The organism is Myroides sp. C4067, from assembly GCF_038039665.1.
Lineage (GTDB): Bacteria > Bacteroidota > Bacteroidia > Flavobacteriales > Flavobacteriaceae > Flavobacterium > Flavobacterium odoratimimum.
On the sequence record NZ_JBBPHJ010000003.1, the window covers coordinates 115,344 to 173,014 of the forward strand.

The 57,671-nt window shown below is 35.4% G+C and carries 60 protein-coding genes (1 of these 60 only partly in view); 20 read left to right on the forward strand and 40 right to left on the reverse strand.

Annotated features, from left to right (window positions below; all coding sequences use genetic code 11):
• Positions 1–1,163, forward strand: the 3' portion of a protein-coding gene (locus AABL87_RS02855; protein ID WP_071307097.1) for a hypothetical protein. 496 nt of this gene lie to the left of the window's left edge; 1,163 of the gene's 1,659 nt are visible here — the last part of the coding sequence; its start codon lies beyond the left edge, outside the window; it ends in the stop codon at positions 1,161–1,163.
• 305 nt (positions 1,164–1,468) lie between these two features.
• Here AABL87_RS02855 and AABL87_RS02860 read toward each other — a convergent pair whose 3' ends face one another.
• The 3 genes from AABL87_RS02860 to AABL87_RS02870 all read right to left on the reverse strand — a co-directional run bounded on the left by AABL87_RS02860 (position 1,469) and on the right by AABL87_RS02870 (position 3,079).
• Positions 1,469–1,816 carry a tRNA-binding protein gene (locus tag AABL87_RS02860; protein WP_006257736.1) on the reverse strand — a complete coding sequence of 116 codons (348 nt, stop codon included), beginning with the start codon at positions 1,814–1,816 and terminating at the stop codon, positions 1,469–1,471.
• An 81-nt stretch (positions 1,817–1,897) separates the two neighbouring features.
• The gene (locus AABL87_RS02865) at positions 1,898–2,458 is read right to left on the reverse strand and encodes a 2'-5' RNA ligase family protein (protein ID WP_016650004.1); all 561 of its coding nucleotides are present in this window, start codon (positions 2,456–2,458) and stop codon (positions 1,898–1,900) included.
• A 402-nt stretch (positions 2,459–2,860) separates the two neighbouring features.
• Positions 2,861–3,079, reverse strand: coding sequence for a hypothetical protein (locus AABL87_RS02870; RefSeq protein ID WP_006257734.1), 219 nt, complete (start codon positions 3,077–3,079; stop codon positions 2,861–2,863).
• A gap of 316 nt (positions 3,080–3,395) precedes the next feature.
• On the opposite strand from AABL87_RS02870, the gene AABL87_RS02875 reads away from it, so the two are divergent.
• The 4 genes from AABL87_RS02875 to AABL87_RS02890 are packed head-to-tail and all read left to right on the forward strand — an operon-like array spanning position 3,396 to position 6,562.
• On the forward strand, positions 3,396–4,127 hold the full coding sequence (locus AABL87_RS02875) for a hypothetical protein (protein ID WP_341276921.1): 732 nt from the start codon (positions 3,396–3,398) through the stop codon (positions 4,125–4,127).
• 28 nt (positions 4,128–4,155) lie between these two features.
• Positions 4,156–4,905, forward strand: coding sequence for a hypothetical protein (locus tag AABL87_RS02880; RefSeq protein ID WP_071307100.1), 750 nt, complete (start codon positions 4,156–4,158; stop codon positions 4,903–4,905).
• A gap of 2 nt (positions 4,906–4,907) precedes the next feature.
• Positions 4,908–5,738, forward strand: a complete 831-nt coding sequence (locus AABL87_RS02885) for a DUF3592 domain-containing protein (RefSeq protein WP_071307101.1) — start codon at positions 4,908–4,910, stop codon at positions 5,736–5,738.
• 11 nt (positions 5,739–5,749) lie between these two features.
• A complete protein-coding gene (locus AABL87_RS02890) occupies positions 5,750–6,562 on the forward strand; it encodes a DUF3592 domain-containing protein (protein ID WP_006262574.1) in 813 nt (270 codons plus the stop codon).
• Positions 6,563–6,865: 303 nt separating this feature from the next.
• Here the strand turns inward: AABL87_RS02890 and AABL87_RS02895 are convergent, their stop codons facing one another.
• A complete protein-coding gene (locus AABL87_RS02895; RefSeq protein WP_071307102.1) occupies positions 6,866–7,315 on the reverse strand; it encodes a GNAT family N-acetyltransferase in 450 nt (149 codons plus the stop codon).
• Positions 7,316–7,436: 121 nt separating this feature from the next.
• Between AABL87_RS02895 and AABL87_RS02900 the strand changes: the two genes are divergently transcribed.
• Positions 7,437–7,640, forward strand: a complete 204-nt coding sequence (locus tag AABL87_RS02900; protein WP_006257728.1) for a hypothetical protein — start codon at positions 7,437–7,439, stop codon at positions 7,638–7,640.
• Between the two features lie 239 nt (positions 7,641–7,879).
• On the opposite strand, the gene AABL87_RS02905 is transcribed toward AABL87_RS02900, so the two are convergent.
• Positions 7,880–9,133 (reverse strand): aspartate kinase, encoded by a 1,254-nt coding sequence (locus AABL87_RS02905; RefSeq protein WP_006257727.1) that lies wholly within the window; start codon positions 9,131–9,133, stop codon positions 7,880–7,882.
• Positions 9,134–9,607 carry a GNAT family N-acetyltransferase gene (locus AABL87_RS02910; protein WP_006262576.1) on the reverse strand — a complete coding sequence of 158 codons (474 nt, stop codon included), beginning with the start codon at positions 9,605–9,607 and terminating at the stop codon, positions 9,134–9,136.
• A 96-nt stretch (positions 9,608–9,703) separates the two neighbouring features.
• Between AABL87_RS02910 and fbp the strand changes: the two genes are divergently transcribed.
• Positions 9,704–10,708: a class 1 fructose-bisphosphatase gene (gene fbp, locus AABL87_RS02915; protein ID WP_006257725.1), complete on the forward strand. Its 1,005-nt coding sequence runs from the start codon at positions 9,704–9,706 to the stop codon at positions 10,706–10,708.
• A 55-nt stretch (positions 10,709–10,763) separates the two neighbouring features.
• On the opposite strand, the gene AABL87_RS02920 is transcribed toward fbp, so the two are convergent.
• A complete protein-coding gene (locus tag AABL87_RS02920; RefSeq protein ID WP_006257724.1) occupies positions 10,764–11,192 on the reverse strand; it encodes a fructose 1,6-bisphosphatase in 429 nt (142 codons plus the stop codon).
• A gap of 266 nt (positions 11,193–11,458) precedes the next feature.
• On the opposite strand from AABL87_RS02920, the gene AABL87_RS02925 reads away from it, so the two are divergent.
• A complete protein-coding gene (locus AABL87_RS02925) occupies positions 11,459–11,887 on the forward strand; it encodes a deoxycytidylate deaminase (protein ID WP_006257722.1) in 429 nt (142 codons plus the stop codon).
• A gap of 12 nt (positions 11,888–11,899) precedes the next feature.
• Positions 11,900–13,477 (forward strand): S41 family peptidase, encoded by a 1,578-nt coding sequence (locus AABL87_RS02930; RefSeq protein ID WP_341276922.1) that lies wholly within the window; start codon positions 11,900–11,902, stop codon positions 13,475–13,477.
• Positions 13,478–13,832: 355 nt separating this feature from the next.
• Here AABL87_RS02930 and AABL87_RS02935 read toward each other — a convergent pair whose 3' ends face one another.
• The gene (locus AABL87_RS02935; protein ID WP_006266129.1) at positions 13,833–15,899 is read right to left on the reverse strand and encodes a M13 family metallopeptidase; all 2,067 of its coding nucleotides are present in this window, start codon (positions 15,897–15,899) and stop codon (positions 13,833–13,835) included.
• 161 nt (positions 15,900–16,060) lie between these two features.
• Between AABL87_RS02935 and AABL87_RS02940 the strand changes: the two genes are divergently transcribed.
• The 3 genes from AABL87_RS02940 (at position 16,061) to feoB (ending at position 19,357) form a co-directional block, all read left to right on the forward strand.
• Entirely contained in the window at positions 16,061–16,771 is a 711-nt protein-coding gene (locus tag AABL87_RS02940) for an SCO family protein (RefSeq protein WP_006257719.1), read from the forward strand.
• 220 nt (positions 16,772–16,991) lie between these two features.
• Positions 16,992–17,222: a FeoA family protein gene (locus tag AABL87_RS02945; protein WP_006260493.1), complete on the forward strand. Its 231-nt coding sequence runs from the start codon at positions 16,992–16,994 to the stop codon at positions 17,220–17,222.
• Positions 17,223–17,248: 26 nt separating this feature from the next.
• On the forward strand, positions 17,249–19,357 hold the full coding sequence (gene feoB, locus AABL87_RS02950; RefSeq protein ID WP_313138643.1) for a ferrous iron transport protein B: 2,109 nt from the start codon (positions 17,249–17,251) through the stop codon (positions 19,355–19,357).
• 247 nt (positions 19,358–19,604) lie between these two features.
• On the opposite strand, the gene trpA is transcribed toward feoB, so the two are convergent.
• The 30 genes from trpA to pdxA form a co-directional block, all read right to left on the reverse strand.
• The gene (gene trpA, locus AABL87_RS02955; RefSeq protein ID WP_341276923.1) at positions 19,605–20,375 is read right to left on the reverse strand and encodes a tryptophan synthase subunit alpha; all 771 of its coding nucleotides are present in this window, start codon (positions 20,373–20,375) and stop codon (positions 19,605–19,607) included.
• Positions 20,368–21,555: a tryptophan synthase subunit beta gene (trpB, locus tag AABL87_RS02960; RefSeq protein ID WP_341276924.1), complete on the reverse strand. Its 1,188-nt coding sequence runs from the start codon at positions 21,553–21,555 to the stop codon at positions 20,368–20,370. The genes trpA and trpB overlap by 8 nt, the downstream gene beginning before the upstream one ends.
• Positions 21,542–22,177 (reverse strand): phosphoribosylanthranilate isomerase, encoded by a 636-nt coding sequence (locus tag AABL87_RS02965; RefSeq protein WP_341276925.1) that lies wholly within the window; start codon positions 22,175–22,177, stop codon positions 21,542–21,544. Before AABL87_RS02965 ends, trpB begins: the two co-directional genes overlap by 14 nt.
• Before the next feature lie 6 nt (positions 22,178–22,183).
• A complete protein-coding gene (gene trpC / locus AABL87_RS02970) occupies positions 22,184–22,972 on the reverse strand; it encodes an indole-3-glycerol phosphate synthase TrpC (protein ID WP_341276926.1) in 789 nt (262 codons plus the stop codon).
• Positions 22,969–23,961: an anthranilate phosphoribosyltransferase gene (gene trpD, locus AABL87_RS02975; RefSeq protein WP_006257711.1), complete on the reverse strand. Its 993-nt coding sequence runs from the start codon at positions 23,959–23,961 to the stop codon at positions 22,969–22,971. The genes trpC and trpD overlap by 4 nt, the downstream gene beginning before the upstream one ends.
• A gap of 4 nt (positions 23,962–23,965) precedes the next feature.
• Positions 23,966–24,526 (reverse strand): anthranilate synthase component II, encoded by a 561-nt coding sequence (locus AABL87_RS02980; RefSeq protein WP_006257710.1) that lies wholly within the window; start codon positions 24,524–24,526, stop codon positions 23,966–23,968.
• A gap of 3 nt (positions 24,527–24,529) precedes the next feature.
• The gene (locus tag AABL87_RS02985; protein WP_006257709.1) at positions 24,530–25,915 is read right to left on the reverse strand and encodes an anthranilate synthase component I family protein; all 1,386 of its coding nucleotides are present in this window, start codon (positions 25,913–25,915) and stop codon (positions 24,530–24,532) included.
• A 268-nt stretch (positions 25,916–26,183) separates the two neighbouring features.
• Positions 26,184–27,149 carry a carbohydrate kinase family protein gene (locus AABL87_RS02990; protein ID WP_006257707.1) on the reverse strand — a complete coding sequence of 322 codons (966 nt, stop codon included), beginning with the start codon at positions 27,147–27,149 and terminating at the stop codon, positions 26,184–26,186.
• A 435-nt stretch (positions 27,150–27,584) separates the two neighbouring features.
• Positions 27,585–28,370 carry a lipopolysaccharide kinase InaA family protein gene (locus tag AABL87_RS02995; RefSeq protein WP_006257706.1) on the reverse strand — a complete coding sequence of 262 codons (786 nt, stop codon included), beginning with the start codon at positions 28,368–28,370 and terminating at the stop codon, positions 27,585–27,587.
• 493 nt (positions 28,371–28,863) lie between these two features.
• Positions 28,864–30,237, reverse strand: coding sequence for an NADH-quinone oxidoreductase subunit N (locus AABL87_RS03000; protein ID WP_006257704.1), 1,374 nt, complete (start codon positions 30,235–30,237; stop codon positions 28,864–28,866).
• 54 nt (positions 30,238–30,291) lie between these two features.
• Positions 30,292–31,725, reverse strand: coding sequence for a complex I subunit 4 family protein (locus AABL87_RS03005; RefSeq protein ID WP_006257703.1), 1,434 nt, complete (start codon positions 31,723–31,725; stop codon positions 30,292–30,294).
• A 9-nt stretch (positions 31,726–31,734) separates the two neighbouring features.
• On the reverse strand, positions 31,735–33,627 hold the full coding sequence (nuoL, locus tag AABL87_RS03010; RefSeq protein WP_006266143.1) for an NADH-quinone oxidoreductase subunit L: 1,893 nt from the start codon (positions 33,625–33,627) through the stop codon (positions 31,735–31,737).
• A gap of 6 nt (positions 33,628–33,633) precedes the next feature.
• Positions 33,634–33,954, reverse strand: a complete 321-nt coding sequence (gene nuoK, locus AABL87_RS03015; protein ID WP_006257701.1) for an NADH-quinone oxidoreductase subunit NuoK — start codon at positions 33,952–33,954, stop codon at positions 33,634–33,636.
• Positions 33,955–33,956: 2 nt separating this feature from the next.
• Entirely contained in the window at positions 33,957–34,472 is a 516-nt protein-coding gene (locus AABL87_RS03020) for an NADH-quinone oxidoreductase subunit J family protein (RefSeq protein WP_006257700.1), read from the reverse strand.
• Positions 34,473–34,474: 2 nt separating this feature from the next.
• Positions 34,475–35,020: a NuoI/complex I 23 kDa subunit family protein gene (locus tag AABL87_RS03025; RefSeq protein WP_006257699.1), complete on the reverse strand. Its 546-nt coding sequence runs from the start codon at positions 35,018–35,020 to the stop codon at positions 34,475–34,477.
• Positions 35,021–35,022: 2 nt separating this feature from the next.
• The gene (gene nuoH / locus AABL87_RS03030; RefSeq protein ID WP_006257697.1) at positions 35,023–36,057 is read right to left on the reverse strand and encodes an NADH-quinone oxidoreductase subunit NuoH; all 1,035 of its coding nucleotides are present in this window, start codon (positions 36,055–36,057) and stop codon (positions 35,023–35,025) included.
• Positions 36,058–36,069: 12 nt separating this feature from the next.
• Positions 36,070–37,095 (reverse strand): 2Fe-2S iron-sulfur cluster-binding protein, encoded by a 1,026-nt coding sequence (locus AABL87_RS03035; RefSeq protein WP_006257696.1) that lies wholly within the window; start codon positions 37,093–37,095, stop codon positions 36,070–36,072.
• Positions 37,096–37,136: 41 nt separating this feature from the next.
• On the reverse strand, positions 37,137–38,495 hold the full coding sequence (gene nuoF / locus AABL87_RS03040) for an NADH-quinone oxidoreductase subunit NuoF (RefSeq protein WP_071307107.1): 1,359 nt from the start codon (positions 38,493–38,495) through the stop codon (positions 37,137–37,139).
• Between the two features lie 4 nt (positions 38,496–38,499).
• On the reverse strand, positions 38,500–39,030 hold the full coding sequence (locus tag AABL87_RS03045; protein WP_006257694.1) for an NADH-quinone oxidoreductase subunit NuoE family protein: 531 nt from the start codon (positions 39,028–39,030) through the stop codon (positions 38,500–38,502).
• A 4-nt stretch (positions 39,031–39,034) separates the two neighbouring features.
• Positions 39,035–40,270: an NADH-quinone oxidoreductase subunit D gene (locus AABL87_RS03050; protein ID WP_006257693.1), complete on the reverse strand. Its 1,236-nt coding sequence runs from the start codon at positions 40,268–40,270 to the stop codon at positions 39,035–39,037.
• A gap of 19 nt (positions 40,271–40,289) precedes the next feature.
• A complete protein-coding gene (locus tag AABL87_RS03055; RefSeq protein WP_016650024.1) occupies positions 40,290–40,811 on the reverse strand; it encodes an NADH-quinone oxidoreductase subunit C in 522 nt (173 codons plus the stop codon).
• Between the two features lies 1 nt (position 40,812).
• Positions 40,813–41,364, reverse strand: a complete 552-nt coding sequence (locus tag AABL87_RS03060; protein WP_006257691.1) for an NADH-quinone oxidoreductase subunit B — start codon at positions 41,362–41,364, stop codon at positions 40,813–40,815.
• Between the two features lie 14 nt (positions 41,365–41,378).
• The gene (locus tag AABL87_RS03065; protein ID WP_006257690.1) at positions 41,379–41,744 is read right to left on the reverse strand and encodes an NADH-quinone oxidoreductase subunit A; all 366 of its coding nucleotides are present in this window, start codon (positions 41,742–41,744) and stop codon (positions 41,379–41,381) included.
• Between the two features lie 209 nt (positions 41,745–41,953).
• A complete protein-coding gene (locus AABL87_RS03070; RefSeq protein WP_006257689.1) occupies positions 41,954–42,154 on the reverse strand; it encodes a cold-shock protein in 201 nt (66 codons plus the stop codon).
• Positions 42,155–42,408: 254 nt separating this feature from the next.
• On the reverse strand, positions 42,409–43,758 hold the full coding sequence (gene accC, locus AABL87_RS03075; RefSeq protein ID WP_006257687.1) for an acetyl-CoA carboxylase biotin carboxylase subunit: 1,350 nt from the start codon (positions 43,756–43,758) through the stop codon (positions 42,409–42,411).
• A gap of 72 nt (positions 43,759–43,830) precedes the next feature.
• Positions 43,831–44,313, reverse strand: a complete 483-nt coding sequence (gene accB / locus AABL87_RS03080; protein WP_341276927.1) for an acetyl-CoA carboxylase biotin carboxyl carrier protein — start codon at positions 44,311–44,313, stop codon at positions 43,831–43,833.
• 24 nt (positions 44,314–44,337) lie between these two features.
• Positions 44,338–45,336 (reverse strand): beta-ketoacyl-ACP synthase III, encoded by a 999-nt coding sequence (locus AABL87_RS03085; RefSeq protein ID WP_006257685.1) that lies wholly within the window; start codon positions 45,334–45,336, stop codon positions 44,338–44,340.
• A 161-nt stretch (positions 45,337–45,497) separates the two neighbouring features.
• Positions 45,498–45,695: a 50S ribosomal protein L32 gene (gene rpmF / locus AABL87_RS03090; protein WP_006257684.1), complete on the reverse strand. Its 198-nt coding sequence runs from the start codon at positions 45,693–45,695 to the stop codon at positions 45,498–45,500.
• Positions 45,696–45,704: 9 nt separating this feature from the next.
• On the reverse strand, positions 45,705–46,328 hold the full coding sequence (locus AABL87_RS03095; RefSeq protein WP_016650026.1) for a YceD family protein: 624 nt from the start codon (positions 46,326–46,328) through the stop codon (positions 45,705–45,707).
• Between the two features lie 50 nt (positions 46,329–46,378).
• Positions 46,379–47,449 (reverse strand): 4-hydroxythreonine-4-phosphate dehydrogenase PdxA, encoded by a 1,071-nt coding sequence (gene pdxA / locus AABL87_RS03100; protein ID WP_341276928.1) that lies wholly within the window; start codon positions 47,447–47,449, stop codon positions 46,379–46,381.
• Positions 47,450–47,506: 57 nt separating this feature from the next.
• On the opposite strand from pdxA, the gene AABL87_RS03105 reads away from it, so the two are divergent.
• The 4 genes from AABL87_RS03105 (at position 47,507) to AABL87_RS03120 (ending at position 49,788) form a co-directional block, all read left to right on the forward strand.
• Positions 47,507–48,100, forward strand: coding sequence for a riboflavin synthase (locus AABL87_RS03105; RefSeq protein ID WP_006262593.1), 594 nt, complete (start codon positions 47,507–47,509; stop codon positions 48,098–48,100).
• Positions 48,101–48,168: 68 nt separating this feature from the next.
• On the forward strand, positions 48,169–48,750 hold the full coding sequence (locus AABL87_RS03110) for an RNA polymerase sigma factor (protein WP_006257678.1): 582 nt from the start codon (positions 48,169–48,171) through the stop codon (positions 48,748–48,750).
• 2 nt (positions 48,751–48,752) lie between these two features.
• A complete protein-coding gene (locus AABL87_RS03115; protein WP_006257677.1) occupies positions 48,753–48,980 on the forward strand; it encodes a hypothetical protein in 228 nt (75 codons plus the stop codon).
• The gene (locus AABL87_RS03120; protein WP_006260495.1) at positions 48,964–49,788 is read left to right on the forward strand and encodes a mechanosensitive ion channel family protein; all 825 of its coding nucleotides are present in this window, start codon (positions 48,964–48,966) and stop codon (positions 49,786–49,788) included. Before AABL87_RS03115 ends, AABL87_RS03120 begins: the two co-directional genes overlap by 17 nt.
• A gap of 457 nt (positions 49,789–50,245) precedes the next feature.
• Here the strand turns inward: AABL87_RS03120 and AABL87_RS03125 are convergent, their stop codons facing one another.
• Positions 50,246–51,073, reverse strand: a complete 828-nt coding sequence (locus AABL87_RS03125; protein ID WP_006257674.1) for a universal stress protein — start codon at positions 51,071–51,073, stop codon at positions 50,246–50,248.
• A gap of 170 nt (positions 51,074–51,243) precedes the next feature.
• Here AABL87_RS03125 and rimP point away from each other — a divergent pair, with 170 nt between their 5' ends.
• The 4 genes from rimP (at position 51,244) to AABL87_RS03145 (ending at position 56,799) form a co-directional block, all read left to right on the forward strand.
• Positions 51,244–51,711 carry a ribosome assembly cofactor RimP gene (rimP, locus tag AABL87_RS03130; protein WP_025124482.1) on the forward strand — a complete coding sequence of 156 codons (468 nt, stop codon included), beginning with the start codon at positions 51,244–51,246 and terminating at the stop codon, positions 51,709–51,711.
• Positions 51,712–51,725: 14 nt separating this feature from the next.
• Complete coding sequence (gene nusA, locus AABL87_RS03135; RefSeq protein WP_006257671.1) at positions 51,726–52,964, forward strand: transcription termination factor NusA; 1,239 nt, start codon at positions 51,726–51,728, stop codon at positions 52,962–52,964.
• A gap of 45 nt (positions 52,965–53,009) precedes the next feature.
• On the forward strand, positions 53,010–56,006 hold the full coding sequence (gene infB / locus AABL87_RS03140) for a translation initiation factor IF-2 (RefSeq protein ID WP_016650027.1): 2,997 nt from the start codon (positions 53,010–53,012) through the stop codon (positions 56,004–56,006).
• A gap of 121 nt (positions 56,007–56,127) precedes the next feature.
• Positions 56,128–56,799, forward strand: a complete 672-nt coding sequence (locus AABL87_RS03145; protein WP_006257669.1) for a zinc metallopeptidase — start codon at positions 56,128–56,130, stop codon at positions 56,797–56,799.
• Between the two features lie 33 nt (positions 56,800–56,832).
• Here the strand turns inward: AABL87_RS03145 and AABL87_RS03150 are convergent, their stop codons facing one another.
• Positions 56,833–57,660: an endonuclease/exonuclease/phosphatase family protein gene (locus AABL87_RS03150; protein WP_071307108.1), complete on the reverse strand. Its 828-nt coding sequence runs from the start codon at positions 57,658–57,660 to the stop codon at positions 56,833–56,835.
• Between the last annotated feature and the right edge of the window lie 11 nt (positions 57,661–57,671).

Here is a 57,671-nt window from a genome sequence, read left to right on the forward strand (position 1 = left end):
ATATGGTGGAGCACGCACAGATGTTTAGCATAGAGGCTATTAATCAAGAGCCAGAGATAGACTCCATATTCTACAATGGGATTATGTATCGCGTAGTCAGTATACGCACTGGACTAGATCTACTTAAAGGGCTAAAAGGAGTAAATGATCAGAACGAAGAGTTATTTACACTAGATAATTTAGTGTACGACTTAAGTGATGAGAACTCTTTCTTCTTAGTAGTGGATAATGATGCAGAACTAGAAGAACTAGAAGTGCTTAACTTCATAGAAGACTATGAGATAGACATACAGGGATATATATTCTTAGGCGATCTAAAGGTAACAGATTCTTTGTTTTGTCAGGAACTAGACTTTTCTCCGATGTTGATTGTGATGGGAGATTTGGTTGTGAAGAACGCTTATTTCTGTGGGAACACACATTATATAGGAGGTAGTGTCTATGGTGAGGTAGTATATGCTAAGTATAACCATGGTGAACTGCATGTGAAGGGAACTTTAGATGTGAGATGTATTGTCTCTATAGATATGCCATGTTATATTAATAAGATTCGAATTACTAGTATTATTTCAGACAACTCTGTACATGCTCTAGATCAAGTAAAGGGCGAAGACGGACTACCCTTCTTTATGCTTAATATATATCCGACTACACACCGTACACGAGATGTGTTTATAGACGAGATAAAAGAAGAGCATACTTGGGGTGAATACTTTCCGGATGACGATGACATCATAGAAGCGATGCGCATGGGCAAAACGTTACTAAAAGAGAGTGTATTCTCTGTCTATAAAGACTTCAGTGATACTGTAGCAGAGCGCTTTAATAGACTATTTATAGAGTTAATAGGGAGTAATGGGATGGCCTCAGAGCGTATAGATGGTGGATATGTAAGTGATTACTTCTTTAATGTATATATGTATAATGATCAGAAGTATAGAGAACTCGGTAGAAAAGATAAGACGAGTAACTATCAAGCACGTATTCTACATAATATAGATACAGGAGAATATACGGCTATAGTTGATTTTTTTAAAGAAGATGGTAAGACACAGTATAGCGCTTTTAGATCAAAGCTGACGGATAACTTTACCTCTACTCACTCAGCTATGTACGCTTTTAATCAAGCAGAAGAAGCCTTTTTAAAGAAATTAGGGATTTAGTTAATAGTTTACGGTTTACAGTTCACAGACTGTAAACCGTAATTTTTTTATTGTTATAGGACTGAGGGATGCAAAACATTGATATCTCTGAAAAACCGCCAACTGCCCATATTCAATATATGATATATCATAGGCAAACACTGTCAACAGCTAATCGTTAACCATAAACTGTCAACTATTTCTCATCAATGTACTGTAGGCAAATACTGTCAACTGCTAATCGTTAACCATAAACTGTCAACTATTTGCCATCAATGTATTGTATGCAAATACTGTAAACTGTAAACGGTCAACCGTTAACTAAATCACCCTATTCTTAAGCCATTTTTAGTAGGCTTATCCATAGTCATTAACGTAACCTCTTTTCCTTCTACAGCTCCCATTACTAGGCATTCACTCATTAGAGTAGCTATCTGTTTAGGAGGGAAGTTTACTACAGCTACTACTTGTTTACCGATCAGCTCTTCAGGCGTATATAGTTTAGTAATCTGAGCAGAAGATTTTCTCTTTCCGATTTCTTCTCCGAAGTCCACTACTAATTTATAAGCAGGGTTTCTCACTTCAGCGAATACTTCTGCTTCAACGATAGTACCTACTCTCATTTCTACTTTAGAAAACTCATCCCAAGTCAATGTATTGTTGTTATTTTCCATGTTTTAGGTTTGTGATTAATTCCAAAAATAGGGAAAATAAAATAAAAACGATGAGCTCATTTGCTTTTAACAGGAATAGCTTTAAAACAACGACAACTGCTCTGGTTCATTAGACGGCAAGCCTAAGAAAGGGAAGGTAGCGATGATATCGTATTGTCTTCTGTCAGGATTAAACTGGCGTAAGGCGATATGATTACACAGACAAGAGATAGCAGGTTTCTGAAAATAAACTAATGCACGCTCTAATCGCTCAGGGTCTAGCTTGCGCGCGATAGACATATGAGGTTCGTTACTCTTATAGATTTCGGGCAAAACGACTTTGCGCATTACCTTTTTTGCATATTCTTGAAGAATAGGCTTAGAGAACTCGTCTACTGCTAAGAAGAACGCTCCGTTAGGATATTGACCATAGTCGTTAAATAGTACTTGTACAGGAGTGAATGTACTACATTGTGTTCTGACTAATTCGGCTATTTTTTTGATACCATTCAGGTCAGTTTTAAACTTAGAAATAGTGATATGTGCTAAGGAATTCTTACTGTTATACCATCCTATCTCATCGGCTAGCTGTAGCTTCATTTGCTTTACTAGTTCGAGTGTAGCTTCATCAGGTTGAAAACAAAGGGAGTATTTAGAAATCATAGCATAAGTTTAAAAGAGTAAAAATAAACAATATCAAGCGTATTTATCTCTTTTTATGTTATGAATACTGTGTTATTTCACTACTCATATTGCCTTATTCTGCCTCTATCTGGAGATATTGATCGGGTATGGTCTTTTTGATTTAATATGGAGTGTCTTTTTGATTGTAAGTAATTGTGATTTAATTTATTGTATTTTTTTGATGTGATTTTGTTCGGAAGCTATTCGGAAATAACCTGTGTTTACTAGGGATTAGAGGTTGCTTTGCGAACGAGATTCAGACTGTATCCGAAGGATCTATAATGAAGGATTGTATGGAGAAAGTAGGATATATCTAATAAAATAAGGAGACCTTCTCTCGATAGGCCTCCTTGCTTTATAGAAGTATAAATAACACTCTAATTATCGTATAACCACTCTTCCTCTAAATGGAACATCAGTCGCTATATCTATATTATGAGCTTTAGAGATAAATATCTTGCAAGGTTTTACTTGGTAGACAAATTCATCTATAATCTCAGATACCTGTACAATAGGATTCTCTATTTGGTGGTCTTTAAAGTCAACAACTAGTATGTCATTGTCAAAATCTAAGGCTGAAAATTCTTTTACGTATTTCATGATTGTGTTGTTTTTGAAATTATATATTAAGTTACGGATAATAAAGTAGATAGAAAAATAGAGTTGATAAAATATTTTATATCAGTGCTTTATTACTTTTAAGAAAACTATATTTGTTAAAATTTTCATTAATATTTAACGTTGTTTAGAGGGAGTAGAAAGTAAAGTTGCAATTGCAGTAGGTTTAGTAAAGTAGTTTGAGGATTTAGAAAAAGAATATGAGTATAGTCTTGCGTTATTTGTTTTTAACAGGTGCAGTCTTGATACTATTTTTTGGTATTGAAGGAGTTTAAGTTTAGAAGTTAAGTTGATAGAAATGTTAGTACTGATAGGTATTGTGATAATAGGATGGTTAATGTATAGAGTACCAACTATACATAAAAACAAAGGAGTATATGTTAAAGAAGGCGCCAGTGGGACACGTCTGTTTATTTTGTCTATCACCGTTGTAGCATTTGGAATGATTAATTATGCTACTAAACAGTGGCAAATAAAAAGTGAAGAGTTTAAAAGTATGGATAGATATACTGCTGTACTTACTGGATATAATACAGTGACAGAAGGGAGTGGTAAGATGAAAACTATAGCATATATTCCTGTTTATAAATTTGTGACTAAGTCAGGTTATAGTATTGAATATAAAGCCAAAAATTCATCAATGGGGAAACCTATTGAAGGAAGTCATTTTAGAATCTATTATAATCAAGTAGATAAAGTAGCTTATGTAATAGATGTACAGATGATGATTAGTATAGTTTTGATAGCCATAATTTTAATAGGTGCTGTATACTTTCTTATAGGGTTACTTGCATATAGTGTATTGCCTAATCATATAAAGTATAAGTGGGTAGGAGTTGAGTTAGCTTATGCGGTTCTTACTATAGTATTCTTTAGTATTATACAGTTGTGTATATGTTTGATTTTTTTTAGTGGATATCGTTATTCTTGGGTGATGATTGTAGTGTATCTGATTATATCAACATATTTGACAATAAGAGCATTAAGGTCAACTATAAAACAGAGAATAGAAGAGTTTAAGTTGAGGTGATTAATATCTAGATAACAGAAAAATAGTTATGATAGAAGATGTGATTTATAATCAGTGGTCTATAATACTAGGATTATTATATACAGGCTGGTTAACGTCTAGAATAGTGAAACGTACTACGAAAGGGCGAAAAGAAAAAGCGGGTTGTGTAGATGTAATACGCGTATTCTTAATTATCGGAGGTTTGTTTGGATTGACTGTTTTCGGGAGTGTTGCTTTTGGAAGTATGTTTATTCGTACACTATCTAGCTTAATTAACGGAACTCTAGTATTCAGTATTGAGTTGTTTGCAGAGTTGATTTGTTATGGGACGATGGTAGCGGTGCTAGTATTCGCATTTATAGGTGTTATGCTCTATGGTATGGGAAGAGATATGCGCCGATATAATAGATTGGCTAGATTATTAGGACTAGGAGTATTAGTTCCTTTGATTATGCTTGTATTCGAAGGGGCTTTGATCTACGCACTTGTTATTAATATATACAATATTCCCCTTTCTGTATTATTAATGGTATTTATCTTGATCTTGTTAATCGGGATTATACTGTATGTGAAGATTATCAGGGAAGAGATAACAGACTTAATAGAAAAAGAAAAGAACGCTAGTAAAAGTAAGGAGAATAAGACAAAAGGAATAACACAAGATAAATCTGTGACAAGGTCTCAGACTGCTAATCACTCTAGACAAGAAAGCAATAGAAGTACACAGCGCACGAATAAGCCTAATCCTCATAATGACGAGTGGAAGCGCAGAAGTAATAGACGTAAAAAAAGATAGTAATGGACGAAATCAGAATTAATCAGTTGGCATTTGGGTTAGGGATATTGTATACAATATGGCTGACTTATAAAATAATAAAGCGTTCTTCTCATAATGGAACCAAAACAGGATGTCTAGGGATAGGGTATATCTATCTTATCGTGGCGTCTATTTCTTCATTTGCGATAGGTGGGACTGTAGCCTTGACGATGATGATCATTACGAAGACACAGACTGTATATAACGGGGATAAATATGAGGCGCGTGTGGTATCCTATACTAGCTATGAGAGTCGTAACTCTGATGATAATGGCTATACCACGATGTATACACCTACAGTACACTTCACTACCAGAGGAGGTGAAGTGGTAGAATATGAGCTTGACTATTCTAGTAGTGGTATGCCTACCGTAGGCGATCAGCACACGGTATATTATGATGAGGCTAATGAGCGTGTAACTACCTTTGGGATAGGGACAGTAGCGTTGATACTCGCTTTTGGGGTGATGATCGTTATACTCGTATATCTTTTTGTCGGTATGGTGATATATGCGATGAATTGGTCTATGGATAGATATAAAGAGATAGGAGCATTCTTAGGACTAGCTATAGTATTGCCTTTGATTATGATTTTGTTTGATGGAGCTATGATATGGGCATTATTTGATGGTAAGGATAAACCGCTTTGGGTTAATATCATCTTAGTGTTTTTTAGTTTGGTACTGACATTGGCTATTTGGGGTTATCTCAAAAATATCTATGGAGATGGTCTAAAGAATATGGGGATGAATAGAAAGGGAATAAGAAGAGTAGATAACACTAGGTTTGGGAATACAACGAGAAGGGGATAAATACGGGAAGTATGGATATAATTAAGAGAGAATTAATGTTTTTATTACCTGTGATAATAGGGATAGTCATTAGTATAATATTAGGTAAATTAATTAATAGACGATGTCAGAGATATAACTCACTTCCTATGTTAAAGGACCTAGGTAAGGGGACTTATTTTATATTGTTGGGTATTATGTGGGTTACTTATAGTACTGGCTCATTATTGTACAATGTAGTGTCTAATAAAGTTAATATTATTAGTAATGGTGATAAGTACATGGCTAAGGTAGTGTCTTATACAACATATAAGACTGAGGGGAGTCGAAGTAAAAGAGGGAGTCGAAGTGGAAGTATCAATTATAAACCAATAGTTACATTTACAACTAAGGATAAAGTGAGTATAACTCATACCCTTGATTCTTCTGTAGGGGATATGCCTATTAAAGGACAAGGCTATGTAATCTATTATAATCCTAAGACAGAAAAGATAACAACGTTAAATACAAGTGATGTGATTGTGATTACTGGATTTAGTATAGTATTTATTCTTATCGCTTTTGTATTTGTGACAATGTTTAGTTTTGCGATTGGTGCCCCTATGATGAAGTATAAAAAGGTAGGAACTTATCTTCTGTTTCTGTTTGTCATTCCTATAAGTATGTTGTCTTTAATGTTTGCTTTTATCTATACACTATTGTATAGTAATGCTGTATCAGCAGGAATGTCATTAGTATTAATCTTCGTTATTTTGCTTATGATCGCGGGAATATATGGTGTATTAAAAACTGTTATGTCTGAGAATGGTATTATTCAGAAGATAATAGCATGGAAACCAAATTAGTTGAATGATATAAACCCGTCTTAGGAAATACTAAGACGGTTTTTTATTTCTTTTAGATTCAAAAATATAGTATATACCTAATATCAAGAACATAAATAGACTATACAACAAAGAACTAATAAAGTCTTTTCTGTCAATTAGCAAAGACCAAAGTAGGTTAATAACTAGCAAAACCCATAAAAAGTAATATATCTTTTTATTCATAATTATTTGTTTTCTACTAAGTTATGTTTTTTGTGCTATATAGAGTTATTAATTTTAAAAGAGAATATAGGAATAAGTATAATTATCAAATAAATAGATCTACAACATCTTTTCAAAACACAGGCTACTCTCCACACCTTCGTACTGACCGTAGTTAGGGATAACAGTATAGTTATTCTTTCTGTATAATATCTCTGCTTGTGTCTGTAGCTTACCCATCTCTAAGATACAGCGTGTATAACCTAGCTCCAGACTCCACTTTTCTAGTTCAGCTAGTACAATAGAAGCGACACCCTTACCTCTAGCGATAGGAGCAGTGTACATACGCTTAACTTCCATAGTATGTGAGTCATATTCTTTGATAGCTCCACAGGCTATAGCATGATTATCTTCATAGATAACAATAACATGGTTGATATGATCTACTTTATTGTATTGATCAAAGAAGTCATGTTCATCACCATCAGTTGTTTTGAGGTATTTGTCTAGTTCTATGATGAGGTTTAGAAAGTCTTTATTGTCAGAGTCGGTTCTTGTGATGGTCGGCATAGCTTGATGTTTAGGAGTTAAAAATACTGTTTTTTAAAGTGCTATTTATTTCATTAGAGAAAAACTATTCGTTAAAGTTGCGTATCTTTATAGAACGTGATTATTAAAAGCAAGTGTAGATATGGACTTAGATTATGAAAGTAGATTTTATATGGTATGGATACTATCGAGTATTGTGATAGGTGTCTTCGGTGCTATATTGTATAAAGTAATACAGGATATTAAAAAGAAAGAAGTGACTAAAGTGCAGTATATCATTGCTTTTATAGGTAGCTTTATCATCGCATTAGCCTTTGAGTGGGTGCTGTTTTATCTTGCTTTATAGCTAATATTTGGTTTTAATGAATAGCTTATGAAGAAAGTCTTAATGGGTATAGTCTATATACACGGGTTGCTATTATGGGGAATCTATATCCTGATATATGCAGTGGCTAAGTTCTTTTTACACACCTGTAGATTAGGTAAAAAGAAGATTAGACAATGAGTCTTATAACTATGGTCAATGTATGGTTATTTAGTATAGTATATTAAAAAGGCCGTCTTCGTGAGACAGCCTTTGTGATATTATTCTTTAGTGACAATCTGCATTGTCTCTCTATTCACTTGTTTTAATAATAATGTTTTATCACCAAGTATCTTCTGTGCAGAGTGATCATCGAAGTGTCTTATGGTATATAGAGACACATTCTCATTATAGCTCACCTTAAATTTATCTGTAAGCAATAGTCTTACATCTTCGAAGTGATTAAACTTATCTTCTACACATACAGAGAAGCTAATAGCAGAGTTCTGTATGACATTCACTTTAATATTATACTCTCCGAATAATTTAAAAATATCGCTGATATTCTGCTCCATGATAAAAGAGAAATCCTTAGAAGATAGTGATATTAATAATTGGTTCTTCTTCACAATAAAACATGGAACATGAGGAGTCAATGGTGCTCCTTTAGATACATTCGTTCCTGGTAATAATGGATTTAAGAATGACTTTACATATAAGGGTATTTCTTTTTGACGCAATGGTTGTAAGGTCTTCGGATGGATGACTGACGCACCGTAGAATGCTAGTTCTATTGCTTCTTGATAAGAAATATGTTGTAGTAGAGTCGTATCTTCAAAATAACGTGGATCAGCATTCAGTACCCCTGGTACATCTTTCCATATCGTTACACTCTCAGCGTCTAAGGCATAAGCAAATATAGCGGCTGAGTAGTCAGACCCCTCTCTGCCTAATGTAGTAGAGAAACCGTTGTAGTCAGAGCCAATAAATCCTTGTACAATGAATAATTGTTTTGTACAAATCTCTTTTTTGATATTCTCTATCGTGATATCCCAGTTTACATCAGCATCTCTATAGACTGTATCTGTTTTGATTAAGTTTCTTGAGTCTAGCCAAGTATTATCTATACCTGATTCTAGTAGGTAATAGTGTAAGATAGTCGTAGAGATAATCTCTCCATAGCTTACGATTTGATCATAAACGAAATTGTAATTAGGAGATTTATTGTTCAGTAAGAAGTAAGTAATAGAATCAAATAGCTCTTTTAGCGATGCATAGATATCGTGATCTTCATTAGGGAATAATTCTCTAACGATCGTGTAGTGATAATCTTTAACTACATCAACAGACTCTGCTAAGTCAAATCTATTCTGAAAATAGTTGTGTACGACTACTTCTAAGGCATTCGTCGTTTTACCCATTGCAGAAGCAATGATTAGGCTATCTTCATAGCCCACTGTTTTTAATACGTTACAAACGTTTCTTACATTTTCTGCGTCTCTTACTGAGGCTCCTCCAAATTTGAATACTCTCATTTACTTAGATTGACTAAATTGTTCTATTCCGTTTTGATCCATTTGTACAGTATACCAATCTTCTAATACTGTCGCTCCGGATTTTTTATAAAAGTTAATAGCCGGTTCATTCCAGTTCAGAACTACCCATTCTACTCTTCGTACACCTTCTTTCTTTGCGATATTCATTATTTCTGCATACAGTGCATATCCCGCTCCTGTACCTCTAGCAGCTTCTGTGACGATAAGATCTTCTAAGTGAATCGTCTTACCCTTCCAGGTAGAATATCTATTGTAGAATAAAGCCATGCCGATGATTTTAGTGTCTAGCTCAGCAACAATAACATTAAATAAAGGATTTGCTCCAAAACCATCTCTGATTAGGTCTTCAGCGGTAACTACGACAGCATCAGGTTCTTTTTCGAAAGTTGCTAGTTCTTGTATTAATGCTAATACATTAGGCATATCTTGAGGGGTTGCAGATCTAATATTCATTTTAGTTATTGATTTAATGGTTAATGTCTTCGGTTAGACAACAAAATTAACGATATTTGCACTGTAAAATACACAACTTAAGAATCATTTTTGAAAATGACAACAGAAAGATCTCAAACTTTAGGAGAGTTTATCATTGAAAAACAAGAAGACTTTAAATACTCTTCTGGTGAGTTATCAAGATTAATTAACTCTCTTAGACTAGCTGCTAAAGTAGTAAGTCACCAAGTTAACCAAGCAGGTTTAGTTGACATCGTAGGTGCTTTTGGAAAACAAAATGTACAAGGTGAGCAACAGCAGAAACTTGATGTTTTTGCAAACGAAGTATTCATTAAAACACTTATCAATAGAGAAATCGTATGTGGTATCGCTTCTGAAGAAGAGGATGATTTTATTTCTATCCACGGTAGAGATAACAGCAACGAGAACAAGTATGTAGTGCTAATGGATCCACTAGACGGTTCGTCTAATATCGATGTGAATGTATCAGTAGGTACTATTTTCTCTATTTATAGACGTGTGACTCCTATCGGAACTCCTGTAACAAAAGAAGACTTCTTACAAAAAGGAGAGAATCAAGTAGCAGCAGGATATATTGTATACGGTTCTTCTACGATGTTAGTTTATACTACAGGTAATGGAGTACACGGGTTTACATTAAATCCAGCGATCGGTACATTCTTCTTGTCTCACCCGAATATGAAGATTAATGAGGATGGGCATATCTACTCTATCAATGAGGGGAACTATGTACACTTCCCACAAGGGGTAAAAGATTACTTAAAGTACTGTCAAGCAGAAGAGAATGATAGACCATATACTTCTAGATACATCGGTAGTTTAGTATCTGATATTCACCGTAATATTCTAAAAGGAGGTATCTACATTTACCCTACTAGTACTAAAGCTCCTAAAGGTAAACTAAGATTGTTATATGAGTGTAATCCTATTGCATTCATCATTGAGCAAGCTGGTGGTAGAGCATCTGATGGTTATACTCGTATCATGGAGATAGAGCCAACGGAGTTACACCAACGTGTTCCTTTCTTCTGTGGTAGTAAAAACATGGTAGAAAAGGCTGAAGAGTTTATGAAGAAATAAGAAGTATTTCTATAAAATAACAAGTGAGCTAATCTTTAGGATTAGCTCACTTTTTTTATTTTTTAAGGTTGTGAATTTCTTCTATGAAGGTATCTATATCCACATTTAAGACTAATAATGATAGAGATTTATCTACTAAGAAATCTATATTGTTAGTGAAACCTAAGGCAACAGCAAATTTCTTTAATATCTCTTTTTGTTTTGGTCCTAATACGTGATTTACATATACCATTCTTGCCAAATCGTATAATCTTTCGATACGATTGGTCTCTAGATAGGGAGGGTTGACAGGATAGCTCTCTGGGTTCTTTAATATATTCGCATAGTCCTCGTCGCTGATTTCTAGTCGAATAGCTAGTTCATCTAAGAAAGCTTTTTCCTCTGTACTACAATGTCCATTCGCTAACGCCACACGTACTATCGAAGCAAAGTGGCCTTTGTTTCTCTCTCTAAATCCTAAATCAAATAATTCTGAGTATGACATTTTTGTTTGTTTTTTGGTTAGTAAATTGGTTCAGTTTATTATATCTAATATAATGATAAATTATGGAGTCTATAGTTTTTTTATGATATTTTTATGCTTATCATAATGAAGTGTGTTTTTAGTAGTGAGTTTATAATAGATTGTTCGTTTGGATAGTAAATTAGATAAACGAAGTAAGTTCCTATTCTAAGATTGGTGTATTAACAAAAAGGTTTGTGTATTTTTGTTAGATCAAAGGGATAGAGAACTTTGTAAATATTTCTGATATGAATGAATCAAAAATAACTAAATATGATAAGGCTTATTTGCGTATGGCTCGCGAATGGGGACAACTATCGTATTGCAAACGAAAAAAGGTAGGCGCTATTATTGTAAAAGATAGAATGATTATTTCTGACGGATACAATGGGACACCTACTGGTTTTGAGAATTGTTGTGAAGACGAAAACGATACTACGCACTGGTATGTGCTACATGCTGAGGCTAACGCTATCTTGAAGGTAGCTAGTTCTACACAGAGTTGTCAAGGGGCTACACTTTATATCACGATGTCTCCATGTAGAGACTGTAGTAAACTTATCCATCAGGCAGGGATTACTAGAGTGGTGTACAGTGAAGGTTACCGTGATACAGAAGGGGTAGACTTTTTAGAAAAAGCAGGGGTGGATGTCGTATTTCTTCCTGACCTTGATTAATATCCACTGTAGATGAAAAAGTTTTTTTGGCCTCTGATTATATCGATTTCTTTATCCTTAGGTATTTTACTAGGAGGCTTTCTTGTATCTGCTTCTTATCGTGGAAAAACAGGTTTTTATACCAATCACAATAAGCTTAAATTAAATCGGCTAATTGATTTTATAGAGAAGGAGTATGTAGATAATGTAGATACTGACTCTATCGTCGATAGAACGGTGACTACTATTCTAGAACAACTAGATCCACACTCTATCTATATCGGCAAGAGTGGGCTACAGTCTGTGACAGAGTCTATGCAAGGTAGTTTCGTAGGGATAGGGGTGAACTACTATTACTATAAAGATAGTGTCGCTGTAATCAAAGATATCGTAGATGGCCCCGCTTTTAAATCTGGTATACAGCCGGGTGACCGTATCATAAGTGCTGACGGACAGCATCTGTATGGAAAGGAGATGACCTCTGATAGTATCGCTAAATACTTAAGAGGGGAAAGGGATACTGATGTAAAATTAGAAGTCTATCGTAAGACTGTAGGTAAGAAGCTAGACATTGTGGTCAATAGACAGCCTATTCCTATCAAGAGTGTAGATGCTGCATTTAAGTTATCAGACGGTAGAGGATATATTAAGCTCAATAGATTCTCTAGTACAACTTACGAGGAGTTTAAAAAGGCGTTAGAGGATCTGATTACGCAAGATATTTCTAGCCTAGTCCTAGATTTGAGAGATAATGGAGGAGGGTATATGGATCAAGCAGTGAATATGCTAAATGATTTATTAAAGAAAGATCAGGTAATCGTAAAGACTGTAAATAAAGGTGGTCAAGAGAGAGTCACAAAGTCTAAAGGAAGTGGTCTCTTTACAGATAAGCCTCTTTATGTATTGATTAATGAGAATTCTGCTTCTGCTAGTGAAATTATAGCTGGAGCGATACAGGATAATGATAGAGGTACTATCGTAGGGCGTAGAAGCTTCGGTAAAGGACTTGTACAACGAGAATTGATGCTCGGGGATGGTTCTGCTATTAGATTGACTACAGCTCGTTACTTCACTCCTTCTGGACGATCTATACAGAAGCCTTATACGATGGGGGTAGAAGAGTATAATAACGATTTTAGAACGAGATATGCACATGGAGAGTTATATGCTGCTGATAGTATAAAAGTAGCCGATAGCCTACAGTACAAAACCTTAAAAGGACGTGTAGTCTATGGAGGTGGTGGTATAGTACCGGATATCTTTGTTCCGATAGGGAATAAGCATGGAGATGACACTGTGGTACTTCTGATGAAATCGGGTATTGTGAGTTTCTTTGTATTCCAAGAGATCGATAAAGAAAGAGCGAAGTTTACTAATATGTCTAAAGAAGAGGTGATAGACTATGTGATGTCTTCTGATAAAGTATTTAAAGCTTATATTAAACATCTAGAAGGCAATAAACTATTCTTCAAATTAGATAAGCGAAAACAGATTGTGAAGCGATTCTTAGTCGGAGAGTTTTTAAGTCAATTATACACTAGTGAGGATTACTATCTATGGATGTTAGAAGTAGATCCTATGATTAAAAAGATAGACGAGAAAACCTTATAGTTAGGAAGAACTCAAAATACTAATAGTAAAGCATTGTGATTATCACAATGCTTTTTTTGTGGGATATAGTGTTACTTGTTTATTTCTTGTAGTCTATGATAGAACAGTCAAAGGATAACGATAGCATTGTGGTCGCATACTTTTAGCCCTTTTTTATGCGAGCAGTATCCCATAACTATGCGACCACTATGCGATAAGTCCAATTAGGTTTGATATAGCGAAGCGCTGTTTTTGAATGTATGGTATTGAAGTTGAGGTTGTTGTTTGGGTTTTGTGTAGGCTTAGCCTTGTCGTATGGATAAAAAAATAAAGGAGCCTCATTGAGACTCCTTTATCGTTATTTATTGTGTTCTGATTACCAGATTTTAACTCTTTCCTCAGGTTTGATGTATAATTTATCACCTTCTTTAATATCAAATGCTTTGTAGAAAGCATCTACGTTTTGAAGAGGTACATACGCTCTGTAGTGTCCAGGAGCGTGAGGGTCAGTTTTCACTTGGTTTTTAATTGCCTCATCACGAGCTTTAGTTCTCCAGATAGTTCCCCAAGAGATAAAGAAACGTTGCTCAGGTGTGAATCCGTCGATTAGACCTGGATCACCGTTTTCTTTTAAATAGATTTGTAATCCGTCATAAGCAGCATTAACACCACCTAAGTCTCCGATATTCTCACCTAAAGTGAATTTACCGTCTACGAATACACCTGGTAGAGGCTCTAATGCGCTGTACTGAGCAGCTAAAGCATCACCTAATTTAGTAAAACTAGCTAAGTCAGCGTCAGTCCACCAGTTGTTTAAGTTTCCGTTTTTATCATAACGAGCTCCTGAGTCATCAAAACTGTGAGAGATCTCGTGTCCGATTACAGCTCCGATACCACCATAGTTAATCGCTTCGTCAGCTTTATAATCATAGAATGGAGGTTGTAAGATAGCAGCAGGGAATACGATTTCGTTATAGATAGGGTTGAAGTAAGCGTTCACTGTCTGTGGAGCCATTCCCCAACGAGATTTATCTACAGGTTTACCGAAGTCTTCCATGTTTTTAGCAAAATCCCATTTAGTAGCATTCTTCATGTTTTCGAAGTGATTACCACCGTCTTTAGGAGCTTTAATATCCATAGCAGAGTAATCTTCCCATTTGTCAGGGTAACCGATTTTCACTGTTGTAGTTGCTAATTTTTCTAAAGCACCTTTTTTAGTTTCTTCAGCCATCCATGGTAATGCTTTGATACGATCACCGAAAGCTGTAAGTACGTTTTTAATCATTGCTTGAGCTTTTGCTTTCGCTTCAGCAGGGAATTTTTTAGCAACGTATAATTGTCCTAAAGCTTCTCCTACAGTACCGTTAACTACAGCTAATGCTCTTTCGTCAACAGGTCTTTGTTCTTTAGCACCTTCTAATGTTTTAGAGTAGAACTCCCAGTTCGCTTTCTCCATCTCAGTAGATAAGTAACTAGCGTTTTTGTTCACTAAAGTCCATTTCATATATGCTTTGATATCTTCGATATTTTTAGCAGAAAGGATTTCGTTAAGTGCTTTCATGTATTTCGGTTGAGATACAATTAGCTTTTCAACGTTCTTTAATCCTGTAGCAGCGATATAAGCATTCCAATCAACAGCAGGTGTTAATTTTTGAAGCTCAGCTACTGTCATAGGGTTATAAGTAAGACGGCTATCTCTACGCTCTACTCTAGTAAGACGAGGTTCTGCCATTTTAGTTTCGATCGCTAATACACGTTTAGAATCTGTAGTAGCCTCTTCTTTAGGCTCACCAGCTAATTCTAACATACGCGCTACGTGTGCTACGTATTGGTCACGTTTTTCAGTGATGTCTTTATCTTTTAATACATAATAGTCACGATCAGGTAAACCTAAAGAACCTAAACTGATGTATACTGTATTTTCTTGAGAGCTTTTTGCATCTGCATATACGTAGATAGAATATAATCCTAATCCTCCTTCAGCTACTAATTCGTTGATTAGTTTAGTCGCATCTTCTGGAGTTTTGATTGCATTGATTTTATCTAAGTAAGGTTTAAGAGGAGCTACTCCTAACTCATTTCTCTTAGCTTCATCTAAGTAAGTTTGGAATACAGCTACAGCTTTAGCTTGATCAGATTTAGGATCAAGTTTAGAGTCTTCAGCAGCCTCTCTAAGGATAGCAAGGGCATCCTTATCAGTGTTTTGTCTTAATTCATCAAAACTTCCCCAACGTGTTCTGTCATTTGGAATTTCTGTTTTGTCATACCAAGCACCGTTTACATAACGGAAAAAGTCATCACCAGGCTTTACATTTTTATCCATGTATTCTAGGTTGATTCCATGAGCTACTTGATCTTCTTGCTCTGTTGTATTCTTAGCATCTTTACAAGCTACTAATGATACTACAGCGAAGGCAGAGGTTAATAAAACTCTTTTGTTCATAGTATATAATTAATTTTGTTCCTATTGATATTCTAACAAAAATAGAAAATATCTTTTATAATCGTATTTTTCTATACTTTAAATAAGACATCTTGTATTTATCATGTCTTTAACCTTCAGGTTAAAAGGGATTTTGTAAGTTTGTCGAAACTCTATTTAAAATGTTACACTTTTTCAAGAAATATAAATACTTTTTTATTTTCTTCTTCCTTTTATGTGCAGGAATCATGGTGATGTTCTACAATGCACTGAAGTATAGAAAATCACTACCAGTATATACACCAGCTATGGTGAACCCTGAAATGGTAGATAGTTTAATCCAACATGAGGCCAATAAACAGAAGCACAAGATAGCTGCATTTAAGTTCTTAAACCAGAATGGTGATACAATTACGAATAAAGATTATGAAGGACATATCTATGTAGCTGATTTCTTCTTTACAACATGTACTACGATCTGTCCTATCATGAGTGATAATATGGTTTGGCTTCAAGATAAGATTAAGACTCTGCCAGGCGTTAAATTATTATCACACTCAGTAACTCCTGATATCGATAGTGTACCTGTGCTAAAAGAATATGCATTACACAAAGGCGCTGATGATAAGATATGGAACTTAGTAACAGGGGATAAAAGAGATATCTATTATATTGCTCGTAATTCTTACTTAGCTGTCAAGACGGGGTCTCCAGAAGAGATGTATGATATGGTACACACCGAAAACTTTATTCTAGTAGATGGCAATGGCCGTATCCGCGGGTTCTATGACGGTACTAATCTAGATACTCCTGATAAAGAAGCTAAGAATATGCAGCAGCTATGGGAAGACATCCAATGGTTGTATGAGCATGAAAATAGTAAGTCAAAGTAATTAAATAATTATACAGTATAATCCCTCTACATTTATTAGTTGATGTAGAGGGATTTTTTATATATGAATATTTCTGTTTCTAAGTTATGAATCAAAATAAGCTAATAATGAAAAAGTTGTGTGGTAATTATAGTAGTATTAATACTGATATTTATTAGGAATATAGTTCTATAATCTTTTTAATTGACTAAATTTGCAATATGAATTAAATCTAAATAAGGTGAGTACAACTTTAGACTTATTAAAAAGAAATGAAAAAGGAGTGATAGCAGACTTCGATATGCACAAGGTTCCTTTAAAACTATTAGAGATGGGATGTCTACCAGGTAATGCTGTGGAACTTCTAGAGGTAGCCCCTCTAGGTGACCCAATATATCTGTGTATTAATGATACACATTTATCTATTCGAAAAGAATTAGCTAAAGAGATACAAGTAGAATTAATTGGCTAATTAGATTAAGATATTACATATAGTTGATGAAAAAAGATATAAAAGTTGCCCTAATAGGTAATCCTAATGTAGGGAAAACCTCTGTATTCAATGCCTTGACGGGTCTTAACCATAAGATAGGAAATTATCCTGGTATTACTGTAGATAAAAAATCTGGAGTAGCGAAGTTAGATGATAAAGTAAATGCTACTATTATCGACTTACCAGGAACATATAGTATTAATGCGAGTTCTGAAGATGAACGCATTGTATTAGACTTATTATTTGATCCTACTAATGATGACTTTCCAGATGTTACTGTTGTAGTAGCTGATATAGAAAATCTAAAGCGTAACTTATTACTATTTACTCAGGTTAAAGAACTTGGTGTTCCTACGATATTAGCTGTTAATATGGCTGATCATATGGACGAGAAGGGGATTAGTCTTAAGATAGCGGAGTTAGAAAAGAAATTAAATACAAAGATTGTTTTAATCAGTGCGAAGAAAAAACTTGGTATTCAAGAGTTAAAACAAGCAATATTAAATTATAGAACGTATTCTATAGAACCATGTGTGAATGCTACAGCAGTAGACACAGAGTTCTTTAGTAAACTTGCTTTGACATTCCCTAACCTTTCTGTATTCAAATTGTGGATGATCTATTCACAAGATATCAAAATCGGGAATATAGGGAAGAAAGAGATAGAGGCGAAGGGAGTTCAGTTGTCAGAAAGTGAAATCAAAAAGCTTCAACACAAAAAGACAATCAAGAGATATCAGTTTATCAACGACGTTTTAAAAGAAACGTACTCACGTGATGTCAATAAAGCTACAGATCTTCGTTCTAAAGTTGATAGAATACTTACACATAAAGTGTATGGATACCTAATCTTCTTTGCGATTATGATGTTGGTTTTCCAGGCTATCTTTGAGTGGTCAAGTATTCCGATGGATTGGATAGATGAGCAGTTTGCTAATCTTAGTTCTTGGGTACACGATACGATGGAGCCAGGTAAACTTACAGATTTGATAGCGGATGGTATCGTACCAGGTATTGGAGGGGTAATGCCTTTCATTCCTCAGATTGCTATTCTGTTTATGTTTATTTCTATCTTAGAAGAGACAGGGTATATGAGTAGAGTGGTGTTCTTAATGGATAGATTAATGCGTCCATTCGGATTAAGTGGTAAATCAGTAGTGCCACTTATCTCTGGTAATGCATGCGCTATTCCGGCGATTATGTCTGCTCGTAATATCGAGAACCCTAAAGAAAGATTGATTACAATACTTGTAACACCGTTTACTACGTGTTCTGCTCGTATTCCAGTATATATTATCATTATTGCCTTAGTAATCCCTGATACACGTGTATTTGGATTTTTAAGTATACAAGGATTGACATTGACGTTATTCTATCTAGTAGGATTCTTAGCAGCTTTGTTATCTTCTTGGGCATTGAGTAAATACATCAAGAGCGAGCGCAAGTCATACTTCGTAATCGAAATGCCGAACTACCGTACTCCGATTATTAAGAACGTAGTGGTGAATATGTATGAGAAGACTAAAGCATTCGTAGTAGGTGCAGGTAAGATTATATTCGTATTATCGATCATCATTTGGTTCTTAGGTGCTCATGGACCAGGAGAACGCTTCGAGAATGCTGAGAAACATATTACAGAAGTATATCAAGATAAAGAAGTAAGCGAAGAAGAATTAAGTGAGCATATCGCTAGTTATAGATTAGAGAATTCTTATATCGGTATTCTAGGTAAAACAATAGAGCCTGTAATCAAACCTCTAGGATATGACTGGAAAGTAGGTATCGCAGTATTGTCTTCTTTCGTAGGACGTGAAATCTTCGTAGGAGTACTTGGAACTATTTATAATGTAGGATCTGGGGATGAGAACGATGAAGATGGACGTATTAAACAAAAAATGGCAGCAGAGATATGGCCTGATACAGGACAACCAGTCTTCACGCTAGCCAGTGGGGTGTCACTAATGTTTTTTTATGCTTTTGCGATGCAGTGTACAGCTACAGTAGCAATCGTGAAAAGAGAGACTAAGTCTTGGAAATGGACTATCTACCAATTAGTGTTTATGACTGTTCTTGCGTATGTCGCAGCTTTAATAGCATATCAACTTTTAAAATAAAGTAATTATGGGTTACCAAGAAATAATTGCCTATGCAATTGTAATTATTGCATTGGGGTACATCATTAAAAAAGGTTTTTGGAAGAATAAAACGAATAAGAAAGGTTCTTGCGGCGGAGGTAGCTGCGGATGTTCTTAATCACCATTCTTTAAAATAACAAAATAGGCAACTCATGCGAGTTGCCTATTTTGTATTATAGATGTACTACTTCTAAATGTGGCGAATTCGCCATAATTAGGGCTATACTTACCTAATGCTCTTGACGAAGTTAAGAATACTCTCCTCACTAATGCCATGTTCATTAATATGCTTCATAAAGGCTGTTCCTATAATCGCCCCTGAGCTATATTGATTGGTCAGGTTATAGGTGTGTTTATCTCTTACCCCAAAGCCGATAAGTGCTGGGTTTTTAAGTTTTAAATCTTGAATGTGTTTATAGTATGCTTGTTGTTCTTCTAAAGACTTGTTAGAGCCTGTGGTTCCATTAGAAGAAACTAAATAGATAAAACCATTTGTCTGTTCGTCTATATGGCGTACACGTTCTATCGAAGTATCATTACTTATCAACATGATATTACTGACGTTGTGTTGATCACAGTGTGTCTTGAAATGTGATAAGTAGTAGTCCATAGGTAAGTCTGGAAGGATAATACCATCTACACCTACTTCTGCGCATTTCGCTATGAATGCCTCTACACCATATCTTAGTACTGGATTTAGATACCCCATTAAAACAACAGGTATAGTAATGTGCTGTCTCATTTCTTTTAATTGTTCGAATAACTTAGAGACTGTAATACCGTTTAGTAAAGCCTGCTCACTACTGTGCTGTATAACTGGCCCGTCTGCTAGTGGATCTGAGAAAGGCATGCCTATTTCTACTAAATCCACACCAGCGCTATCTAGATTTTTTAAGATGGTCATGGTGTCTTCTATAGCAGGATAGCCGGCTGTGAAGTAGATCGAAAGTATATTGGATTTCTTCTCGGTGAAGAGTGTGTTGATTCTGTTATTCATGGTTAAAGTATTTAGAGTAAGTAATCATGTCTTTATCGCCTCGTCCTGATAAGTTTACCACTACGATATCGCTTTCTTTTAGCTCCATCTTATTTAGGTAAGCTAAGGCGTGTGCTGATTCTAGTGCAGGTATAATCCCATCTACACGCGTTAATTCAAAAGCAGCTTTGATCGCTTCATCATCTGTGATACTACCTACAGTGATCTTACCTGTATCACTCAGATAGGCATGTGCAGGTCCTATACCTGGATAATCTAATCCGGCTGAGATAGAATAGGGTTCTATAATCTGTCCATCCTCAGTCTGTATAAGGTAAGTCTTACTACCATGTATAATACCTTGTTTTCCTAAGGCGATAGTAGCCGCAGTCTGTCCTGATTCTACTCCTAGACCTGCCGCTTCTACTGCGATTAACTTTGTATGACCATTATCTATAAAGTGGTAGAAAGCGCCCATCGCATTACTCCCTCCACCTACACATGCTACTACATAGTCTGGGTTAGGAGTGTTCTCTTGCTCTATTAGCTGTGCTTTTATTTCTTTACTGATGATAGATTGAAACTTCGCTACCATATCAGGATAAGGATGAGGTCCTACTACAGAACCGATCACATAATAGGTCTCTTGTGGATTATTGATCCATTCGCGTATAGCTTCATTTGTAGCGTCTTTTAAAGTCTTGCTCCCACTCTCAGCAGCTACTACTTTTGCCCCTAACATACGCATGCGTTCTACATTAGGCTTTTGACGTTCGATATCATGTGCCCCCATAAATACAGTACACTCTAGATTTAACAGTGCGCAAGTAGTAGCAGTAGCTACCCCATGTTGCCCTGCACCTGTCTCAGCTATAATCCTCTTTTTGCCTAAGCGTTTAGCTAAGAGCACTTGTCCTATTGTATTGTTAATCTTATGTGCTCCTGTGTGGTTTAGATCTTCTCTCTTTAGATAAATCTTCGCTTTATATTTAGCAGATAAGTTAGCAGAATAGAATAGAGGAGTAGGTCTCCCCACATAATCTTTTAGAAGCTTGTTTAGTTCTTGTTGAAAATCTTCTGTCTGTATGATGTCAAGGTATCTCTCTTGTAAGTCAGATACATTTTTATAAAGCATCTCAGGGATAAATGAACCTCCGTATTCTCCGTAATATCCTTGTTCGTTTGGGTTAAATTCTTTCATAGTCTCTTATTTCTTTTACTAGTTTTCTCACTAGTGTTATGTCTTTATGATGTTGATCGTTTTCTAATTTACTGTTGAGGTCAAAGCCCACTAATCTAGTATCTCGTAATAGTAAAGCGGACTGTATGTTGTGTAATCCTAACCCTCCACTTAGTAAATAAGGGGTGCTACCTTGATAATGCTGTAATACATCCCAATCAAATGATAATCCACTACCTCCATGCTGTGGAGTAGGCGTGTCAAATACAAATAAGTCACAATAGGATTCGTATTGTTCTAATTGACTTAAGTCCTCTGCTGTTCCTATAGAGAAAGCCTTGATTACTTTTACTCCTTGCTCTTTATAATAAGCACAATCTTCTGGGCTTTCGTTACCGTGTAGCTGTACATAGTCAAGCTTATACTGCTTTATACGTTGTGCTATTTCTTGTCTTGTAGCATTGACGAATACACCTACTTTCTGAATATGATGAGGTAGGTTATCAACAGCCTTGTTAATATCTCTACTTACATATCGCTTTGATTTCGGATAAAAGATAAATCCCATCATATCAATGTGCTCTTGCCCAACAGAATTAATATTGTCTATATCAAACATCCCACAGATCTTTATCTTCTTCATCGCTGTTTATACTTTAATCTCTTGTTGTAATAGCCTTAATTGTTCAGTAGGATTAGCCATCTTCATAAAGTATTCTCCCATTAAGAACCCTGAGAATCCATTGTCAGCTAATTCTAATAACGTAGCGGCATTCTGTATACCACTTTCTGCTATCTTCACTGCCTGCTGAGGTAATAGATTAGCTAGAGCGATACTGTGCTGAATATTTACCTCAAAGGTGTTTAGATCTCTATTATTTATCCCGATGAGGTCAAACTCAGTATGTAAATGATCTCGTATTTCTTGTTCAGTATGTGTCTCTAGCAATACTTGTAAGCCAAGCTGATGTGCATAATCAGTCAATACTTTGACACGCTCTATAGGAAGCATCTTAGCAATCAATAGAATGGCGTCTGCACCTATCGCTTTAGCTTCTTCTATCTGGTACTCGTCTAGGATAAAGTCTTTTTGTAATAGAGGCAGGTTTACCGAAGTACGAGCGTTAGCAAAGTCAGTGGGTAGAGCACCGAAGAATTGACTGTCATTTAGAATAGATAAAGCCGCTGCTCCATTCGCTTCATATCCTTTTACTATCTCAGTGATATTCGCGTTGGGATGAATGATTCCTTTAGAAGGAGACTGTCTTTTAAACTCTGCGATGATGGCTCTGTTGTTTTTAGCCGTGATACAAGCTTTAAAATCAATCGGTGTTCTGTTGTATAATGGAGTATTTCTTAGTTCAGCAATACTCTTTATAGTCTTGCGTTGGGCTACTTCTATCCGTTTATGTGCCTTTATTTGTTCTAATATCTTCATCTCAATTCTTTTAGTATTTCAAACTTATCTTTTGCTTTTCCTCCTAGTAGAGACTCTTCTGCTCTTGCTTTTGCCTCTAAGATGCTTAGTTCAGGATAGTAGGTATTAATAGCTAAAGCGCTATTAGCAAGGACTACATTATTCTGAGCAGGAGTACCTTTACCTTTAAGTATTTGCCAGAAGATATACGCCGACTCTTCTACTGTTTTTCCTCCTTTGATATCTTCTTCACGGATGACAGGACTATTAAAGTAAGAAGCGTCTATTAGTTTCTCTTCTTTGTTATTGACTAGCTTAGCTGATTTAGTCAAGCTACATTCATCATAGCCGTCTAAGGCATGTATAATGCTGTACTGTGTATTCTCTGCCTGCAAGAAGTATTTATACATTCTCAACAGCTCAAGGTTAAACAGACCTACTAGTTGTACCTTAGGCTGAGCAGGATTAGTCAATGGGCCAAGCATATTAAAGAACGTCTTCACTCCAAGTGCTTTTCTCACAGGAGCGATTCTCTTCATGGCAGGGTGAAATAAAGGCGCGTGTAGAAAACAGATATTTGCTTCAGCTAATTGTTCTTTTAGCTCTGCTTCTGTGCTTTTAAAATGAATACCTAAGTTCTCCATCACACTAGAAGACCCTGAGATAGATGATACTCCATAGTTACCATGTTTAGCTACAGGTACACCTGCTCCAGCTGTCACAAAGGATGACAGTGTAGATATATTAAAAGTGTCTTTTCCGTCTCCTCCTGTACCACATAAGTCCATAGGGTTATAAGCTGACAGATCAACTTTATTAGCAAGCTGTAACATTCCTTCTCGGAAGCCTCTTAGCTCATCTAATATGATGGGTCTCATGATAAATGTAGTCAGTAGAGAAGCCATCTGAGCGTCTGTGTACTTATCATTAGCCATGTTGATAACTATCTCTTTGGCTTGTTCTGTAGTAAGTGTTTTATGTTGTATTAAGTGATTTAATATCTCTTTCATAGCATTAGTTTTTAATCCAATTTTTAATTATCTCTTTCCCATAAGTAGTCAATATCGATTCTGGGTGAAATTGTACTCCTCTAACATTAAGTGTTCGATGCTTCACCGCCATGATATTTTGTTGCTCGTCATAGGCTGTTATCGCTAGTTCACTATTACTTTCTTCTATTACCCATGAGTGATAGTGTGCGATAGGGGAGTGATCTGGCATAGACTGGAATATATCATCAGGTGCAGCTAGCTGTATAGGTGATGATATTCCGTGTAGTGGAGTCTCTAATCTCTTTAGTTGGTGACCATAGTACTCACCTATAGCCTGATGTCCTAAGCAGATACCTAATATGTCTTTATGGTCAGCAGCGTAGGCTATCACGTCCATTAGTTTTCCTGCTTCTGATGGAATACCTGGCCCTGGCGAAAGGATAATCTTATCGTACTGATCTATTTGCTCAAGTTCGATCTTATCATTCTTGATGATATCTATTGTTTCTACTCCTAGTTCTTTTAAGATGTGTATCACATTGTAGATAAAGGAATCATAGTTGTCGATTACTAATACTTTCATAACTTATATGTTTTGGGCTTCACGGATAGCTAGAGTGATAGCACTTAGTTTGTTTTCTATTTCTTTTAATTCTGATAAGTCATCTGACTTGGTCACAATACCACATCCTGCCTGATAGTGTAACTCATTCTGATAACTCAGAGCTGATCGGATAAAGATGGCATGGTTAATTTCTCCATCTAAGGTGATAAAGCCTATCGTACCTCCATAGAACCCTCGACTCTCTGGTTCGTATTGATCTATTAGTTCCATGGCTCTGTGCTTAGGCGCTCCTGATAGTGTCCCTGTAGGGAAGGTGTTGGCGAATACATTAAGGCTATCTTTTTGCATATCTATAGTAGCACTGACTTTAGACACTAGATGGATGACATGAGAGTATTGTTCTACCGTTTTATACTCTTCTACTGTGACCTCTGTTCCTGTGATACTTAGGTCATTTCTAGCCAAGTCTACTAGCATGATATGTTCTGCATTCTCTTTAGGGTCATTAAGTAACTGCTGTGTTAGTATCTCGTTCTGAGCCTTGTCTTCTGTTTTTCTAAATGTGCCTGCTATTGGATTGACATACGCTTTATTCTCCTTAACTACTACCTGGGCTTCAGGAGATGAACCGAATATCTTAAATGCTCCATAGTCAAAGTAGAATAGGTAAGGAGAAGGGTTAATAGAACGAAGAGCTCTATATACATTAAACTCATCTCCCGTAAACTGCTGCTTATACTTACGTGAGAGTACTAGCTGGAATACATCTCCTCTATAGCAGTGCTCTTTTCCTTTTTTTATAATCTCTAGAAACTCTTCATCTGTGTAAGGTGTCTTTGGAGCATCTACCGTTTTGAAAGGGTAGGGAGTAATGCTATTGGTGTTTAGATAGGCATGTATTTTATTCAATTGACTTTCTTCTCCTGTACGAGTGTATTCTACTAAGTGCATTTCATTTTTATAGTGATCATATACTATGACATATTTAAAGAAATGGTATTGCATTAAAGGAATGCTTGTATCAGTAGCCTTAAACTGTATATCATGTACTAATGGGATACTGTCATAGCTCGTATATCCATAGATACCTGCCTTTAAGTAATCATAGTGATTAGCGTTTTCTACCTTGATCTCTTTGATAAATAATTGTAACTGATCTAGTACATTGATATCAGCTGTAGTATGTGTAGTCGTGTTCTCTAAGGTCTGTACTGTAGTCGTATCTGCAGTAACGATATAAGACATCATCGGGTCAAAACAGATGTATGAACAACTGTTCTCTCTAGAGTGGTTACTAGAGTTTTCTAATAAGAAGCTATTAGAGAATTTATCTCTTAGTTTGAGGTATATTTCGATAGGAGTGTATAGGTCTCCAAGTATTTTTTTGTGATTGATGTGAAGTTTCATTTCTTGTAATTATTTGAGTTTAAAGCAAAAAAAAGCCTGCTAGGGGTTCCTAGCAGGCTTTATCTATATAATATGTGTATATAATTCTATCTATAACTAATCACAACTTAAATACATAGTACGACCAACCGAACCCTGATAGGATTTAGCTAGCCACCACCAATTAGTATTTAAAAATTGTGTATTCATTTTCGTCTTTTGTTATAGGTGCTAAATTATACTTTTTTTTAATATCAAAGTGTTTTTTTTCAAAAAAGCTCTTATTCTTTTATTTTTCAGGTGTTTTCAGGGCTTCTAAGATGTTTTTACTCGTAATTAATTCATCTTTAAAGATCGTTTCATAATAAAAAATGTCAAAATCTTCTCTTTCGTACTCCGGATTAGCACCTGTATGTGATGTAACAAAAGCACCTAGTGATGCTGCTGTTTTAATAATCTGAATAGGATCATGCCCGTTCAACTTAGCTGCTAAGAAACCTGCAAGATATGAATCTCCACTACCTACCGTATCTCTAATAACGATATCTACTGCAGGATAGCTATAAAGCATCTCTTTGTTTAAATAAAGTCCTCCCTTATCTCCTTTAGAAATGATAATCTCATCACAGTCAAAGTGTTTTTGAACAAACTTAATAGCATCTTCTTCTGATGTATAAGGTTCTTCTAAGTATTCTAAGATTTCTTTTAGTTCAAACTTATTCATCTTTAGTAGATCTGCTTTATGCATGAGCTCTACTACGAACTCTAATTCATAATGAGGAGGTCTAAGATTGACATCGTACACTTTATACTTCGCTACATCTAGCAGTTTATGCAGTGTCTCTCTAGTATGAGGAGTTCTACTCGCTAAAGTACCGAATACAAAGGCATCTGACTGCGCTACTAGATCACTATCTTCTTGCTTAAAGTCGATAAAGTCCCAAGCACTATCCTTTAAAAATTCATAACTCGCTTCATTGTGGTCATCGAATGTAGCGAATACTGTACCTGTCTTTTTGGTAGTATCTGTCTGTATGTAGGATGTGCATGCACCTACTTCTTTTAGTCTAGAAATAATTTTTTGACCAGCGTCATCTGTACCTAATTTGGTAATAATGTGTGAGTTTATTCCCATCTTATGTAGGTGATAAGCTACATTTAAGGGCGCTCCGCCGATCTTCTTATACGTTGGGAAGATGTCCCAAAGTATTTCACCAAAACAAACTACTATAGGAGAATGTGTATTATCTGACATAAAGGATAGTTCTTATATATAATTAGACTTTACTAAGGTACAAAAATCTTTGTTGAAGATAAATAACGCTATAAATATTCCGTTTAGTATTTGTTTAATATGGATGTTGTTGGACTTAAGTGAAAACAGTTGTTTTTAGAAGTTCTATTGATGAGGTTTTAGATAGTAGATGCTTCGGGTAGAGATAGGGTGTGCTTTTGAAAACAAGGATTGAACCCGTGTATATACTGGTTGTTTCCGAATGGCTTCCGAAGGATTTGTCTTGTTATTGTTTTAATAATCTGATAAGTAGTTGTTTAAGTGTTTTTAGATGGTGCATTTTTGGGCAAAAAGAGCAAAGGAGAGCAATAAGGGCATAAGGAGGCATTATAAGGCAAGTAATAGCGTAAGGGATATAAAAAAACACCTCTAGACGATGCTGAGGTGTTTTAAATGCTATTGATAATACATTTTCTTTACTTTGTTCTTAATGGCTTTCTTTTTATAAAACCTGTATTGAAACTTGATAGTCTCTAACCAAAGTTTTATAAACACATCACGTGAGCTCTTACCAATAAGCTCAGCATAATGGGTAGCCATCTTCTCGATATCTTGAATGTTTGTAGTCAAGTGTGACAAGTTTTTCATTCGATGTGAGAAACTCATTTCTTGATCAAACTTCATTCTGTTGATATCTACTAGATAAAATTCATGCGAACCATCTTCTCTTACTTTTATCAAAGTGTTACCTGGTGAATGGTCTAAGAAATTAATACCATTCTCGTGTAATTTAAAAGAGAATTCAACGAACTCCTCAAGGACTCTCTCCCTGTTAGGACAATCTTGGTTTTGTGCTAGATCTCTATAAGTGATATCTGTATCAATAAATTCTGATATGTAGTATGAGTTTCTTAATGCGCCTTTAGAGACGTATTCAAAATAAGCAATCGAATGTGGAGCATTGATTCCTAGATTGTGTAATCTTTCAGCGTTTTCAAATGATCTCAGACCTTTAGACTTACGTATATTTCGGTATACATATCTATTGATAAGATTAGGTTTCTTAAAGGATTTAATAGCAACCTTCTGACCAGTAGATAGCTCTACAAGCTTGATACTATTTCTAGTTCCTTTAGCGATATAAGTATCTATTTCGTCATAGGCTTCAATGATTTCCGTTAGTTCCTTTTTAAGGTTTTGATATTGAGTGTGTATTATCGCATTTACTTTCAACTTCTTCATATAAAAAGTAATTACAATTAAGCACTAAAGATAAAGAATGCTTAGGAAACGAAATTATTAAACTAAAGGAGTTAAATTGTTGTATTTCAGTGTGTTGATTTGTATTTATGTTTGTTTTATGAAGGATTTAGCATTTGTTTTTTTTGTGCTTTTTAACTATTTTAATGCTTATAATGAGATATTGCTAGTGATAAGTTTTATTAAGTCTAGATAATTGTCACAAGTGCTGATTTAGAATAAAATAAACGTGATAAAATGCGAGTTTTTTTAGTTTTTTGAAGTTATACGGAATTAGATAGAAATGTCTTAAAAAGATATGCTTTTTAAAATTAAATGTCTTTTAAATGAAAATTAAACAAAATAATGATCACTTATATTTTAGAGGTTTTCGGTTGTATCACACTGATTGTGATGTGGGTTATAAAAAAAGGTGGCGTTTTATTAATAAAACGCCACCTTTAGGGTAATCTATCGAGTTGTTATTTATTTTGTTCTAATTGAATAGGTTTAAAAGTATCGATGGACATAGACCAATAACGATGTTAATAACGATGGCTGTAACCCCAACGATCTTATAAGTTAACGGTACTTGGATGTGCTCTGTATCTTCTTCTGTAGAAGCGTACATACCAATGATTACTTTTAGATAGTAATAGATACTGATAAATGAGTTAATCACCCCGAAGATAACTAATGCTATAAATCCATTACTTATCGCCTGTGAGAATAAGAAGAACTTACCAAAGAATCCTGCAAAAATAGGTATACCTCCCATAGATAATAACGCTACAGAAAGGATAATAGCAAGAAGAGGATTCTTCTTCGCTAACCCATTGAAGTTAGATATTTGTTCGTTTTCTTTATTCTTTGTCACGATGATTAATACTGTGAATGCTGCTATACCTGCTACAGCATACGCTGATGCATAGTAGAATAGGTTAGCTGATGCTGTACCTAATGCTGTAAGTGCCATCATCATAAATCCAGCATGTGATATACCAGAGTATGCTAATAGACGCTTCATATTATCTTGACGGATAGCCATGATATTACCTACCGTCATCGTTAGAATAGCGATTACTACGATTACGTTGATATATTGACTTGGCATATCTACTAATAAGTACATGCTTAGTCTGTATAGCGTAGCTACAGCAGCTACTTTAACTAATGTACTCATCAGTGCTGTCGTAAGACTAGGTGCTCCTTGGTACACGTCTGGTGCCCAGAAGTGGAATGGAACAGCTGCTATCTTAAATAACATACCTATGATAATCATCGTAGTTCCTAGTGCATACCATATCGGTAATGATCCTGCTAGTGCTACTTCTTTTATTCTAACTACATCAAACGACCCTGTAGCCCCATAGATTAAAGCAATACCGAATAATACTACTCCTGAAGCGAATGATCCTAAAAGGAAATACTTCATCGCAGCTTCGTTACTCTTAATGTTCTTGCGATCTGTACCACATAAGATGTATAATGTGATAGAAAGGATCTCAAGTCCTAGGAAGAACATAGCCATATTACCAAAGCTTACCATACATATCGCTCCCATTAAAAGGAAAAGTTTTAATGAGATATAGTCTGATATCTTTGAGAATTCTGTTTTATAAAAATCTTTACTTAATGCTACTAAGAAAATAGTTAAGGCTATAAATAAAGATGAAAATGCGGTAGAAAATTTAGTGCTCACAAACATATTGTTATAATATGCTTGTACCACATCAATATTGCATACAGTATATCCCAAGATACCTAGTAATCCTAAAAGTGTCGCAGGAATGACTACTTTGCGCAAATTGATGATTTCTAGTACAAGTACTAAAACCGCTAATACTCCAATTGCTATTAATGTATTCATTTGTTTTATTTTGGAATTAAATTCATCAGTTATGTACTGACTCCTTACTATTTATTACTTAATATAAGACATTATTTCAACCAAACTAGGTGTGATCAAGTCAGATAATGGCTGTGGGAATATTCCGAAGAATATAACAGCTACTGCTAATACGCCTAAGATCACTACTTCTTTAGTATTTACATCAGCGAATACTTTAGTATTAGTTTCTCCTAACATCGACTTTTGGAACATTCTAAGCATATAGAATGCACCTAAGATAATAGAGGTACCCCCAATGATAGCATACCATATATTCACTTGTGATAATCCTAAAAGCAAGTTGAATTCTCCAATGAAACTGAATGTTCCTGGTAATCCTATTGAAGCAAACATTAAGATCATGAATAATGAAGCGAATTTAGGAGCTTGTTGTCTAATACCTCCCATTTCACCAATCATTCTAGTCTGGTAACGTTTGTAAATAATCTCTGCTACGTAGAATAAACCTACGATAACGAATCCGTGTGCTATCATTTGTAAAACAGCTCCTCTTAATCCGTCTAATGTCAATGAATATGCTCCTGCTGCAATAAGACCTACGTGAGCTAATGAAGAATATGCAAAGAATCTTTTGATATTCGATTGTTTTAATGCTACGATAGAACCATATACTACACCAATGATACACAGTACTAAGATAGTAGGCATTACCTCTTTCGCTGCTATAGGAGAGATCGGTAATTGCCAACGGATGATAGAGTATAACCCCATCTTAAGCATGATACCAGCTAATAACATTGTTCCTACTGTAGGCGCTTTCTCATAAGTAGAAGCCTGCCATGTGTGGAATGGGAATACAGGAATCTTAATCGCATAAGCAATGAAGAATGCTAAGAAGATCCAGTACTGTTCTGTAGCTGATAGTTTAGCATTATACAGGTCAATTAGCATAAAGCTACCAGCACGTTGGTATAGATAGATAAAACCAACTAACATGAATAATGAACCTGCAAATGTGTAAATAAAGAATTTAAAGATTGCTTTCTTACGTGCTTCGAAACTGTCATTACCCCATAATAAAGCAATGAAGTAAATAGGTAGTAATGATAACTCCCAGAAGATGTAATATAAGAATCCATCAGATGCTAAGAATGTTCCTGTCATAGCGAATGACATAAACATTACTAATGCATAGAATGCATTAGATTTCTCTATGTGATCTCCTAATGATGATAATATAATCACAGGAGTTAATGCTGTCGTTAATAAAACTAAAGCTAATCCTAAACCATCTGCTTTAAAGGCTAAATGAATATTAGGGTTAGTCATCCATTGCGTTACATATCCTGTGTCAACCCCAGAATTATGTGAACAGATTAGAACTAAAGTTTCTACAAAAGCAACTAGTCCGAATAACAAGGCTACTTTAGCAGCTGATTGTTTACCTACGAAGTAGGTCGCTATAGCTCCGACTAATAACGTTAATAATAATATAGTTACGTTCATCTCTCTAAGTTATCTTGCAATGAATAAATAATATAAAATCAAACAGATTCCGAATACGAAAGCAAATAAGTACAATCCGATATTACCGTTTTGAGCTTTTTTACCTTGTAGAGATAATCCGTCTGCTATCTTTCCTAAACCAAATATAGTTCCTGATAAAGCTACTTCTACTACATCTCTTAAGAATGTAGCTAGTGTGTAGATAGGGTTTACAATTACTTTTTGATAGATTTCATCAATGTAGTATTTGTTGTAAAGTACTTTATGGAAACCAACGATTTGCTCGTCTTCTTGAGGTACTTCATTTTTACTAATATATTTAGAATAAGCAAGACCTAATCCGATTAAGAAACCAATAGTAGCAACCCCCATTAAGATATATTCTAATGTACCTAGTTCGTGACTGTGTTTAGTCACTGTATTTACGATAACAGGTTTAAGATATTCGTTTAACCAAGAGTTTCCATTACCTGGTAAGCTGATAAGTCCTCCAACTACAGAAAGTACAGCTAATACTACTAATGGTGTAGTCATAGCAACAGGGCTTTCGTGTAAGTGGTTCTTTTGTTCTTGAGTTCCTCTAAAGTTCTTTTTGAATGTCAAGAAGAATAGACGGAACATATAGAAAGCTGTCATAATAGACGCTAATGAACCAATAATGTATAATACAGTATTGTGTTTAAACGCTGTTAATAAGATCTCATCTTTAGAGAAGAACCCTGAGAAGAATGGGAATCCTGAGATAGCTAATGTAGCGATTAAGAACGTTAAGTAAGTTACTTTCATGAAAGGCTGTAGACCTCCCATTTTACGCATATCTTGTTCTCCGCCCATAGCGTGTATAACAGATCCTGACCCAAGGAATAAACAAGCTTTAAAGAAAGCGTGCGTAATCACGTGGAATACTGCAATCTCATAAGCTCCAAAACCAATAGCCATAAACATTAATCCTAACTGTGATACTGTAGAGTAAGCTAGTACTTTTTTGATATCGTTTTGTACAAGACCAATAGTTGCTGCGAATAAAGCAGTGAATGCTCCAACGATAGCGATTATGTTTTGAATATGAGGTACAAGATCAAATACAAAGTTTAATCTAGTGATTAAGAATATACCTGCAGTTACCATCGTAGCAGCGTGGATTAATGCTGATACAGGAGTTGGTCCTGCCATCGCATCTGGTAACCAAGTGTACAAAGGTATCTGTGCACTCTTACCAACTGCTCCAATGAAAAGAGCTAAAGCAGCATATCCAATCCAAGTATTTACTTGATGGTTAGTTCCGCTTAGAATAGCTTCTTTAATCGTCATATAGTCTAACGACTGGAATAAGAATGCTAAAATGAATACCCCTACTAGGAAACCTAAATCTCCTATACGGTTCATGATAAATGCTTTCTTAGCTGCGTCGTTATATGATTGATTTTTATGCCAGAATCCGATAAGTAAGTATGAACAAAGTCCTACACCTTCCCAACCAATAAATGTGATTAGTAAGTTGCTTCCTGTAACTAATAAAATCATGAAGAAGATAAATAAGTTAAGGTAAGCAAAGAACTTTCCATAGTTCTCATCACCTTTCATATAGCTAGTAGAGTACCAGTGTATCAGCGTACCAATACCTGTAACAAATAATAACCATAACAATGAAAGTTGATCCAATAAGAATCCGAAAGAGATATCAAATCTCGTTGTTGACATCCAATTAAATAAGTCAACTTGTATTGGTTCACCTGTACCGTTTACTTGTACAAATGCTATTACTGTAATAATGAATGAAATTAAAACTGCAAGGGTAGCAATCATTCCAGCACTATTACCTAATTTCTTTCCGAAGAAAATATTAACTAGTGACCCTAATAAAGGAGCCAATAATAAAAGTAAAATTACGTTCGTATCCATGCGGAATTATCCTTTTAAGTTTTTTAATTTATCAATATCAATTGATCCAATATTTCTGTATATCGTTACTAATATCGCTAGTCCTACTGCAACTTCTGCTGCTGCTACCGCCATCGTAAAGAATACGAATACCTGTCCTTGCGCATCTTGATGATATGTAGAAAACGCTACTAATAGCATATTAGCAGAGTTCAACATAATCTCGATACACATAAACATTACAATTGCGTTACGTCTATATAGAATACCAAATACTCCGATGCAGAATAATATGATCGATAAGTAAATGTATCTGTCTATACCAATTATTTCAATTACATTCTCCATAATTATGCTTCTTTATCGGTTTTGTCCTTTTTAGAGATTAGTACTGCACCTATCATAGATAATAATAATAGAACAGCTACCATTTCGAAAGGCATTACGTATTCATTTAATAATACTTTACCTAGTACTTGTACTGATTGGAAGTCTTGTCCATGAGTAGCGTATTGCAATTCATAAGTTTGAGCTCCACGCATAGTAATAGAAAGCAATAATAAACCTACTAAACAGAAAGCTATTGTAGCAACAACTTTAGTGATAAAAGGTTTAGAGACTTCATGGCTTATATTTAAGTTCATTAACATGATTGTAAATAACATTAAAATCATGATAGCACCAGAGTAAACCATAATATGTACCATTCCTAAGAACTGAGAGTTCAATAGAATGTAGTGACCAGCTATTGAAAAGAAACTTACCACTAACCACAAAGCACTATGGATAGGGTTTTTGCTCAATAGGGTAAGTACTGCACTTCCGAGTGTTATAGTCGAAAGAATATAAAATAATATTTCTACCATGATTAAGCTTGATTCTGTTGTTTAGTATTTTCAATTGCTACATCTAGTGGCATAACTAATTTGTCTTTTCCAAAGATGAAGTTCTCACGAGTAACATCTGCTTTAGCAATTTGTTTAGATGTAGTCAAGTAAATTGCTTGTTTTGGACAAGCCTCTTCACATAAACCACAAAATATACAACGAAGCATATTAATCTCGTATATCTCAGCGTATTTCTCCTCGCGATAAAGATGTGCTTCTTCAGGTTTGCGTTCTGCTGCTTTCATTGAAATTGCTTCTGCAGGACATGATAATGCACATAAACCACAAGCTGTACAACGCTCTCTACCTTCGTCATCACGCATTAGCATATGTCTTCCGCGATATACATCACTGAAAGGTCGTTGTTGTTCTGGATAAGCGATAGTCACTTTTTTCTTAAACATGTGTTTTAAGGTAACCATCATTCCTTTGAAGATAGCTACTAAGTAGATCTTCTCTGTCCAAGTCAGCTTCTTATTAGAAACTTCCTTTTTTCTTCCTGATAATGAATAAGTATTTGTCGACATGCTTAACTTTTTACTAGTAAGATTACAATAGCTGTAATCACTAAATTCAACAATGCTAATGGAATTAATGATTTCCATCCTAAGTTCATCAATTGATCATAACGGAAACGTGGTAAAGTCCAACGAACCCACATATAAACAAATATGAAGAAACATATTTTAACGAATAGAGCGAAAATACCTATTACGTTTGCAATATTCACTCCCCAGTTTTCTACAGCCCATGACATACCTGGATAGTTATACGCTCCAAAGTATAGTACAGAGATGATAGCTGATGAGATAAATAAGTTTGCATATTCAGCGAAAAGGAAGAATCCCATCTTCATAGAAGAATATTCTGTGTGGAATCCTCCAATTAGTTCTTGTTCACATTCTGCTAAGTCAAAAGGCGCACGATTAGTTTCAGCAAATGAACAAATCAAGAAGATTAAAAAACCAACTGGTTGGTAGAATACGTTCCAGTTCATTCCTTGTTGTTGTAATGCTATTTCTCGCATGCTTAATGACTGAGTCATTAATAGTAATGATATTAGTGAAAGTCCCATTGCGATTTCATACGAAATCATTTGAGAAGCAGCACGAATACCACTCATTAAAGAGTATTTATTATTTGATGCCCAAGCTCCAATCATGATACCGTATACTCCTACAGAAAGTACTGCGATGATATATAGTAAGCCAACATTTAAGTCAGCAGCTTGTAATATAATATCTCTTCCAAATAAATGAAACTTATCTCCCCAAGGAATAACAGCACTAGTCATTAATGCTAATGTCATCGCCAGGAAAGGTCCAAACTTAAATAAGAATTTATTTGGTGTGTTTGGTTGTGTTTCTTCTTTAGCGAATAGTTTTAAACCATCTGCTAGGGGCTGTAATATACCTCCTTTACCAGCACGGTTAGGACCTAGACGGTCTTGTATCCAGGCAGCAATTTTACGTTCTGCTAACGTGGCATACATCGCCATAAGCATCGTAACTGCAAACACAACTACAATGATAACTGCCTTATCTATAATAATAGTTTTATCCATACTTATGCCGATTTATTCTTTTGATTCATTATCTGTAAAAGGAATTTCCTTCATACTAATTTTAACGCGGTCTTGGTCACGTCCTTCTAAGATATGTTTTTCTGTTTTCATTACTACTTTATCTAATTTCTTAGTGTAGTTGTTTTGATTGATAACAGAGAATTTCTCAAACTTACGTGGTCCTTCAATAACCCAGTCTTTTGTGTCTTTGTGGTCAAAACGACAACTGTTACAGATAAATTCTTCTACTTCGTGGAATTCATCTTTACGAGCTGTTACTCTTTGGATTTCTTCTCCGAACATCCATACTGTTACTTTACCAGAACATGTAGGACAATCTCTATGTGCGTTATAAGGTTTGTTAAACCAAACACGTGATTTAAAGCGGAATGTTTTATCTGTTAATGCTCCTACAGGGCATACATCTATCATGTTTCCAGAGAACTCATTATCAATTGCAGCTGATATATAAGTTGATATTTGTGCGTGATCACCACGTCCACATACACCGTGTACTCTTGCGTCTGTTAGTTGTTCTGCTGTCTTTACACATCTATAGCAAAGGATACAACGATTCATGTGAAGTTGAATATTGTCTCCTATATTTTCAGGAGCGAATGTTCTTTTTTCTTCTTTGAAGCGTTTCTGACCTTTACCATGGTCGAAAGCTAGGTTTTGTAAATCACATTCACCTGCTTGGTCACATACAGGACAGTCAAGAGGGTGGTTGATTAATAAGAATTCAGTAACTGCTTTACGTGCTTCTAGTACTCTTGGAGAAGAAATACTTTTTACCTCCATACCGTCCATAACTCCTGTTTTACAAGAAGCCATTAACTTAGGCATAGGACGTGGATCTGCTTCACTACCTTTAGATACTTCCACTAAACATGCTCTACATTTTCCTCCTGTACCTTCTAGTTTTGAATAATAGCACATTGCAGGAGGTACTGATTCGCCTCCTATCATTCTTGCTGCTTGTAGAATGGATGTCCCTGGTTCTACTTCTATTTCATGTCCGTCTATAGTAACTTTCATAAACTGTGCTTTGTTTAAGCTGAATATTTAGTCAGCGTATATTATTTATTGATCAAGTGTTTTACTGTTGAGAAAGGCTCATTCACATAGTGATTTCTATCTTTAACTTTCTCTGGATATAAAACGTGATATTCAAACTCTTCTCTAAAATGTCTTATGGCTGCAGCTACTGGCCATGCAGCAGCATCTCCTAAAGGACAAATAGTGTTTCCTTCAATATTGCTCTGGATGCTCCATAATAAATCGATGTCATCCATAGTTCCGTTACCTGTCTCTATACGGTGTAATACTTTTTCAAGCCATCCTGTACCTTCACGACATGGAGAACATTGTCCACAACTTTCATGAGCATAGAAACGAGCGAAGTTCCAGGTGTTTCTAACGATACAAGCTGTATCATTATAAACGATGAATCCTCCAGAACCCAACATAGATCCTGTTTCGAATCCTCCATCAGATAACGATTCATACGTCATTAGACGATCTTCACCATTAGCTGTTTTATAGATTAAATGCGCTGGCAAGATAGGCACTGAAGATCCCCCAGGAACTAATGCCTTGATAGGACGATCATCTATCATACCACCGCAGTATTCTTCTGAGTTAATAAATTCGTGAACAGTAATACCCATTTCGATTTCGTATACTCCAGGTTTTTTGATGTGCCCTGAAGCAGAAATAAGTTTTGTACCAGCTGATCTACCTAATCCTAATTTAGAATACGCTTCTCCAGAGTTGTTTACAATCCATGGAACGTTAGCAATAGATTCTACGTTGTTTACCACTGTAGGATTACCCCATAGTCCACTTACAGCAGGGAATGGTGGTTTGATACGAGGATTACCTCTTTTACCTTCTAGTGATTCGATAAGAGCAGTTTCTTCTCCACAGATATATGCACCTGCACCGCAGTGTACATGTAGATCTAATGAATAGTCTGACCCTAAGATATTTTTACCAAGCCATCCAGCAGCATAAGCTTCTTTTATAGCTCTTTCTAATATTTTAAAAACCCACATATATTCTCCACGAATATAGATGTAAGATAGGTTAGCCCCTAAAGCGAAACTTGATGTAATCATTCCTTCTATTAACAAGTGAGGAATATGTTCCATTAAGTAACGGTCTTTAAAAGTACCTGGTTCAGATTCATCCGCATTACAAACTAAGTGTCTTGGTTTGCCTGACTTTTTATCGATGAAACTCCATTTTAATCCTACTGGGAATCCAGCACCTCCACGACCTCTTAAACCAGAAGCTTTTACTTCTTCCGTGATTTCATCAGGAGTCATAGATTTTATAGCTTTCTCTACAGAAGCATAACCACCATTTTCACGGTATACTTCATAAGACTTAATCCCTGGGATATTGATTTTATCTAATAATATTTTTGTTGCCATATTACTATTTGTCGTGAAGAATTACTTTACCAGCTTTACAATCTTCTATGATTTGATCTATTTTTTCTTTTGTCAAGTGTTCTTTATAGAAATCTCCTAATTGCATCATTGGAGCATATCCACAAGCACCTAAACATTGAACACCTGCTATAGAGAACATTCCATCAGGAGTTGTTTCTCCTGGTTTTATGCCTAGCTTTTCACAAGCGTATTCCATCATATCATCAGCACCTCTAATTCCACAACAAGATGTTAAGCAGAATTCGAACATATACTTACCTACCGGTTTTTGGTTGTACATTGTATAGAATGTAACTACCTCGTATACTTCGATAGGAGTTATGTTTAGCATTTCAGCGACTTTGTCCATTAGTTCTGCACTTAACCAGTTGTCATGAGCATCTTGTACCTCATGTAAGACTGGTAATAGCGCTGACTTTCTTTTATCAGCAGGGTAGTGGCTAATCAACTCATCAATGCGTTGTTGCAACTCTGGTGTGATATTTATGTTTTGTTTGTATTTTTTAACTTCCATAATCTTAAGCGTCTAATTCTCCTGCGATAATATTTAAACTTGACAGTGTAATAATAGCATCTGATAGCATACCACCTCTTACGATGTCATTATATGCTTGATAGATGATAAAACAAGGTCTTCTAAAGTGTAAACGATAAGGAGTTCTACTACCATCAGTGATTAAGTAGAAACCTAATTCTCCATTACCACCTTCTACAGGATTGTATAGTTCTGTAACTGGTACAGGTACTTCTCCCATGATTATTTTAAAGTGGTAGATAAGTGCTTCCATATTAGTATAAACATCTTCTTTTGGAGGAAGGTAATAATCTGGTACATCTGCATGGTATGGACCTTCAGGCATTTTGTCTAATGCTTGTCTGATGATTTTTAAACTTTCCCATACTTCAGCATTACGAACGCAGAATCTGTCGTAACAGTCACCACTTGTACCAACTGGAATATCAAAGTCAAAGTCTTCGTAAGAGCAATATGGTGAAGCAATACGTACGTCATAGTCAACTCCTGCCGCTCTTAAGTTTGGACCTGTGAATCCGAAGTTAATAGCTTCTTCAGCAGAGATTCCACCTACACCTATTGTTCTGTCCATAAAGATTCTGTTACGCGTAAGTAACCCTTCAAATTCAGACCAGATTGCAGGGAATTCTCTTAAGAATTCTTCGATTAGTTGGAATACCTTTGGAGACCACTCTCTCTCAAATCCTCCGATTCTTCCCATATTAGTAGTTAAACGTGCACCACTAATTTCTTCGAATATTTCGTATATTTTTTCTCTGTACTGGAATACATATAAGAACCCTGTAAGAGCTCCTGTATCTACACCCATTACTGAGCTACAGATAATGTGGTCAGCTATACGAGCCAATTCCATTACGATAACTCTTAAATATTGAACTCTTTTAGGGATTTCAATACCTAATGCTTTTTCTACAGTTAACCACCAAGCAGTATTGTTGATTGGTGAAGAACAATAGTTTAGACGATCTGTTAATACGTTGATTTGATAAAAAGGTCTGTTCTCAGCTATTTTCTCAAATGCTCTATGTATATATCCTACTGTTCCTTCTCCATCTAGTACTTTCTCTCCATCTAGTAAGATGATATTCTGAAAGATACCATGTGTAGCAGGGTGTGTAGGTCCTAAGTTTAATATCTGTAATTCTGTCCCGTCTTCTTGAAATTTCTCTTCAATAAGTTTAGCATATCGTTGCTCAGGAGGTAATAATAAATCTGACATAGTCTCGTTCCTTTAAGTATTAAGAATTATGAACCGTTCTACCAAAGAATCTATCATCTTTGTCTGTTCTACCTGCATCTTCCATTGGGAACTCTTTTCTTAATGGGAAAGATTCCATCTGGTCCATATTTAATATTCTCTTCAATTGAGGATGATTCTTAAAGATAATTCCATAAAAATCATACGTTTCTCTTTCTTGCCAGTTTGCACTTTTAAACAAATCTGTAGCAGACTCTACAACTGGGTTTTTGATATCTAAGAAGGTTTTAAAACGAACTCTAATATTATCTGTCCAGTTGTGCATGTGGTATACCACCGCTAATTGACGTTCCGAAGGTAAGTCAGCATAATGAACTCCGCAAATATCTGTAAGGAAGTTAAAGTTCATCTCACTATCTTCTTTTAAAAACTTAAGAACATCGTGCGAAGCATTAGTTGCAACTTCAAAAGACAACATTCCATGTTGTTCATGAAATTCACTAACTGACATACCAAATGTTTCAATTAGTTTTTTTTGTAATGTAGTATTATCTAATGCCATACTATTTGTTTATGTTGTAAGAATTTAATAATTCATCATATTCTTTCGTACCTCTGCGATTAACAGATTCAGATTTTACAATTTCTTGTAGTCTTAGTACACCATCTAGAATTTGTTCTGGTCTAGGAGGGCACCCTGGTACATAAACGTCTACTGGGATTACTTTATCTATTCCCTGTAGTACAGAGTAAGTATCAAAAATCCCGCCAGAACAAGCACAAGCTCCAACAGCAATAACCCATTTTGGTTCAGCCATCTGTTCATATACTTGTCTTAAGATAGGAGCCATTTTTTTAGAAATAGTTCCCATAACCATTAGCATATCTGCTTGTCTAGGAGAGAAACTCATACGCTCAGAACCAAAACGAGCTACGTCATACGTAGCTGCCATTGTTGCCATGAATTCAATTCCACAACAAGAAGTTGCGAAAGGTAGAGGCCACATTGAATTAGCACGTGCTAATCCAACTACTGAACTTAATTTAGTAGCAAAGAATCCTTCTCCTACATATCCTTCCGGAGCTTCTACTGTATTATATTTTTTATCGCTCATCTCTATCTATTTTATTAATCCCACTCTAGTCCTTTTTTCTTGAATTCATATAGTAATCCGATTATGATTAGGAATAAGAAAATTCCCATTTTCATTAAACCGTCCCAACCGAACTCTTGGAAGTTAACTGCCCAAGGGTATAAGAAGATTACCTCTACATCAAATAATACGAATAGTATTGCTACAAGGAAGTATTTTACATTGAATGGGATACGTGCACTACCTAGTGACTCTAATCCACATTCCCATGTACTGTCTTTAATTTTAGAAGATTTTTTGGGACCTAATTTACTAGAAACCCAAATTGTCATGGATACAAACCCAGCAGCTAGTGCTATTTGCATTAAGATTGGGATGAAATCAAGTTGACTTGCCTGCATATCTAAAGTATTTATATTAATACAACATACAAATATACATTTGAGTTCTCGTTTTACAAAGCTTTGGTACTCTAGGTGTTGCCTAGTTTGACTCTAATGGCTTAATATGTATTTGGATTAATTATAAATAGAATGCTAGGTAATAAAAAAAGCTATCCATTTTTGAAATGAATAGCTTCTTCGTAATTGAAAATTTATATTGTAAAAAATTAATTTCCTATCACTTCTACATCTACAGCGATTAAACCTTTTTTACCTTTTTCTTCAGTATAAGAAACGCGGTCACCTTGGTTAATGCTTTTAGTTTTTAAACCTGTGATGTGAACAAAAATGTCTTGTTTAGTAGCTTCATTTGTGATAAAGCCAAATCCTTTGTCTTCATTGAAGAACTTAATTACGCCTGTATGCATTGTATTGAAATAAATAAAATTATGTTCAAATATAATGTTTGTTTCGAACTAAGTTTAGTTTTTTTTGATTTTTTTTTAAAAATTAATGTTTATTTAATTGATGAGGAGATTTTTATTTTCAATTCTATAATATATTTCGAATAGTTTGTGTTACTTCCAGCGCAATTTGCTTTTTGTGGTAGTAGGGGAGAGTGCTATTAAAAACAAAAAGGGCTATTCGATTAAGAATAGCCCTTTGAGATATCTGATATAGATTAATCCTCTAAAGGTTTCATTGTGAAACTTTCCATAAATGCGGTTGTATAGTTACCAGCGATATAGTTTGGATCATCCATTAATTGTCTATGGAATGGAATAGTCGTTTTGATTCCTTCAATTACGAATTCGTCTAATGCTCTTCTCATCTTGTTAATTGCCTCTTCTCTTGTTTGAGCAGTTGTAATTAACTTAGCGATCATAGAGTCATAGTTCGGAGGAATAGAGTATCCAGAGTACACGTGAGTGTCTAGACGTACACCGTGTCCACCAGGTGTGTGAAGAGTTGTAATCTTCCCTGGAGATGGGCGGAAGTCATTGAATGGATCCTCTGCATTGATACGACATTCTATTGAGTGCATTTTAGGCAAGTAATTTTTACCTGAAATTGGTGTGCCTGCTGCAACTAAAATTTGCTCTCTGATTAAGTCATAATCGATTACTTGTTCAGTGATAGGGTGTTCTACTTGGATACGAGTATTCATCTCCATGAAGTAGAAGTTTCTGTCTCTGTCTACTAAGAATTCGATAGTACCAGCACCTTCGTATTTAATGAATTCAGCAGCTTTTACAGCAGCTTCACCCATTTTGTGTCTCAATTCATCTGTCATGAATGGAGAAGGTGTTTCTTCTGTTAGTTTTTGGTGACGTCTTTGGATAGAACAGTCACGCTCAGAAAGGTGACATGCTTTACCATAAGAGTCTCCTACTACTTGGATCTCGATGTGACGTGGGTCAAGGATTAGTTTCTCCATGTACATACCATCGTTACCGAAAGCTGCAGAAGCTTCTTGACGTGCACTTTCCCATGCTCTATCTAGCTCTTCTTCTTTGAAGATTTCACGCATACCTTTACCACCACCACCAGCAGTAGCTTTCATCATTACTGGGTAACCGATAGCTTTAGCTGTTTTTTTGGCGTGTTCTAATGATTCTAATAATCCGTCAGAACCAGGTACAGTAGGTACTCCAGCTAATTTCATTGTTTCTTTAGCTGTGGCTTTATCTCCCATTTTTTCAATCATCTCTGGTCCAGCTCCGATGAACTTCACACCGTGCTCTTGACAGATTTTAGAAAATTTAGCGTTTTCTGATAAGAAACCGTAACCAGGGTGTATAGCATCTGCGTTTGTAATTTCAGCAGCAGCTATTATGTTTGAAATCTTTAAATACGATAAGTTACTTGGAGCAGGTCCAATACAAACAGCTTCATCCGCAAAACGAACGTGTAAACTATCTGCATCCGCAGTAGAGTAAACTGCTACAGTTTTAATGCCCATTTCTTTACATGTTCTGATAACACGTAAGGCAATTTCACCTCTATTAGCGATTAATATTTTTTTAAACATCTCTTGAAACTTTAATTTAACTTTAGTGAGTTTACTTCGTTAGAAAGTAAAAATTGGTGTGTTATAAATTTCTTAAGATGGATCAACTAAGAATAATGGTTGATCAAATTCTACTGGAGAAGCATCGTCAACTAATACTTTAACGATTTTACCTGAAATTTCAGATTCGATTTCGTTGAATAATTTCATTGCTTCGATTACACATACTACATCTCCTGCTTTAATAGTTTTTCCTACTTCAGCAAATGGTTCTTTGTCTGGAGCTGGTTTTCTATAGAATGTTCCAATGATTGGAGATTTTACAGTGATGTATTTAGAATCTTCGTTAGCTGCAGTTTCAGTTGCAGCTGGTGCAGCTGGAGTTGCAGCTTGTTGAGCAACAGGAGTTTGAGATAAAGCAGAAGCTACTGGTACTTGTTGGATGTAAGTAGTTTCAGTATTACCTGTTTCAGTTGTTTTAATGGTGATTTTAAAATCATCCATTTCTAATTTTACTTCTGTAGCTCCTGATTTTGCTACAAATTTAATTAAGTTTTGAATCTCTTTAATGTCCATACCTAATGTATTGGTTAGTTGTTTTTATTTCGCTGTGTACGCCCACTTTAAGTACATTGCACCCCACGTGAAACCACCTCCAAAAGTAGCAAAAATAATATTATCACCCTTTTTAAGTTGTTTTTCATAATCGCAAAGTAGTAATGGTAAAGTGGCAGACGTTGTATTTCCGTATCTTTCGATATTCATTAATACCTTTGAGTCATCTAAGCCCATTCTGTGAGCTGTAGCATCAATGATTCGTTTGTTCGCTTGGTGTGCAGCTAACCAAGTCACATCTTCATGAGAAAGATTGTTTCGTTGCATAACTTTTTCACTTACATCAGCCATGTTTGATACAGCATATTTAAATACTGTTTTTCCATCTTGGAATACATAGTGTTGTTTGTTTGCAACAGTTTCTGCACTTGCAGGTAAGATAGATCCACCTGCTTCGATTTTTAAGAACTCACGGCCAACACCGTCGCTTCTTAAGTATTCATCTTGTACTCCATAGCCTTCTGTGTTAGGCTCGAATAATACTGCTCCAGCAGCATCTCCGAAGATAATACAAGTTGCACGATCTGTATAATCGATGATTGAAGACATCTTGTCTGATCCGATCAACAATACTTTTTTATATCTACCTGATTCGATATATGCAGAAGCTACTGACATACCATATAAAAAGCTAGAACAAGCTGCTTGTAAATCAAATGAAAATGCATTCGTTGCTCCAATTTTTGTTGCAACATAAACTCCTGTAGAAGCTACAGGCATATCAGGTGTCGCTGTTGATAAGATTATACAATCGATATCTTTAGGATCTGTGCCTGATTTGCGTAATAAATCTTCTGCGGCTTTGATAGCCATATAAGAAGCTCCTTCACCAGGTTCTTTAAGAATTCTTCTTTCTTTAATTCCTGTACGGCTAGTTATCCATTCGTCGTTTGTATCTACCATCGTCTCTAAGTCTGTATTGGTTAACTTAGTCTCTGGTAGGTAGCATCCGATCGCTGTAATGGCTGCGTGTATTTTTGTCATATGGTGTTGCTTTACTTTATAAAAACATTCCAAAAAGAAGCGAAAATTACAAAAAAAAAACGAATTAACGGTTCTTTGGAGGCGTAAAGTACGTTTTTTGGGCTATATACCAAAAAAAAACTCTCACACATTGTGAGAGTTAATTTGTACTTTGTCTAAAGTTATGCCTCTACTTCAGCTGTTTTGTCGATTACAACTTGCCCTCTGTAGTACATTTTTCCTTCATGCCAGTAAGCTCTGTGATATAAGTGAGCTTCTCCTGTTACAGGACATGTAGCGATTGTTGGAGCTACAGCTTTGTAATGAGTTCTTCTCTTATCTCTTCTTGTTTTCGAGGTTTTTCTCTTAGGATGTGCCATTTTACTATATTATTTATCCGTTAATAGTTTCTTTAATTCTGCCCATCTAGGGTCAATATCTTTATTTGTATTTTCTTCTTCCTCTTCTACATCATCATCTTCTAGGTCGTCTATTAAGTCGAAGATTTCGTCATCTTCATCATCGAATAGACTGTCAAATTCGTCTTCATCTTCTTCATTAACGTAACCTAAGTAATCTAATGCTGCAGAATCTAATGTCCCATCTTTTACTCCAGGATGAACCCTTTTTTGAGGTATAGCTAGAACGATCATTTCATATATATATTGAGCTACATTTATTTGATGTTCAGTATATGGGATGATTAATATCTCATCGTGATCATCATTAAATGAATCTCCAAATTTAACTACCAAATCAATTTCACTCTCTACTGGCATGTCAAAATCTTGGTTTGTCACATCACAAGGTACATTTGCTATACCTTTTGCAGTGAAGTGTAACTCAAATAGATTAATTTTCTTGTCTAAAAGAACGTTTATGTCAGCATTAATATGATTGAAATCACTGTAGTTGTAGTTTTCGAAAAAACGGTCATCTACCTTAAAATCAAACGAATGCTTTCCGTTTTTTAATCCTGTAAAAGGTATTAAAAAGTCTTTTTCAATATTCATGGAATACATGATTTGAGCGTGCAAAGATAAAAAATTATTATAATTACAAGCTAGTTATCAAATTTTTTTGTGCTAAAATCTTTTTCTTGAGGCTGTAAAGGGTTTGCTGCTGCTTCGATATTTCTACTTCTATTGTTATAAATATCAATAGCTAGATATAGTGCTTCTTTAAAAGAAGTTTCGTCTGCAATGCCTTTTCCAGCTATTTCATAAGCAGTTCCGTGGTCAGGAGAAGTTCTAATCTTATCTAGACCAGCAGTATAGTTCACACCATGACCGAAAGAAAGTGCTTTGAAAGGGGCTAAACCTTGATCGTGGTAGCACGCTATCACTGCATCAAAGTGTTTGTGTGTTCCTGATCCGAAAAAACCATCTGCAGGAAATGGGCCTGAAATTAGAATGCCTTCATCATTAAGTTTTTCTACTGTCGGTTTTATGATTGTTAATTCTTCATTACCTATAACACCGCCGTCACCAGCGTGTGGGTTTAATCCTAAGATAGCAATGCGTGGTTTAAATATATTGAAATCTTGAATTAAAGTATCGTTTATCGTTTTTACTTTTTGTTCGATTAATTCAGGAGTGATTGCTTTCGCTACATCTTGTATTGGTAAATGATCTGTTAATAACCCTATTTTTAGATCTTCACTTACTAGTAGCATAAGAGCCTGTCCATCTAATTGTTCATTTAAATAATCAGTGTGTCCAGGGTACTTAAACTCGTCGTCTACACTATTATATTTATTGATAGGAGCTGTTATAAGTACATCTATCTCTCCATTTTTTAGAGCTTCAGTTGCTGCAACAAATGATTTGATAGCATATTTTCCAACGATGGGGTCATTTTTACCAAATGAAATATTAACGTTTTCTTTCCATAGATTTAGTACGTTTAATCTATTTGGGACAATTTGATTTAGATTGTCTATTCCTTGTATTGGTGTATTATTATCAATCGTTTTTTTTATATATGATAGAGGCTTTGAATTTCCGAATATAACAGGAGTGCAGATTTCTAGCATTCTACTGTCTTCGAAACATTTGAGTATAACTTCACTACCTATCCCATTTAGATCTCCGATAGAGATCCCTACTTTTATAATTTCTTCTTTGTGGCTCATAGTTTCGTCTAAATTATTCCTACTTTTGAAAGCAAATTTAATAAAATAAATGGAGTTATGTTTACAGGAATAGTTGAAAACATCGGAAATATCAAAAGAATAGAAAAAGAGCAAGAAAACTTACATATCACAGTAGAATCTGCATTTGCTAGTGAGTTACAGATCGATCAGAGCGTTTTACATAACGGTATCTGTTTGACAGTAGTAGCACTGGCAGATGGTGAATATACTGTTACTGCTATTAAAGAAACGATAGATGTGACAAGTATAGGACAGTGGCAAGTAGGGCAGGAGCTAAATCTAGAAAGAGCTATGCTGATGAATGGTCGCTTAGATGGGCATATCGTACAGGGACACGTAGATCATATCGCTACCTGTGTGAGTATCGAAGAAGTGGGAGGTAGTACATATTTTGGGTTTGAATATAAAAAGACGTCACAGCATGTGACGATAGAGAAAGGGTCTATTACTATAGATGGCACGAGTCTGACTGTTGTAGACTCTGGTATCAATACTTTTAAAGTTGCGATTATTCCATATACTTTAGAGCATACTATTTTTAAACATTATCAAGTCGGAACCGTGGTTAATCTTGAGTTTGATGTTGTTGGGAAGTATGTTGCTAAGTTGGTGCAATTGAGAAGTTTGTAGTAAATATTTAGTATTTTTATGGGACTATTGGTGTAAAAGACTTTACTTTGCACCTGAAAAAAAAGTATATGAAGTTTAATTCGCAAAATAGTAATTTTGCTGCGATGACGGATGAAGAGTTAGTACAATTCATTGTTCATAGTAGCAATACTAACTTATTTGGGATACTTTATGATCGGTACGCACAGAAAGTTTATGCGAAGTGTATTGGTTTTGCTGAGTCTAGGGATGTAGCAGAAGACCTTACACAAGATATTTTTGTGAAGTTGTATTTAAACCTAAAGAACTTTAGAGGTGATTCTAAATTTTCTACGTGGTTGTATTCTTTTGCGTATAATCATTGTGTTAATTATTCCAGGTTAGTTCTTAAGAAGAAGAGAAATGAAGAAACATTGGATGATGAGAATCAATACGCATTATCTGTAGAAGACGAGATTTCGGATGAGGAGATATTCTCATTGAGTGTCGATAGGTTACAAGAGTCATTAGTAAGGTTGGATCCGGAGGACAAGATTGTTTTGTTGATGAAATATCAGGATGACAAGTCTATTAAGGAGATTTCCACCCTGTTGGATTTAGGAGAGAGTGCGGTGAAAATGAGACTCCACAGGGCTAAGAAAAAAATTGTTGAAATTTATAACTCGTTGTAATTATGGATAATCCGTTTAAAAAAATTCTTCAGGACGAAAAATTACCAGATTACTTAAAAGATAGGGTAATAGATAATCTCAACTTTATTAAGTTATCACTAGATGTGTCAGAACTTTATACTGTTAAGGTTCCTCAGGCATTAGGTAGCCTGATAGGAGAAAAAGATGTGAAAAAAGAAAATGAAATAATCAATAAAATTAAAAATAGTAAGGATGATGGAACGTTATAACTTTGAGTATCCTAGTCAAATGATTAACTCTGTAATGAGCTCGTTATTACAAGGATTGATAGGATTTGTTTTTTTAGTAGGCTATATTTTAATTTCTTGGTTAATAATTAAGGTATGTTCTTATGTCTTAAAGAAGCTGTTTAAGGTTATTCGCTTAGAGAAAATACAAAATCTATTAAGCGAAAATGACTTTTTGAATAAGGTGAATATTAAGATCAGTGTGTCTGATATCTTAATATTCTTTGTAAAGGTGTTTTTAATCTTCTTAATGGTAGTAGTAGGAGCTGAGTTATTTGGTCTAGCTATTGTCTCTCGAGAGATTGGAAACCTGATGTTGTATATTCCTAAAGTGTTTGTAGCACTACTGATCTTCGTAGGAGGATTGTATTTTGCTACATGGGTAAAGAAAGCTATTGTGGAAGTGCTAAAGGCTGTTGACTTTAGTGGAGCACGTATGATAGGTAATATCTTATTCTATCTAATCTTGGTTTTTGTGTTTATTACTACATTGAATCAGATGGGTATAAACACAGATATTATTACTAATAATATCTCTATTATCGTAGGGGCTATCCTATTGACTGTAGCTTTATCATTAGGATTAGGGGCTAAAGATGTTGTGACTAGACTATTGTTCTCTTTTTACGCTCGTAAGAATCTAGAGTTAGGACAGCTAGTGCGTATCGATGGTCTAGAAGGATATGTGATCTCTATAGATAATATCTACCTATGTCTGTTAGTAGAAGGGAAGAAACACTATCTACCGATAGCTAAAGTATCAGAAAGTCATATCGAGATAATAAAATAAACTACAGGTAGCAGTAGCTATTTAGTTATAAGAAAAGGCGAATGTTCTCATGAATATTCGCCTTTTTTAGTATTAGTATCTTGGATTGAGGGTTGTTCTCTAAGATTAAAGTTGTTGAATAAGACTGTTTTTTTATTTTCTTTCCGCTCTTTTTGACTAGATATGGAGTTTATGACTTTGGTTGCTCTTTTTGTTTTATAATGCAGGATTGAGTTTTTTATAGAGTGTTGATTTATAGAACTATATTGTGTTTGGGCTTGGGGTTCTTCGGGTATTCTAGGGGTTTTCTTCGAGTTTGCTTGCCCAGAGAGGGGTTTTCTCGAAGAAATGTGCAAGGATAGTCGAAGGAATCTGCTAGGAACTAAAAGCAAAGAAGAGAGTAAATGAATAAAATAGGAGAAATAAAAAAGCTGATTGCGAATAGCAATCAGCTTTTTATATTATATAAGGATAGTACTTAGTCTATCTTGATAGTCAATACTGAGATAGGCGAGTGGTTTACTAAATCTTCACTGATACTTCCGTTGAAGAAATGAGCTAACCCTGTACGTCCGTGTGTAGCGATCGTGATTAGGTCTGCATTTGTTTTCTTAGAGAAGTTAAGAATTCCTTTTTCTACTGTTAGATCATTATAGATAGATAAGTCGTATTCTGTATCTGTGATGTCTTCTAAGAAGTCTTCTAATACTTGTTCTGCTACATGAGTAGGTTTAAAACTATTAGGAGTGTTTACCATCAGTAGGTGTAATTTCGTGTCGAACATCTGGTGTAGACGTAGAATCTTTTTAAAAGGTTCTTTCATATTATCAGTAAAGTCAGAAGCGAATACAAGATCGTTTACGTTGAAGTCATCTCCTTCGCCTTTAATTACTAATACAGGTGCGTCAGACGTTCTCACTACTTTCTGAGTGTTAGAACCTACGAAGTATTCTTTCGCTCCGCTCGCTCCATGAGATCCCATTACGATAAGGTCTGCTTTATTCGTCTCTGCTGTCTTAGTCACGCCATAAGCCGTTCTGTCTAGGATAAGACTAGTAGATACCTTAATGCCTTCGAATAGGTCAGATAGGGCTAATTCTCTTAGTTTCTCTTCAGCAGCGTTCTTGAAGAACATTACTTCAGGAGCAGGAGTACCTTTGTTGATACTATCATTTCCTTGTTGTGGCAAGTCCAAGATGTGTAATAGTAATATTTCTGCATCTCCTTTTTTAGCTATACAAGCAGCTACCTTGATAGCGTTATAAGCTTGTGTAGAAAAATCTGTTGGGACTAGTATTTTTTTCATAGTGATATTTGTTGTTTTATTTTGATTTAATTACATGATTTAAAGTTAAGAATATAATTATCAATAGGCAAAAGTTTTATTTGTAATAAAAAAATTAATATCTTTGCACAGTTATTTATTAAAAAAGTTAAATAATGAGGGGACAAAGTAGTCCCCTCTTTTTATAGCATATGACATTAAAAAGTAAAGTACAAGAATTAATAGATAAGGCTTTAGAAGAGCATACATCTATATTTATTATAGATTTTACGGTGTCTGCTGACAATAAAATCACTCTAACTATAGATGGTGATGAAGGTGTGACATTACAAGATTGTATAAATTTTAGTAGAGCTATAGAGCATAATTTAGATAGAGAAGAGCAGGATTTCTCTCTAGAGGTAGCATCAGCAGGTGCAACAGCGCCTTTAAAATTACTTCGTCAATACCATAAGAACATTGGTAGAAAGCTGAAAGTAGTGACGCTAGATCAAGAGAAATATGAGGCTACTCTAGAGAATGTGATCGATAACCAGATTGTCCTAACATGGAAGGCTAGAGAGCCTAAACCTGTTGGAAAAGGGAAGGTGACAGTAGAGAAAGAAGCTGTGATTCCTTTTGAGAATATTAAAGAAGCGAATGTTATAATTTCATTTTAAAATAAAAAAAGCACATGGAGAATAGAGATTTAGTAGATTCATTCTCAGAATTTAAAGACGAAAAAGATATTGAGCGTGTAACGCTGATGGCCATCTTAGAAGATGTATTTAGAAATGCATTGAAAAAAAGATTTGGTAACGATGATAACTTTGATATCATTGTTAACCCAGATAAAGGAGATTGCCAGATATTCAGAAACCGTGTAGTAGTAAATGATGGGGAAGTAGAGAATGATAACTATGAAATTTCATTATCTCAAGCACGCAAGATCGAACCAGATTTTGAAGTAGGAGAAGAAGTTTCAGAAGAGGTTAAATTAGAGGAGTTAGGAAGACGTGCTATTTTAGCATTGCGCCAAAACTTAAACTCTAAAGTGACTGAGCACGATAATACTACTTTATACAAACAGTTCAAAGATATTATTGGAGAAGTTTATTCAGCAGAAGTGCACCACATCCGTCCAAAAGTTGTAATTTTGATGGATGAGGAAGGAAATGAAATCGTTTTACCAAAAGATAAACAGATTCCATCTGACTTCTTTAGAAAAGGTGATACTGTAAAAGGAATCATCGAAGCAGTAGAATTAAAAGGATCTAAACCTCAAATCATCATGTCTAGAACTGCTACTGAGTTCTTAGAAAGATTATTCGAGCAAGAAATCCCTGAGATCGCTGATGGACACATCACTATTAAGAAAGTGGTACGTATCCCTGGAGAAAAAGCAAAAGTGGCAGTAGATACTTTTGATGATCGTATCGATCCAGTAGGAGCGTGTGTAGGTATGAAAGGATCTCGTATCCATGGTATCGTTCGCGAATTAGGAAATGAGAATATAGACGTAATTAATTTTACTAATAATACAGAATTATTCGTTAAGCGTGCCTTAGCACCTGCTAACGTAAATAAAGTAGTTCTGAATGAAGAGACTAAAAAAGCAAATGTTTATTTAGCTCTAGAAGAGGTATCACGTGCGATAGGACGTGGTGGACAAAACATCAAATTAGCTGGTATGTTAACTGGATATGATATTGATGTTATGCGTGAATTAAACCCAGAAGACGATGACGTAGAATTAAAAGAATTCAAAGACGAAATCGACGAGTGGGTAATTGAAGAATTTGCAAGAATCGGTTTAGATACGGCTAAGAGCGTTTTAAGCCTAAGTGTTGAAGAGTTAATGAAACGTACTGATCTTGAAGATGAAACAATTGAGAATGTACTTAGAATCTTGAAAGAAGAATTCGAGGATTAATTACAAGTTAACAACACAACACATTTAATACACTAAAAGGATAATATGTCTGAAGAAAGAGCAATAAGAATTAATAAAGTTTTAAGGGAATTGAATATTTCTCTCGATAGAGCCGTTGACTTTTTAAAAGGAAAAGGTTTCGATATCGACGCAACACCTAATGCTAAAATTTCTGATCAAGAATATAGTGTTTTGTGTAAACAATTTTCTGCTGATAAAGGTAAGAAAGAGGCATCTATTGAAGTAAGTGAAGAGAAAAAGAAAGAGAAAGAGGCCTTGAAAATTGAGCGTGATAAAGAATTAGAGGAGAAGAAAAAACAAGAGGAAGCACGTATTAAGCGTGAACAAGAAATTATCCGAGCTAAAGCTGAAGAAATTGCAGCTATTAAAACTGTGGGTAAAATCGATCTTGAGCCTAAAAAAACTAAAGCTTCTTCAGACGATTCTAATAAAGAAAATAAATCTTTTGAAAAAGATGCCAAAGCTCCTGCTAAAGAGAGTAAGCAAAAACAAGCTAATGAGGTTATAGAGGATAAGAAAGAGACTGTCGCTAAACCTGTAGTTGATAAGGAAGCATCTAAAGTAACGAACTCAAATAAACAAGTGGAAGCTAAAAAAGAGGTGGAAAAACCAAAACAGAAAGAATCTGTAGCAGGAAGTAAGGATGCTTCATCTAACAAAGTGGATTCTAAAAAAGCAGAGTCTAACAAAGCGGAAGAGGCTGCTAAGACAGAAGAAAACGCAGGAGAGGAGATGATTAAAACTAATTATCAAAAACTTTCTGGTACTACTTTTACTGGACAGACTATCGATTTATCTCAATTCGATAAGCCTAAAAAGAAAAAAGAAGAGCCTAAAAAAGGTGGTAACAACGCTGGTAACAATGCGAAACCAGGTGCTGGTAATGCCGCTAATAAGAATAAGAGAAAACGTATAGCTAAACCAGGTACTGCTGAAGGTGGTAATACTACTAATAACAATAGCAATAATGCTAATGGTGGTAATAACAACAACAATAACAGAAACCAAGGTGGCGGGCAAAGAAATAACAACAATAATAACAATACTGGTGGAAACAAATTTGGTAATAGAAACCAAAGACGTAACCAACAAGCTCCTGTAGTTAAGGCTGAGCCAACAGAAGAAGAAGTTAAAAACCAAATCAAGGAGACACTAGAACGTCTTCAAGGTAAAGGTAATAAGTCTAAATCTGCTAAATACCGTCGTGATAAACGTGATGTACACCGTAAGAAAACGGATGACGAACAAAAAGCATTAGAAGCTGGAAGTAAAATATTAAAAGTTACTGAGTTCGTTACTGTAGGTGAGATCGCTACTATGATGGATGTGCCTATTACTAAAGTTATCGGTACATGTATGTCATTAGGTATCATGGTAACAATGAATCAACGTCTAGATGCTGAGACATTGACTATCGTGGCTGATGAGTTCGGATACGAAGTAGACTTTACTACTGCAGCTATTGAAGAGGCTATCGAAGAGGCTCCAGATAGACCAGAAGATTTAAAATCTCGTGCTCCTATCGTTACTGTAATGGGACACGTTGACCACGGTAAGACATCGTTACTTGACTACGTTCGTAAAGCTAACGTTATCGCTGGTGAGTCAGGAGGTATTACGCAGCACATCGGTGCGTATGGGGTAACTTTAGAAAATGGTCAAAAGATTACTTTCTTAGATACACCAGGTCACGAGGCGTTTACTGCGATGCGTGCACGTGGTGCGCAAGTAACGGATATCGTTATTATCGTAATCGCTGCGGATGATGACATCATGCCACAAACGAAAGAGGCTATTAGCCACGCTCAAGCGGCAGGTGTACCTATTATCTTCGCGATCAATAAGGTAGATAAGCCAACGGCTAACCCTGATAAGATTAAAGAAAAGTTAGCATCAATGAACTTGCTAGTAGAAGAATGGGGTGGTACTTACCAATCTCAAGATATCTCTGCTAAACAAGGTATTGGTATGACTGAATTACTTGAAAAAGTATTGCTAGAAGCTGAAATGTTAGAGCTGAAAGCTAACCCAGATAAGTTAGCAGTAGGTACTGTAGTAGAGGCATTCTTAGATAAAGGTAGAGGATATGTATCTACTGTATTAGTACAAGCTGGTACTCTTCGTGTAGGAGATTATTTATTAGCAGGATGTAACCATGGTAAAGTACGTGCTATGCACGATGAGCGTGGTAAGTCTATTAAAGTAGCTGGTCCTTCAACTCCAATCTCTGTATTAGGTCTTGATGGTGCGCCAACTGCAGGTGATAAATTCAACGTATTCGAAGAAGAAAAAGAAGCAAAACAAATTGCATCTAAACGTACTCAGCTGATCCGCGAACAATCTGTACGTGCTCAACGTCACATTACGTTAGCAGAGATTGGACGTCGTATCGCATTAGGAGATTTCAAAGAGTTGAACATTATCTTAAAAGGGGACGTGGATGGTTCTGTTGAGGCATTATCTGATTCATTCTCTAAATTATCTACAGAAGAAATTCAAATCAACATTATCCACAAAGGAGTTGGTGCGATTACAGAATCTGACGTATTGTTAGCATCTGCTTCTGACGCGATCATTATCGGATTTAACGTTCGTCCTATGGCATCTGCTAAAGTATTAGCTGATAAAGAAGAGATCGATATCCGTAACTACTCTATCATCTATGCTGCTATCGATGACCTTAAAGATGCAATGGAAGGTATGTTATCTCCAGAGCTTAAAGAAGAGGTTACTGGTACTGCTGAGATCCGTGAGTTGTTCAAAATTTCTAAAGTGGGAACTATCGCTGGATGTATGGTTACAGATGGTAAGATATTCCGTAGCTCTAGAATCCGCTTAATCCGTGAAGGTGTAGTAATCTACACTGGAGAGTTAACTGCTCTTAAACGTTTCAAAGATGACGTTAAAGAAGTTTCTAAAGGATATGATTGTGGTATTCAGATTAAAAACTACAACGACATTAAGGAGTATGACGTAATCGAAGCTTTCCAAGAAGTAGAGGTTAAAAAGAAACTTAAATAGTATAAAATATAGTTAATAAGAGAGGGTTACAGGGATGTAACCCTTTTTTTATGTCAAAATGTCTTATTTTTAGTTTGGCTTATAATTTGTAGATTTAATTAAAAAAGAAAAACGTCTAAGTATGATTTGGATTTTTATGATTGCGATAATGGGTGCTAGTTGGTTAGTAGGTTATCGCTTAAAAAGTAAATTTGAGAAATATTCTAAAGTACAACTTCAGAATGGGATGAGTGGTGCAGAGATAGCACAGAAGATGTTGTTTGATCATGGGATCAGAGACGTAAGAGTTATTTCTACTCCAGGTAGGCTGACTGACCACTATAATCCAATGGATAAAACAGTCAACTTAAGTGAGGCTGTGTATAATGAGCGCAATGCTGCTGCGGCTGCTGTTGCTGCCCATGAGGTAGGACACGCTGTACAGCATGCTGAGGCATATCACTGGCTGACTATGCGCTCTAAGTTAGTTCCTATTGTTAGCTTTTCGTCTAATATAGTGACGTGGGTATTATTAGGAGGTGTGTTAATGATTAATACATTTCCGCAGTTGTTATTAATCGGGATTATTTTGTTTGCGATGACGACGATATTCTCTTTTGTAACGTTACCTGTAGAGTACGATGCGAGTAATCGTGCGTTAAAGTGGTTACAAGCGAAGAATATAGTGACTCAAGGAGAATATGCAGGAGCTAAAGATTCGTTGAAATGGGCAGCTCGTACGTATGTAGTGGCTGCGATAAGTTCACTAGGTACGCTACTGTACTATGTAATGATCTATATGAATAGAAGATAATAAAAAAGACCTCTGCTAAAGAGGTCTTTTGGGTTATAATATATTCAACGTGATGAGTAATGGGATGTGATCAGATACTTTTCTTGCTATGCTAATTTCTTCAAAGTCTTCAAAGAAGTAGATAGGCTTAGCACTGATAAGTTCATTCTTATCAGGGTGATAAAAGATATTATCATACTCTGATGCTAGACAGTCACCTTTAAGGCATTTCTGTCTAAGGCTCGTCTTCTGTGTAGAGAAGCTAGGTAGATACCCTTGTTTCTTTAAGGGATTAAATACGCTGTGGCTTTCACTTAAGTTAAAATCACCTAAGAAGATAAGGTTGTGTTCAGGATAGTGTTCGGGAAAGAATTTGAGGTACTTGATTTCTTTCTCAGGCTGATGTTTAGTTGGTAGTGCGTGTAAACTACTTATCGTTATTTCTTTTCCTTTATAAATAAATGTAGCCATATAAGGCTCTCTCTCTATTTCCTCTTGATAAGTAGGTTCAAGAAAAGGTTTGCCTTTTAGCTTGACTTTACTAGTTCTCCATAGGTAAGCATAGCGTTCTGAGCGATATGGTGAACTAACAGTAGGATCGCTTATCGCATAGTCCCATTTGGCCCCTGAGGATCTGTTTAGTTCTTCGTGTATCTTAGCAATAGTTTGTGCGCCTGTAGGGTTAGTAACAACCTCTTGTATAGCTATGATGTCTGTTTGTTTAATCGTTTTGGCGATGTATTCTATATTCTCTTGTGATTTATTCTTTCCGACGTTAAGTAAATTCCAAGTCATTATTTTAACTTGGGCATTAACTGAAAAAGAAACAATAAGAGTGATAATAAATAAAGTTAAGGCTTTTAAAAATCTAGTGTTAGGCATATTGAATTTTG

Coding starts and splice junctions, on each gene's coding strand:
- AABL87_RS03065 (WP_006257690.1), bottom strand. CDS start 41,744: ATGCAGGCAAGTCAACTTGATTTCATCCCAATCTTAATGCAAATAGCA.
- AABL87_RS02885 (WP_071307101.1), top strand. CDS start 4,908: ATGGACGAAATCAGAATTAATCAGTTGGCATTTGGGTTAGGGATATTG.
- AABL87_RS03145 (WP_006257669.1), top strand. CDS start 56,128: ATGATTTGGATTTTTATGATTGCGATAATGGGTGCTAGTTGGTTAGTA.
- trpB (WP_341276924.1), bottom strand. CDS start 21,555: ATGAAAGAATTTAACCCAAACGAACAAGGATATTACGGAGAATACGGA.
- AABL87_RS03150 (WP_071307108.1), bottom strand. CDS start 57,660: ATGCCTAACACTAGATTTTTAAAAGCCTTAACTTTATTTATTATCACT.
- AABL87_RS02940 (WP_006257719.1), top strand. CDS start 16,061: ATGTTACACTTTTTCAAGAAATATAAATACTTTTTTATTTTCTTCTTC.
- AABL87_RS02895 (WP_071307102.1), bottom strand. CDS start 7,315: ATGCCGACCATCACAAGAACCGACTCTGACAATAAAGACTTTCTAAAC.
- AABL87_RS02920 (WP_006257724.1), bottom strand. CDS start 11,192: ATGTCATACTCAGAATTATTTGATTTAGGATTTAGAGAGAGAAACAAA.
- feoB (WP_313138643.1), top strand. CDS start 17,249: ATGAAAAAAGATATAAAAGTTGCCCTAATAGGTAATCCTAATGTAGGG.
- AABL87_RS02870 (WP_006257734.1), bottom strand. CDS start 3,079: ATGAAATACGTAAAAGAATTTTCAGCCTTAGATTTTGACAATGACATA.
- AABL87_RS02890 (WP_006262574.1), top strand. CDS start 5,750: ATGGATATAATTAAGAGAGAATTAATGTTTTTATTACCTGTGATAATA.
- nuoF (WP_071307107.1), bottom strand. CDS start 38,495: ATGGCAACAAAAATATTATTAGATAAAATCAATATCCCAGGGATTAAG.
- nuoK (WP_006257701.1), bottom strand. CDS start 33,954: ATGGAGAATGTAATTGAAATAATTGGTATAGACAGATACATTTACTTA.
- AABL87_RS02905 (WP_006257727.1), bottom strand. CDS start 9,133: ATGAGAGTATTCAAATTTGGAGGAGCCTCAGTAAGAGACGCAGAAAAT.
- accC (WP_006257687.1), bottom strand. CDS start 43,758: ATGTTTAAAAAAATATTAATCGCTAATAGAGGTGAAATTGCCTTACGT.
- AABL87_RS02925 (WP_006257722.1), top strand. CDS start 11,459: ATGAATGAATCAAAAATAACTAAATATGATAAGGCTTATTTGCGTATG.
- AABL87_RS02990 (WP_006257707.1), bottom strand. CDS start 27,149: ATGTCAGATAATACACATTCTCCTATAGTAGTTTGTTTTGGTGAAATA.
- AABL87_RS02985 (WP_006257709.1), bottom strand. CDS start 25,915: ATGAAACTTCACATCAATCACAAAAAAATACTTGGAGACCTATACACT.
- AABL87_RS03095 (WP_016650026.1), bottom strand. CDS start 46,328: ATGAATATTGAAAAAGACTTTTTAATACCTTTTACAGGATTAAAAAAC.
- AABL87_RS02875 (WP_341276921.1), top strand. CDS start 3,396: ATGTTAGTACTGATAGGTATTGTGATAATAGGATGGTTAATGTATAGA.
- AABL87_RS03025 (WP_006257699.1), bottom strand. CDS start 35,020: ATGTCGACAAATACTTATTCATTATCAGGAAGAAAAAAGGAAGTTTCT.
- rimP (WP_025124482.1), top strand. CDS start 51,244: ATGACATTAAAAAGTAAAGTACAAGAATTAATAGATAAGGCTTTAGAA.
- pdxA (WP_341276928.1), bottom strand. CDS start 47,449: ATGAGCCACAAAGAAGAAATTATAAAAGTAGGGATCTCTATCGGAGAT.
- AABL87_RS03110 (WP_006257678.1), top strand. CDS start 48,169: ATGAAGTTTAATTCGCAAAATAGTAATTTTGCTGCGATGACGGATGAA.
- trpA (WP_341276923.1), bottom strand. CDS start 20,375: ATGAATAACAGAATCAACACACTCTTCACCGAGAAGAAATCCAATATA.
- infB (WP_016650027.1), top strand. CDS start 53,010: ATGTCTGAAGAAAGAGCAATAAGAATTAATAAAGTTTTAAGGGAATTG.
- AABL87_RS03005 (WP_006257703.1), bottom strand. CDS start 31,725: ATGAACGTAACTATATTATTATTAACGTTATTAGTCGGAGCTATAGCG.
- AABL87_RS03060 (WP_006257691.1), bottom strand. CDS start 41,364: ATGAGCGATAAAAAATATAATACAGTAGAAGCTCCGGAAGGATATGTA.
- rpmF (WP_006257684.1), bottom strand. CDS start 45,695: ATGGCACATCCTAAGAGAAAAACCTCGAAAACAAGAAGAGATAAGAGA.
- AABL87_RS03000 (WP_006257704.1), bottom strand. CDS start 30,237: ATGAATACATTAATAGCAATTGGAGTATTAGCGGTTTTAGTACTTGTA.
- AABL87_RS03020 (WP_006257700.1), bottom strand. CDS start 34,472: ATGGTAGAAATATTATTTTATATTCTTTCGACTATAACACTCGGAAGT.
- AABL87_RS03115 (WP_006257677.1), top strand. CDS start 48,753: ATGGATAATCCGTTTAAAAAAATTCTTCAGGACGAAAAATTACCAGAT.
- AABL87_RS03085 (WP_006257685.1), bottom strand. CDS start 45,336: ATGACAAAAATACACGCAGCCATTACAGCGATCGGATGCTACCTACCA.
- fbp (WP_006257725.1), top strand. CDS start 9,704: ATGACAACAGAAAGATCTCAAACTTTAGGAGAGTTTATCATTGAAAAA.
- AABL87_RS03035 (WP_006257696.1), bottom strand. CDS start 37,095: ATGAAAGTTACTATAGACGGACATGAAATAGAAGTAGAACCAGGGACA.
- AABL87_RS02935 (WP_006266129.1), bottom strand. CDS start 15,899: ATGAACAAAAGAGTTTTATTAACCTCTGCCTTCGCTGTAGTATCATTA.
- AABL87_RS02995 (WP_006257706.1), bottom strand. CDS start 28,370: ATGAAGAAGTTGAAAGTAAATGCGATAATACACACTCAATATCAAAAC.
- AABL87_RS03120 (WP_006260495.1), top strand. CDS start 48,964: ATGATGGAACGTTATAACTTTGAGTATCCTAGTCAAATGATTAACTCT.
- trpD (WP_006257711.1), bottom strand. CDS start 23,961: ATGAAAGAGATATTAAATCACTTAATACAACATAAAACACTTACTACA.
- AABL87_RS02980 (WP_006257710.1), bottom strand. CDS start 24,526: ATGAAAGTATTAGTAATCGACAACTATGATTCCTTTATCTACAATGTG.
- AABL87_RS02860 (WP_006257736.1), bottom strand. CDS start 1,816: ATGGAAAATAACAACAATACATTGACTTGGGATGAGTTTTCTAAAGTA.
- AABL87_RS02865 (WP_016650004.1), bottom strand. CDS start 2,458: ATGATTTCTAAATACTCCCTTTGTTTTCAACCTGATGAAGCTACACTC.
- nuoL (WP_006266143.1), bottom strand. CDS start 33,627: ATGGATACGAACGTAATTTTACTTTTATTATTGGCTCCTTTATTAGGG.
- nuoH (WP_006257697.1), bottom strand. CDS start 36,057: ATGGATAAAACTATTATTATAGATAAGGCAGTTATCATTGTAGTTGTG.
- AABL87_RS02965 (WP_341276925.1), bottom strand. CDS start 22,177: ATGAAGAAGATAAAGATCTGTGGGATGTTTGATATAGACAATATTAAT.
- AABL87_RS03125 (WP_006257674.1), bottom strand. CDS start 51,073: ATGAAAAAAATACTAGTCCCAACAGATTTTTCTACACAAGCTTATAAC.
- AABL87_RS03105 (WP_006262593.1), top strand. CDS start 47,507: ATGTTTACAGGAATAGTTGAAAACATCGGAAATATCAAAAGAATAGAA.
- AABL87_RS03070 (WP_006257689.1), bottom strand. CDS start 42,154: ATGCATACAGGCGTAATTAAGTTCTTCAATGAAGACAAAGGATTTGGC.
- trpC (WP_341276926.1), bottom strand. CDS start 22,972: ATGAAGATATTAGAACAAATAAAGGCACATAAACGGATAGAAGTAGCC.
- AABL87_RS02880 (WP_071307100.1), top strand. CDS start 4,156: ATGATAGAAGATGTGATTTATAATCAGTGGTCTATAATACTAGGATTA.
- AABL87_RS02900 (WP_006257728.1), top strand. CDS start 7,437: ATGGACTTAGATTATGAAAGTAGATTTTATATGGTATGGATACTATCG.
- AABL87_RS02930 (WP_341276922.1), top strand. CDS start 11,900: ATGAAAAAGTTTTTTTGGCCTCTGATTATATCGATTTCTTTATCCTTA.
- nusA (WP_006257671.1), top strand. CDS start 51,726: ATGGAGAATAGAGATTTAGTAGATTCATTCTCAGAATTTAAAGACGAA.
- AABL87_RS02910 (WP_006262576.1), bottom strand. CDS start 9,607: ATGAATATTAGATCTGCAACCCCTCAAGATATGCCTAATGTATTAGCA.
- accB (WP_341276927.1), bottom strand. CDS start 44,313: ATGGACATTAAAGAGATTCAAAACTTAATTAAATTTGTAGCAAAATCA.
- AABL87_RS03045 (WP_006257694.1), bottom strand. CDS start 39,030: ATGGAAGTTAAAAAATACAAACAAAACATAAATATCACACCAGAGTTG.
- AABL87_RS03055 (WP_016650024.1), bottom strand. CDS start 40,811: ATGGCATTAGATAATACTACATTACAAAAAAAACTAATTGAAACATTT.
- AABL87_RS03050 (WP_006257693.1), bottom strand. CDS start 40,270: ATGTCAGATTTATTATTACCTCCTGAGCAACGATATGCTAAACTTATT.